This is a genomic window from Streptomyces sp. NPDC002309, from assembly GCF_053593375.1.
Window position 1 is genome coordinate 1 of the sequence record NZ_JBSFCI010000056.1, and the last position, 40468, is coordinate 40468.

Annotated in this window: 38 protein-coding genes and 1 pseudogene; 21 read left to right on the forward strand and 18 right to left on the reverse strand. The window is 73.0% G+C overall.

Annotation, left to right across the window (positions count from 1 at the left end):
• Window positions 1–417 (forward strand): annotated as a pseudogene (locus ACWCPM_RS31630) (ABC transporter); the annotation flags it as partial.
• A complete protein-coding gene (locus ACWCPM_RS31635) occupies window positions 414–1205 on the forward strand; it encodes an ABC transporter permease (RefSeq protein ID WP_450979696.1) in 792 nt (263 codons plus the stop codon). The pseudogene ACWCPM_RS31630 and the gene ACWCPM_RS31635, both read left to right, overlap by 4 nt.
• A 121-nt stretch (window positions 1206–1326) precedes the next feature.
• Here the strand turns inward: ACWCPM_RS31635 and ACWCPM_RS31640 are convergent, their stop codons facing one another.
• Window positions 1327–2913, reverse strand: a complete 1587-nt coding sequence (locus ACWCPM_RS31640; RefSeq protein ID WP_450979697.1) for a FadD3 family acyl-CoA ligase — start codon at window positions 2911–2913, stop codon at window positions 1327–1329.
• Between the two features lie 94 nt (window positions 2914–3007).
• Here ACWCPM_RS31640 and ACWCPM_RS31645 point away from each other — a divergent pair, with 94 nt between their 5' ends.
• Genes ACWCPM_RS31645 through ACWCPM_RS31655 form a run of 3 tightly spaced genes read left to right on the forward strand, consistent with a single transcriptional unit; the run spans window position 3008 to window position 5342 of the window.
• Window positions 3008–4156, forward strand: coding sequence for a lipid-transfer protein (locus ACWCPM_RS31645; RefSeq protein WP_450979698.1), 1149 nt, complete (start codon window positions 3008–3010; stop codon window positions 4154–4156).
• Between the two features lie 5 nt (window positions 4157–4161).
• Entirely contained in the window at window positions 4162–4572 is a 411-nt protein-coding gene (locus ACWCPM_RS31650) for a Zn-ribbon domain-containing OB-fold protein (protein WP_450979699.1), read from the forward strand.
• Window positions 4569–5342, forward strand: coding sequence for an enoyl-CoA hydratase/isomerase family protein (locus ACWCPM_RS31655; protein WP_450979700.1), 774 nt, complete (start codon window positions 4569–4571; stop codon window positions 5340–5342). The genes ACWCPM_RS31650 and ACWCPM_RS31655 overlap by 4 nt, the downstream gene beginning before the upstream one ends.
• A gap of 153 nt (window positions 5343–5495) precedes the next feature.
• Here ACWCPM_RS31655 and ACWCPM_RS31660 read toward each other — a convergent pair whose 3' ends face one another.
• A complete protein-coding gene (locus ACWCPM_RS31660) occupies window positions 5496–7847 on the reverse strand; it encodes an outer membrane protein assembly factor BamB family protein (RefSeq protein ID WP_450979701.1) in 2352 nt (783 codons plus the stop codon).
• Between the two features lie 298 nt (window positions 7848–8145).
• On the reverse strand, window positions 8146–8880 hold the full coding sequence (locus ACWCPM_RS31665) for a VOC family protein (protein WP_450979702.1): 735 nt from the start codon (window positions 8878–8880) through the stop codon (window positions 8146–8148).
• Between the two features lie 122 nt (window positions 8881–9002).
• Here ACWCPM_RS31665 and ACWCPM_RS31670 point away from each other — a divergent pair, with 122 nt between their 5' ends.
• Window positions 9003–9650 carry a TetR family transcriptional regulator gene (locus ACWCPM_RS31670; protein ID WP_450979703.1) on the forward strand — a complete coding sequence of 216 codons (648 nt, stop codon included), beginning with the start codon at window positions 9003–9005 and terminating at the stop codon, window positions 9648–9650.
• 75 nt (window positions 9651–9725) lie between these two features.
• On the opposite strand, the gene ACWCPM_RS31675 is transcribed toward ACWCPM_RS31670, so the two are convergent.
• The gene (locus ACWCPM_RS31675; protein WP_450979704.1) at window positions 9726–10178 is read right to left on the reverse strand and encodes an Lrp/AsnC family transcriptional regulator; all 453 of its coding nucleotides are present in this window, start codon (window positions 10176–10178) and stop codon (window positions 9726–9728) included.
• An 82-nt stretch (window positions 10179–10260) separates the two neighbouring features.
• Between ACWCPM_RS31675 and ACWCPM_RS31680 the strand changes: the two genes are divergently transcribed.
• On the forward strand, window positions 10261–10881 hold the full coding sequence (locus tag ACWCPM_RS31680; protein WP_450979705.1) for a LysE family translocator: 621 nt from the start codon (window positions 10261–10263) through the stop codon (window positions 10879–10881).
• A 61-nt stretch (window positions 10882–10942) separates the two neighbouring features.
• Here ACWCPM_RS31680 and ACWCPM_RS31685 read toward each other — a convergent pair whose 3' ends face one another.
• Complete coding sequence (locus ACWCPM_RS31685; protein WP_450979706.1) at window positions 10943–11413, reverse strand: nitroreductase family deazaflavin-dependent oxidoreductase; 471 nt, start codon at window positions 11411–11413, stop codon at window positions 10943–10945.
• The gene (locus ACWCPM_RS31690) at window positions 11413–12624 is read right to left on the reverse strand and encodes an acyl-CoA dehydrogenase family protein (protein WP_450979707.1); all 1212 of its coding nucleotides are present in this window, start codon (window positions 12622–12624) and stop codon (window positions 11413–11415) included. The genes ACWCPM_RS31685 and ACWCPM_RS31690 overlap by 1 nt, the downstream gene beginning before the upstream one ends.
• An 86-nt stretch (window positions 12625–12710) precedes the next feature.
• Between ACWCPM_RS31690 and ACWCPM_RS31695 the strand changes: the two genes are divergently transcribed.
• The 3 genes from ACWCPM_RS31695 to ACWCPM_RS31705 all read left to right on the forward strand — a co-directional run bounded on the left by ACWCPM_RS31695 (window position 12711) and on the right by ACWCPM_RS31705 (window position 15203).
• On the forward strand, window positions 12711–13880 hold the full coding sequence (locus ACWCPM_RS31695) for a thiolase C-terminal domain-containing protein (protein ID WP_450979708.1): 1170 nt from the start codon (window positions 12711–12713) through the stop codon (window positions 13878–13880).
• A gap of 76 nt (window positions 13881–13956) precedes the next feature.
• Window positions 13957–14382: a pyridoxamine 5'-phosphate oxidase family protein gene (locus ACWCPM_RS31700; protein WP_450979709.1), complete on the forward strand. Its 426-nt coding sequence runs from the start codon at window positions 13957–13959 to the stop codon at window positions 14380–14382.
• Between the two features lie 155 nt (window positions 14383–14537).
• Window positions 14538–15203 (forward strand): pyridoxine/pyridoxamine 5'-phosphate oxidase, encoded by a 666-nt coding sequence (locus ACWCPM_RS31705; protein ID WP_450979710.1) that lies wholly within the window; start codon window positions 14538–14540, stop codon window positions 15201–15203.
• 85 nt (window positions 15204–15288) lie between these two features.
• Here the strand turns inward: ACWCPM_RS31705 and ACWCPM_RS31710 are convergent, their stop codons facing one another.
• Window positions 15289–15720: a Zn-ribbon domain-containing OB-fold protein gene (locus ACWCPM_RS31710; protein ID WP_450979711.1), complete on the reverse strand. Its 432-nt coding sequence runs from the start codon at window positions 15718–15720 to the stop codon at window positions 15289–15291.
• Complete coding sequence (locus ACWCPM_RS31715) at window positions 15708–16157, reverse strand: DoxX family protein (RefSeq protein ID WP_450979712.1); 450 nt, start codon at window positions 16155–16157, stop codon at window positions 15708–15710. The genes ACWCPM_RS31710 and ACWCPM_RS31715 overlap by 13 nt, the downstream gene beginning before the upstream one ends.
• A 228-nt stretch (window positions 16158–16385) precedes the next feature.
• On the opposite strand from ACWCPM_RS31715, the gene ACWCPM_RS31720 reads away from it, so the two are divergent.
• The 4 genes from ACWCPM_RS31720 to ACWCPM_RS31735 all read left to right on the forward strand — a co-directional run bounded on the left by ACWCPM_RS31720 (window position 16386) and on the right by ACWCPM_RS31735 (window position 21591).
• Complete coding sequence (locus tag ACWCPM_RS31720) at window positions 16386–17795, forward strand: flavin-containing monooxygenase (protein ID WP_450979713.1); 1410 nt, start codon at window positions 16386–16388, stop codon at window positions 17793–17795.
• A 120-nt stretch (window positions 17796–17915) separates the two neighbouring features.
• Window positions 17916–20144: an acetate--CoA ligase family protein gene (locus tag ACWCPM_RS31725; RefSeq protein WP_450979714.1), complete on the forward strand. Its 2229-nt coding sequence runs from the start codon at window positions 17916–17918 to the stop codon at window positions 20142–20144.
• A 1-nt stretch (window position 20145) separates the two neighbouring features.
• Window positions 20146–20943, forward strand: coding sequence for an enoyl-CoA hydratase/isomerase family protein (locus tag ACWCPM_RS31730; RefSeq protein ID WP_450979715.1), 798 nt, complete (start codon window positions 20146–20148; stop codon window positions 20941–20943).
• Window positions 20944–21000: 57 nt separating this feature from the next.
• Window positions 21001–21591, forward strand: coding sequence for a flavin reductase family protein (locus ACWCPM_RS31735; RefSeq protein ID WP_450979731.1), 591 nt, complete (start codon window positions 21001–21003; stop codon window positions 21589–21591).
• A 212-nt stretch (window positions 21592–21803) separates the two neighbouring features.
• Here the strand turns inward: ACWCPM_RS31735 and ACWCPM_RS31740 are convergent, their stop codons facing one another.
• Window positions 21804–23147, reverse strand: coding sequence for an MFS transporter (locus ACWCPM_RS31740; RefSeq protein WP_450979716.1), 1344 nt, complete (start codon window positions 23145–23147; stop codon window positions 21804–21806).
• 71 nt (window positions 23148–23218) lie between these two features.
• Between ACWCPM_RS31740 and ACWCPM_RS31745 the strand changes: the two genes are divergently transcribed.
• From ACWCPM_RS31745 to ACWCPM_RS31755, 3 genes are all read left to right on the forward strand, one after another.
• The gene (locus tag ACWCPM_RS31745) at window positions 23219–24241 is read left to right on the forward strand and encodes a GlxA family transcriptional regulator (RefSeq protein ID WP_450979717.1); all 1023 of its coding nucleotides are present in this window, start codon (window positions 23219–23221) and stop codon (window positions 24239–24241) included.
• Between the two features lie 350 nt (window positions 24242–24591).
• Window positions 24592–24960 (forward strand): hypothetical protein, encoded by a 369-nt coding sequence (locus ACWCPM_RS31750; protein WP_450979718.1) that lies wholly within the window; start codon window positions 24592–24594, stop codon window positions 24958–24960.
• A 303-nt stretch (window positions 24961–25263) separates the two neighbouring features.
• Window positions 25264–26301 carry a hypothetical protein gene (locus ACWCPM_RS31755; RefSeq protein ID WP_450979719.1) on the forward strand — a complete coding sequence of 346 codons (1038 nt, stop codon included), beginning with the start codon at window positions 25264–25266 and terminating at the stop codon, window positions 26299–26301.
• 83 nt (window positions 26302–26384) lie between these two features.
• On the opposite strand, the gene ACWCPM_RS31760 is transcribed toward ACWCPM_RS31755, so the two are convergent.
• The 3 genes from ACWCPM_RS31760 to ACWCPM_RS31770 form a co-directional block, all read right to left on the reverse strand.
• Window positions 26385–27434, reverse strand: coding sequence for a Zn-dependent alcohol dehydrogenase (locus ACWCPM_RS31760; RefSeq protein ID WP_450979720.1), 1050 nt, complete (start codon window positions 27432–27434; stop codon window positions 26385–26387).
• On the reverse strand, window positions 27431–28588 hold the full coding sequence (locus ACWCPM_RS31765) for an acyl-CoA dehydrogenase family protein (RefSeq protein WP_450979721.1): 1158 nt from the start codon (window positions 28586–28588) through the stop codon (window positions 27431–27433). Before ACWCPM_RS31765 ends, ACWCPM_RS31760 begins: the two co-directional genes overlap by 4 nt.
• A 185-nt stretch (window positions 28589–28773) precedes the next feature.
• Window positions 28774–29685, reverse strand: coding sequence for an SDR family NAD(P)-dependent oxidoreductase (locus tag ACWCPM_RS31770; protein WP_450979722.1), 912 nt, complete (start codon window positions 29683–29685; stop codon window positions 28774–28776).
• Window positions 29686–29769: 84 nt separating this feature from the next.
• Between ACWCPM_RS31770 and ACWCPM_RS31775 the strand changes: the two genes are divergently transcribed.
• The gene (locus ACWCPM_RS31775; protein ID WP_450979723.1) at window positions 29770–30696 is read left to right on the forward strand and encodes a cyclase family protein; all 927 of its coding nucleotides are present in this window, start codon (window positions 29770–29772) and stop codon (window positions 30694–30696) included.
• Window positions 30697–31078: 382 nt separating this feature from the next.
• Here the strand turns inward: ACWCPM_RS31775 and ACWCPM_RS31780 are convergent, their stop codons facing one another.
• The 4 genes from ACWCPM_RS31780 to ACWCPM_RS31795 all read right to left on the reverse strand — a co-directional run bounded on the left by ACWCPM_RS31780 (window position 31079) and on the right by ACWCPM_RS31795 (window position 35232).
• Window positions 31079–31567, reverse strand: coding sequence for an ATP-binding protein (locus tag ACWCPM_RS31780; protein ID WP_450979732.1), 489 nt, complete (start codon window positions 31565–31567; stop codon window positions 31079–31081).
• Between the two features lie 454 nt (window positions 31568–32021).
• Complete coding sequence (locus ACWCPM_RS31785) at window positions 32022–32903, reverse strand: acyl-CoA dehydrogenase family protein (protein ID WP_450979724.1); 882 nt, start codon at window positions 32901–32903, stop codon at window positions 32022–32024.
• Between the two features lie 2 nt (window positions 32904–32905).
• Window positions 32906–34039 (reverse strand): acyl-CoA dehydrogenase, encoded by a 1134-nt coding sequence (locus ACWCPM_RS31790; protein WP_450979725.1) that lies wholly within the window; start codon window positions 34037–34039, stop codon window positions 32906–32908.
• Complete coding sequence (locus ACWCPM_RS31795) at window positions 34039–35232, reverse strand: amidohydrolase family protein (protein ID WP_450979726.1); 1194 nt, start codon at window positions 35230–35232, stop codon at window positions 34039–34041. The genes ACWCPM_RS31790 and ACWCPM_RS31795 overlap by 1 nt, the downstream gene beginning before the upstream one ends.
• A gap of 152 nt (window positions 35233–35384) precedes the next feature.
• Between ACWCPM_RS31795 and ACWCPM_RS31800 the strand changes: the two genes are divergently transcribed.
• On the forward strand, window positions 35385–36896 hold the full coding sequence (locus tag ACWCPM_RS31800) for a class I adenylate-forming enzyme family protein (RefSeq protein WP_450979733.1): 1512 nt from the start codon (window positions 35385–35387) through the stop codon (window positions 36894–36896).
• Here the strand turns inward: ACWCPM_RS31800 and ACWCPM_RS31805 are convergent.
• Together ACWCPM_RS31805 and ACWCPM_RS31810 are read right to left on the reverse strand one after the other, a co-directional pair.
• Window positions 36880–37392, reverse strand: coding sequence for an EF-hand domain-containing protein (locus ACWCPM_RS31805; RefSeq protein ID WP_450979727.1), 513 nt, complete (start codon window positions 37390–37392; stop codon window positions 36880–36882). The two genes, ACWCPM_RS31800 and ACWCPM_RS31805, sit on opposite strands and share 17 nt — an antisense overlap.
• Window positions 37393–37528: 136 nt before the next feature.
• Entirely contained in the window at window positions 37529–37909 is a 381-nt protein-coding gene (locus ACWCPM_RS31810) for an STAS domain-containing protein (RefSeq protein WP_450979728.1), read from the reverse strand.
• 345 nt (window positions 37910–38254) lie between these two features.
• Between ACWCPM_RS31810 and ACWCPM_RS31815 the strand changes: the two genes are divergently transcribed.
• The gene (locus ACWCPM_RS31815) at window positions 38255–38827 is read left to right on the forward strand and encodes a sigma factor (protein ID WP_450979729.1); all 573 of its coding nucleotides are present in this window, start codon (window positions 38255–38257) and stop codon (window positions 38825–38827) included.
• Window positions 38824–40107 (forward strand): MDMPI N domain containing protein, encoded by a 1284-nt coding sequence (locus ACWCPM_RS31820; protein ID WP_450979730.1) that lies wholly within the window; start codon window positions 38824–38826, stop codon window positions 40105–40107. The genes ACWCPM_RS31815 and ACWCPM_RS31820 overlap by 4 nt, the downstream gene beginning before the upstream one ends.
• Window positions 40108–40468: the final 361 nt, after the last annotated feature.

Consider the following 40468-nt stretch of genomic DNA (forward strand, 5'->3'; position numbering starts at 1 on the left):
GAACTGGTCACCGGCGGGGTCACCGTCTTCCTCACCACCCAGTACCTCCAGGAGGCCGACGAACTCGCCGACCGCATCGCCGTCCTGAACGACGGGCGGATCGCCGCCGAGGGCACCGCGGAGGAGCTGAAGAGACTCGTCCCCGGAGGACACGTCAGGCTCCGCTTCACCGATCCGGCCGCCTACCGGCACGCGTCCTCGGCGCTCCACCCGGCCACCAGCGACGACGAGGCCCTCACCCTCCAGATCCCCAGCGACGGCAGCCAGCGCGAGCTGCGTTCCCTCCTCGACTGGTTGGACGCCGCGGGCGTCGAGGCCGACGAGCTGACCGTGCACACCCCCGACCTCGACGACGTCTTCTTCGCCCTCACCGGCGGAGCCGTCATCCCCGACCAGTCCACGGAGGCCGCCCGATGAGTTCCCTCACCCTCGCCCTGCGCGATTCGTCCACCATGCTGCGCCGCAACCTCCTGCACGCCCGGCGCTACCCGTCGATGACCCTGAACCTGCTGCTCACGCCGATCATGCTGCTGCTGCTCTTCGTCTACATCTTCGGCGACACCATGAGCGCGGGCATCGGCGGCGGTGGTCCCGACCGCTCCGAGTACATCGCCTTCGTGGTCCCGGGCCTGCTGCTGATGACCATCGGCAGCACCACGATCGGCACCGCCGTCTCCGTCTCCAACGACATGACCGAGGGCATCATCGCCCGCTTCCGCACGATGGCGATCCACCGGGGGTCGGTGCTCATCGGGCATGTCCTCGGCAGCGTGCTGCAGTGCGTGATGAGCGTGGTCCTCGTCGGTGCCGTCGCCGTGGCCATCGGGTTCCGGTCGCATGACGCCACCGTCCTGGAGTGGCTGGCGGCGTTCGGACTGCTCGTGCTCTTCGCCACGGCGCTCACCTGGATCGCGGTGGGCATGGGCCTGGTCAGCCCGAACGCCGAGGCGGCCGGCAACAACGCGATGCCGCTGATCCTGCTGCCGCTCCTGTCCAGCACCTTCGTCCCGCTCGACGCGATGCCGGGCTGGTTCCAGCCGGTCGCCGAGTACCAGCCGTTCACGCCCGCCATCGAGACCCTGCGCGGACTTCTGCTCGGCAGCGAGATCGGCCACAACGGGTGGCTGGCCCTGGCCTGGTGCCTGGGTCTCGCGACACTCGGCTACTTCTGGGCGACCGCCAAGTTCGACGCCGACCCGAAGTAGCCGACCCGAAGTGACCGCCGTGGCACGGCGGGCATCCCCCGCGAGGCGTCCCATCCGAGGGCGGCGTACACCGACACGACTGTCGGAGTACGCCGCCCTTTCGTGCGGGTGGACGACCCGCCTAGACGCAGCCCCCCGCCCGCAGCCGGCCCTTCACCACCTTGCCGCTCGCGTTGCGCGGCAGCGCGCCGACGAACTCCACCTCGCGGGGCACCTTGTAGTTGGCCATCTCCCGGCGGGCCCAGGCGATCAGGTCGTCCGCCGTGAGCACCGCCCCGGCCCGCCGGACCACATACGCCTTCCCGACCTCGCCCAGCCGGGTGTCCGGCACGCCGATCACCGCCACGTCGGCCACCGCCGGGTGCAGGCCGAGGAGTTGCTCGATCTCCGCCGGATAGGCGTTGAAGCCGCCGACGATGAACATGTCCTTGATGCGGTCCGTGATCCGCAGGTTGCCCGCGTCGTCCAGCACGCCGACGTCGCCCGTCCGCAGCCAGCCGTCGGAGGTCAGCACCTCGTCCGTGGCCGCCTGGTCGCCGTAGTAGCCCCGCATGACGTTGAAGCCGCGGACCAGCACCTCGCCCGGGGTGCCGAGGGGCGCGTCCACACGGACCTCGGTGCCGGGTATCGCCCTGCCCGAGGTCGCGGCGATCACCGACGGGTCGTCGCCCCGGCGGCACATCGTCACGATGCCGCTCGCCTCGGACAGGCCGTACGCCGTGAGGACCGTCTCGACGCCCAGTTCCCCGCGCAGCCGCTCCACCAGCCGCAGCGGCACGACCGCCGCGCCGGTCACGACCAGCCGCAGCGCGGAGAGGTCGTGCGCGTCGCGGGAGGGGTGGTCCAGGAGGGACTGCAGGAGGGTCGGCGGGCCGGGCAGGACCGAGACCCGCTCCGCCGCGATGTTCGCCAGCGCCGTACCGACGTCGAACACCGGTTGCGGGATCATCGTGGCGCCCCGCATGAGACAGGCCAGGACGCCGGCCTTGTACCCGAAGGTGTGGAAGAAGGGGTTGACGATCAGATAGCGGTCACCCGGGCGCAGTCCGGCCAGTTCGCCCCAGATGTCGTACGCCCGCAGGGACTGGGCGTGGGTGATCACCGCGCCCTTGGGGCGGCCCGTCGTGCCGGAGGTGAAGACGATGTCCGAGGGCTGCGGGCCGGACACCACCGACGCCCGTTCGCGCACCTCGGCCGCGCCGATGCCCTCCCCCTCCGCCAGGAAGTCCTTCCAGGTGCGGAAGTCCGGCGGGGCGTCCTCCGCCAGGACGACGACCTGCTCGGGCAGTTCACCCGGCCCGGCGGCCCGGCGCAGCGACGCCACATACGAGGTCCCGAGGAACGTGCCCGTCACGAAGAGCAGCCGCGTCCCGCTCCTGCGCAGCACGTCCAGCGCTTCCGCGCCCTTGAAGCGGGTGTTCAGCGGCACCAGCACCGCGCCCGCCGACACCGCGCCCAGCGCCGAGACGATCCAGTCGAGCGAGTTGGGGGCCCAGACGGCCACCCGGTCGCCGGGGCGCAGGCCGTGGGCGAGGCAGGCGGCCGCCGCCCGTTCGACCCGGGCACCCAGATCGGCGTAGGAGACGCGGGTGCGGCCGTCGACCACGGCCTCGGCGTCCGCGTACCGTTCGGCCGCCCACCGGACCAGGCCCGGAATGCCGCGCCACTCCTCGTACCGTCCGCCGTCCGTCTCCCGGTCCTCGCCCACAACAGCCTCCCGACAGCAAGCTGACTGACCGTCAGATTAGCTGTAGCCTGACGGACTGTCAGCAAGGCGGTGGGTACGGGGAGGGGCTCGGAGCATGGCAGGCATCAAGGACGCGACCGCGATCGTCGGCATCGGCCGGACCGCCTTCGCCAAGCACCTCCCGGAGGACGAGCGGACCCTCGCCTGCCGAGCCGTCCTCGCCGCCCTCGACGACGCCGGGATCGCTCCGGGCGAGGTGGACGCGCTGGCCTCGTACACGATGGAGGAGACCGACGAGGTGGAGTTGGCGAAGGCCGTCGGGTTCGGCGACCTCACCTACTTCGGCAAGGTCGGCTACGGCGGCGGGGGTTCGTGCGCGACCGTTGCGCATCTCGCCGCGGCGATAGCCACCGGGCAGGCGACGGTGGGCGTGGCCTGGCGTTCCCGGAAGCGGGGCAGCGGGCCCCGGCCGTGGACCGACACCACCGTCCAACTGCCGACCCCCGGCCAGTGGACGCGGCCCTTCGGCCTGCTGCGTCCGGCGGACGAGATCGCCATGCTCACCCGGCGCTACATGCACGAGTACGGCGCCACCCGCGACCACCTCTTCAACGTCGCCCTCGCCTGCCGCAACCGTGCCAACCAGAACCCCGCCGCGATCATGTACGAGCGCCCTCTGACCCGCGAGATGTACATGACCTCCCGCTGGATCAGCGAGCCGCTCTGCCTCTTCGACAACTGCCTGGAGACGGACGGGGCGCTGGCCTGCGTCGTGGTCTCCCGGGAGCGGGCCCGGGACTGCCGGCAGCGGCCCGTCTACGTCCACGCCGCCGCGCAGGGCCTGCCCGCCCAGCACCACGGGATGGTCAACTACTGGAACGACGACCCGCTGACCGGGCCCGCCTGGACCGCCGCCCGGCATCTGTGGAAGCACGCCGACCTCACTCCACAGGATGTGGACGTCGCGCAGATCTACGACGCGTTCACGGCCCTCGTCCCGCTGTCCCTGGAGGGCTACGGCTTCTGCGGGCGCGGGGAGGGCGGAGCGTTCACCGAGGGCGGCGCCCTGGAGATCGGCGGGCGCCTGCCGCTCAACACCTCCGGCGGCGGTCTGAGCGAGGCCTATGTGCACGGGTTCAACCTCCTCACCGAGGGCGTGCGCCAACTGCGCGGCACGAGTACCGCCCAGGTGCCGGGAGCCTCGACCTGCCTGGTCACCGCCGGTGAGGGAGTCCCCACGTCCGCGCTGCTGCTGAGGAGTTGAGAGGCATGCTGGGTCCCGTCGTCGATCCCGAGGGCGCGCCCTTCTGGCGGTACGCCGCCCAGGGCGAGCTGCGTGTCCAGGCGTGCGCCGACTGCGGTGAGCCCCGCTTCCCGCCCCGCCCCTGCTGCCCGCACTGCCGGTCCTTCGCGAGCGAGTGGCGCCGGATGTCGGGGCTCGGGCGGATCTGGTCCTACGTCGTCCCGCATCCGCCCCTGCTGCCCGACTACGCCGCCCAGGCGCCGTACAACGTCCTCGTGGTCGAGCTGGCGGACGCGCCGGGGATACGGCTCGTCGGCAACCTGGTCAGCGGTGCCGGTGCCGCGCTCGACTCGGTGCCGCCGGACCGCGTCCGGATCGGCGCCAAGGTGCGGGTGGTCTTCACGGACGCGGGACTGCCGCAGTGGGTGTACGCGTGAGCGGCCTGCGGGTCAGCGCCGACAAGGAGACCGGCGTCGCCGTCGTCACCCTCGACCGGCCCGCCCGCCTCAACGCCATCGACCTCGCCATGGCGGGCGAACTGGCCGCCGTGTGGCGGGGGTTCCGGTACGACGACTCCGTGCGGGCCGTCGTCCTGACCGGCGCCGGGGACCGGGCCTTCTGCACCGGCGTCGACCGGGACGCCTCGGTGCCGCAGCCGGGATCGCCGTACATGCAGGACGATCCGCTGCTCGGTGTCGGGCCCAAGGCGAACGACCTGTGGAAGCCGGTCGTCGCGGCCGTGCGCGGGATGGCCTGCGGCGGGGCCTTCTACCTGCTCGGGGAGGCCGAGTTCGTCGTCGCGGACGAGACGGCCACGTTCTTCGACCCGCACACCTCCTACGGGATGGTCAGCGCGTACGAGGCGATGCTGATGACCCAGCGGATGCCGTACGGGGAGGCCGCCCGGACGGCGCTCATGGGCACGGCGGAACGGCTCTCGGCACGCCGGGCGTACGAGGTGGGCCTGGTGTCCGAACTGACGCCCCCCGGCGGGGCACTGGCCGCGGCGACCGACTGCGCCACCGTGCTCGCCGGGTACCCTCCCGAGGCCGTGCAGGGGACCGTACGGGCGCTGTGGGCGGGCCGGGAGGCGGCCCTGGCGACGGCGTTCGCGCAGGCGCCGGCGCTCATCGCCCTGGGGAACCTGCCGGCCGGACGGCAGGCGGAGCTGTTCCGCGGACGGCGCCGGGAGCACAGGACACGGTGAGGGCCGCGCGTCCTCGGGCCCGGCGACCTCCTCGACGTCGCTGCCCGCCACCTCGGCGGCGTGGATGACGCTGCCGAGGGGTCACCTGTCACGGCCGGGTCACCGCACGGCCGCCGGGACGCACCCGGTCCGGCCGCGGCGTGCCGGGGCCGGTCAGGCGGTGCGGGCCGTGCCCGTGCCCTTCTCCGCGTCGAGGGCGTAGACGCACCGGTCCTTGCTGCACGCGTACACGATCCCGTCCTTGACGACCGGGGAGCCGGTGATCTCGCCGCCGGTGGCGAGCTTCCAGCGCAGCCGGCCGTCGTCGGCCTTGAGCGTGTAGAGGAGGTGGTCGGTGGCACCGAAGTGGATGCGCCCCTCGGCGACCGAGGGCGAGCCGACGATGTCGCCGCCCGCCTGGAAGCGCCACTTGGGCGTCCCGGTGACCGCGTCCAGCGTGTAGAGGCCGGTGCCGCTGCCGACGTGGACGTGACCGGCGGCGACCAGGACCGGCTCGACGGACGCGCGGGCCTCGGTGGCGATACGCCAGCGGTCGCGGCCGTCGGTGGCGTCCAGGGCGTACACCGTGCCGAGGTAGTCGGTGAGGTAGACGCCGCCGCCGGTGACCGCGGGGCCGGGCGCGAAGGCGGGAGGGGAGAGGAAGACGGCCGGCGCCTCGAAGTGCCAGCGGACGCGCCCCGCCGCGATGTCGACGGCGAGGACGCGGGTGCCGGCGGTGATGTACACATAGCCGTCGGGGGCGGGCGCGACCCGGACCGGGACGCCGCCGCAGGAGGCCGCGTCGCCGATCGGGTAGGACCAGCGCTCGTCGCCGGTGCGGGCGTCCAGGGCGCGCAGCCGGGCGTCCTGCCAGACGTAGACGGTGCCGTCGTGCAGCGCGGGGCCGGCCTCGGGCGACTCGAAGTCGCTCTGGCAGCCGTTGACCTCCCAGAGCTTGCGGCCGTTGACCGCCTCCCATGCCTGGACTCCGCCGCCGCGGGTGCCGGTGACGACGGTCCCCCGCTCGGCCTTCAGGGAGTACACCCAGGCGTCCGTGGACAGCCGCCACAGATCCGTGCCCGAGCGGGCGTCCAGGGCGAACAGGGTGGGGCCGTCGGAGGCGTGGATCCTGCCGTCCGCGACCGCCATCGACCAGGCCACGTCCCTGGTCTTGAAGCGGCGCCGCCCGGTGGCCACGTCCAGGGCGTGCACCTCGAAGGAGGTGACGTAGACGAGGTCGCCGGCGACGGCCGGGGTGCCCCAGACGTCGTTGGACATCCGGAACCGCCAGGGCCGCCAGCCCGCCGGGCTCTCCCCGGGCGCCTGGGTCGGCGGCGCCGGGACGGCGGGTTCGGCGCCGTTGACGCCGGGGCGCGACTTGGACCACGAGGCGGCCAGACCCGCCTCGGGCGGGGGCGCCTTCACGGCGGCGGCGCGGGCGTCGGCGACGCGCGGGCCGGGGCCGATGGGCACAGGAGCGCCGGCGAGGCGGACCGGGCCGCCGTCGGGGGCGCCGACCGGGGCGGGGACGGGCGGCGCCGGGACGACGGGATCGTGCGAGGGCGGGGGCGGCACCACGGGCGGGCGGCCGGAGCTGCGCCCGGCGGCCGGGGTGGGCTTGACGGCCGGTCTGCCGCCGCGACGGGTCTCGATCAGGCCGACGGCCTTCTCCGGCAGCCACGCCGAGGCCGTACCGCTGTCGTCGGAGCCGGAGCCGAACAGGTGCGGGGCGAGCTGGGCCTGGAGGTCGGCGGGGGTGGGGCGGGCCGCCGGGTCCATCTGCATGCAGGACTCGATCAGCGGGCGCAGCTCGTCGGGCAGGCCGGAGAGGTCGGGGCCCTCGCGGAGCAGCATGAACACGGTCTCGACCGGGTTGGCCCCGTGGAAGGGCGGGTGACCGGTGGCGGCGAAGACCAGTTTGGATCCGAGCGAGAAGACATCACTGGCGCCGGTGACCGAGCGCGAGTCCTTCGCCTGTTCGGGCGACATGTAGGCGGGGGTGCCCACGGCGACGTTCGTCATGGTCAGACGGGTGTTCGAGACGCCGGAGGCGATACCGAAGTCGATCACCCGGGGGCCGTCCTCGACGACCAGGACGTTCGAGGGTTTGAGGTCACGGTGGACCAGCCCGGCCCCGTGGATCGACTGGAGCGCCTCCGCGACGCCCGCGGCCAGCCAGCGCACGGCCTGGGCCGGCAGCGGCCCGCAGTCGTTCACTATCTCCTCGAGGGAGGGCGCGGGGACGTACGCGGTCGCCAGCCACGGCACGGCGGCGCGTGGGTCGGCGTCGACCACGGCCGCCGTGTAGAAGCCGGACACCGCGCGGGCCGCCTCGACCTCACGCGTGAAGCGGACCCGGAACAGTTGGTCCTCGGCGAGTTCCGTCCGCACGGTCTTGATCGCCACACGCCGGCCGGACGCCGAGCGCGCGAGATAGACCAGCCCCATGCCGCCGGCTCCCAGCCGTCCCAGCACCTCGAACGGCCCGATACGCCGCGGATCGTGCTGCGTCAGCTGATCCACCACTTGCCTGCCACCTCCCCGTACGAGCCGCGCCACCCACATATGTACGCGACCCCGTGCAGCGTCTCACCACCGCACCGCCGTGGCGGCACGCACCCCGATTCTTCCTGTCCCGGCCACAGGTTGCGAACCCGGTGACATATCGGGTGTGTCCCTCATACCGGGGCAAGAGGTGGCGCATTCCAGGACAAGCGGTGGCGCAAGCCCGCCGAACCGAGCGGTTCCCGCGGCGGAACGGTGACGGATCGGCGGTGGATCGGCGGCCGGCCGGCGGCCGATCCGCGGTCGGCCCGGAAGCGGTTCAACGCTGGATCACCCCGAACGACGCCCCCTGGTCGTCCGTCGCCACCCCCACCGTGCCGTACGAGGAGTCGAAGGGGCCGACGCGGACCCGGCCGCCCAGGCGGCTCACCTCGGCGAGCGCCGCCTCGCAGTCCTCCACCCCGAAGTGGGCGACGAGATGCGGCGGCATCTCCGCCGGGAAGACCCCGGCGAGCGGGGCGCGGCCGAAGTCGGGCGATGCGCCCGGCCCGAACAGCGCCTCGTGGAAGAGATCGCCGTAGAAGTCGTCGGCGGCGGCGGTGTCACGGGCGTACAGCTCGGCCCAGACGAAGGCGCCGGGCGCGTGCCGTACCCCGAAGCCCTGATGGGTCCCCGGCTGCCACAGGCCGAACACCGCGCCCTCGGGGTCGGTCGCCAGCGCGGTCACACCGAGCTCCCCGACCGGCAGCGGCGCGGTGACCACCTGGCCGCCGGACGCCCGGATCCGCCGGGTGAGCGCCTCGGTGTCGGGCGTCGCGAAGTAGACCGTCCAGACGGTGGGCAGGCGGCCGTCCGCCTTCTGCCCGAGCGCGGCGACGGGCTCACCCTCCCGGAAGGCCCACACGGAGCCGCCGTACGCGGGCCGGAAGGACCACCCGAAGAGTTCACCGTAGAACCGCTCGCCCGCCGCGACGTCGGCGAGCTGCGCGTCCACCCAGCACGGGACGCCCTCCGGGTACGCCGCTTCGCGGGCAGATGTGCTGTTTTCGGCCATGCCGCCAAAATAACGGCGCCTTCGGAACCCCGCTCACCGGCCGCACCACGCCCCGAGCGCCCGCGCACCCCATTTGCAGTCGGCCGAATCGCGCTCCGATCACCCCTCGGTAAGCTGACGGCATGACAGGACAAGTGCGTACCGTCGACGGCCGCGTGGCCGGCCGGCGTGGGCAGGCGACGCGGCAGAAGCTGCTGGAATGCCTCAGCGAGATGCTCAGCTCCTCTCCTTACCGGGACGTCAAGGTCATCGATGTCGCCCGGAAGGCGGGCACTTCGCCCGCGACCTTCTACCAGTACTTCCCGGACGTCGAGGGCGCCGTCCTGGAGATCGCCGAGCAAATGGCCGCCGAGGGCGCCGGTTTGGCGGAGCTGCTCGAAGGGCGCACCTGGGCCGGCAAGGCCGGCTGGCAGACCGCTCAGGAACTGGTCGACGGTTTCCTGGAGTTCTGGCGCAAGAACGACGCCATCCTGCGCGTGGTCGACCTCGGCGCCGCCGAGGGGGACAAGCGGTTCTACAAGCTCCGGATGAAGATCCTGAACTCGGTGAACAACTCCCTGGTGGACGCCGTCACCGAACTCCAGTCCAAGGGACGCGTCGACAAGGACGTGAACCCCGCGGCGATCGCCGGATCTCTGGTCGCGATGCTCGCGGCGGTCGCCTCGCACCAGAAGGGCTTCCAGAGCTGGGGCGTCAAGCAGGCCGAACTGAAGCCCAGTCTCGCGCTGTTGGTGCACCTGGGGATCACGGGCAAGAAGCCGACCAAGTAGCCGAGGCCGCCCGCCCCTCCCCCATCCTGTCAGGCAGCCGGTGGTTCACCCGCGTGGGCCGCCGCCTGTGCCCCGTCACGCCGGGAGCGGCCGGTCCTTGACCACGTGCTTCATCACCAGCGTGGACGTGAGGCGCTGCACCCCCGGCAGTGTCGCGAGCCGCTCGTCGTAGAGCCGCTGGAACGCGGCGAGGTCCGCGGTCACCACCCGCAGCAGGTAGTCCGGCTCCCCGAACAGCCGCTGCGCGTCGAGCACATGCTCGACCTCGCTGACCGCCCTCTCGAACTCGGCGACCGTGTCCCGGTCCTCCTGCCGCATGGACACGAAGACCAGCGCCTCGAAGGTCAGACCCACGGCCCCCGGCTCGACCACGGCCCGGTATCCGCTGACCGCACCCGACCGCTCCAGCTCCCGCAACCGCCGATGACACGGCGAGACGCTCAGCCGCACCCGCGCGGCAAGCTCGGTCACCGTCAGCCGCCCGTCCTGCTGAAGCTCGGCAAGAATCTTCCGGTCCATGTCGTCCATGGGGAAGATTCTCCCCCATGACCCGCGATCAAGGGGAATCTTCGGAAACACCTTCGGACACATCCCGCCTAATCTGCCCGGCATGGACTCCGCGACCCTGCTCTCCTTTCTCGCCCTCGACCTGCTGCTGGTCTGTGTACCGGGTGCCGACTGGGCGTACGTGATCTCGGCCGGTCTGCGTGACCGCTCACCGGTCACGGCGGTCGCGGGCCTCGTCAGCGGCTACGCGCTGCACACCGCGCTCGCGGCGGCGGGCTTGGCGGTACTGGTGGCGGGATCCCCCGTGCTGCTCACGGCGCTGACGACGGCGGGAGCGGCGTATCTGGTGTGGCTGGGGTGGGGCGTGCTGCGCCGTCCGGGCACCCCGCGGGCCGGAGGCGACGTCCCGGTGGCCGGCGGACGGGTCTTCCTGCGCGGCGCGATGATCAGCGGCCTGAACCCCAAGGGACTCCTGCTCTACCTCTCCCTGCTCCCGCAGTTCCTCGTCATGGGGCGCGGACACCTGCCGGTCCCGGCGCAGACCGCGGTCCTCGGGCTGCTGCACATGGCGTGCTGCGCGGTGGTGTACCTCGGGGTCGGTCTCACCGCCCGTGCGCTGCTGGGCGCGCGCCCGGCGGCGGCGCGGGCGGTGGCGCGGACGTCGGGGGCGGCGATGCTGGGGATCGGGGCGTTCCTGCTCGTGCAGCGGCTGGCGACGCTGTAGCACCCCACCGAGGACGTCACCGCCCACACGAGGAGGGCGTCACTTCCGTTCGAGGAGGGCGTCACTTCGGTACGAGCCTGAAAACGCGGATCTCGCGCGTCACCCGCGCCTGGTACGCCGCGTAAGGCGGCCAGAGCGCCAGGGCGGCCCGCCAGGCCGCCGCCCGCTCCTCCCCCACCAGCGGCAGGGCGGTCACGGGGATGTCCCGGCCCCTCCAGTTGATCTCGGCGTCGGGACGGGCGAGCAGGTTGTGGGTCCAGGCGGGGTGGCCGGTCCGGCCGAAGTTGGACCCGACCAGCAGCCAGCTCCGCCCGCCCTCCTCCGGCACGCACGCGAGCGGCGTACGGCGGGCCAGGCCGCTCCTCGCGCCGGTGGAGGTCAGGATCACGCCGGGCAGCATCAGCGCGCTGAGCAGCACCTTGCCCCGGGTCAGGCGGTGGACGGCGCGGTCGAGGGCGGGCACGACATACGGCGCGGCCTTCGCGAAGCCCCTGGTGGAGGAGACCCTCTGGACGATCCCGGCGAGACCCATCAGACGGTGACCTCCGCGCGCTCGAACAGCCGGGCCGTACCGGCGGCATGGGCGCGCAGCCGGTGCACCGGGCCGAACAGCAGCTCGTCGCCCGCCGCGCGTTTGAAGAAGAGGTGGGCGTCGTGCTCCCAGGTGAACCCGAGACCGCCGTGGAACTGGACGCCCTCGGCGGCGGCGGTGCGCAGCGCCTGAAGCGCCTGGGCGAGCGCGAGCCCACCGGTCCGCTCACCGTGGGCGGTGGCCCAGGCGGCGTAGTAGGCCGCCGAGCGCGCCGCCTGCACCTGCACGTACACATCGGCCAGCCGGTGCTTGACCGCCTGGAAGGAACCTATGGGCCGCCCGAACTGCTCCCGCAGGCCGACGTGTTCGACGGTCCGCTCCAGCACCCGGCCGGCGGCGCCCACGGCCTCGGCGGCGAGTACGGCGGCGGCGGTGTCGCCGAGGTCGGCGAGTGCGGCCAAGGGCGAGAGGGCGTCGGTGCGCGAGGTGGCGGACGCCTGCTCCTCCCCGAGCAACTCCGCTCTCACCTCTCTCAGTTGGAGGACGGCTCTCGGCCGGGTGGCGTCCAGGGCCGTCTGGCGCACGCGGGTCAGTCCGGGCGCGTCCCCCGGCACGAGGAACAGCAGCGTCCGGGGCCGGGCGAACCCCCCGGTGTGGGCGGCGACGACGAGCAGTCCCGCGCTGTGGCCGTCCAGCACCTGCCCGGCTTCCCCGTACAGCCGCCAGCCGCCGTCCACCGGGCGGGCCTGGACGCCGCCCGCGCGGCCGCCGCCCGCCCAGTCGCCCGCGTTGGCGCCGGTGAGCGCGAGGGCGGTGGTGAGGTGGGGCCCGGCGACGGCGAGGGTGGCGGTGAGCCGGCCGGAGGCGAGGCGCGGGAGCAGTGCGGCGCGCTGGGCCTCGGTCCCCAGGGCGAGCAGGAGGGGGGCGGCCAGGACGGTGGTCGCGAGCAGCGGCGACGGCGCCAGCGCGCGGCCGGTCTCCTCGGCGGCGAGGGCGAGTTCGGTCACCGAGCAGCCGACGCCGCCGTACGCCTCGGGGAGCGCGAGTCCGGGCAGCCCGAGCCGCTCGGAGAGGGCCGACCAGAGCCCGGGGTCGTGGCCGGCGGGGGTGTCGAGGGCGGCACGGAGCTGCTCGGAGGTGCAGTGGCGGCGGAGGAGTTCGCGGAGGGTGCGGCGGATCTCGTCCTGCTCCGGTGTGAAGCTGGCGTCCATGACGGCCTCCCTGGATCTGACGGTCAGTCATATTAGGGCGTCGACGCCCGGTCGCCCAGAGCAATTTCTGATGTACCGTCAGAAACATGGCTGCTGGAACTCGGAAAGTCGCCGTGGTGGGCGTGTCCCTGTCCGACTGCGGCCGTACGGACGAGGCCACCCCCTACACCCTGCACGCCCAGGCGGCCCGCCGGGCCCTCGCGGACGCCGGCCTGGACCGGGCCGTCGTCGACGGCTTCGCGTCGGCCGGCACCGGCGTGCTGGCGCCCGTGGAGGTGGCCGAGTACCTGGGCCTGCGCCCCACCTGGGTGGACTCCACGTCGGTCGGCGGCGCGACCTGGGAGGTGATGGCGGCGCACGCGGCGGACGCGATCGCCGCGGGGCACGCACGGGCGGTGCTGCTGGTGTACGGCTCGACGGCCCGCGCCGACGTGAAGGCCGGGCGGCGCACCGGGAACCTCTCCTTCGGCGCGCGCGGCCCGCTCCAGTTCGAGGTGCCCTACGGCCACACCCTGATCGCCAAGTACGCGATGGCGGCCCGCCGCCACATGATCGAACACGGCACGACGATCGAGCAGTTGGCGCAGGTGGCGGTGCAGGCGCGGGCGAACGCGGCCCTGAACCCGGACGCCGTGTTCCGCACGCCGATCACCGTGGACGACGTGCTGGACGGCCCGGTGATCGCGGACCCCTTCACCAAGCTGCACTGCTGTCTGCGCTCCGACGGCGGCGCGGCGGTGCTGCTGGCCGGGCAGGACGTCGTACGGGACTGCCGTACCGCTCCGGTGTGGATCCTCGGCACCGGCGAACACGTCTCGCACTCCGCCATGTCCGAGTGGCGCGACTTCACCCGGTCCCCGGCCGCGGTCAGCGGACGCCTGGCGTTCGGGCGCGCCGGCGTGCGGCCGTCGGAGATGGACTTCGCGCAGATCTACGACGCCTTCACCTACATGACCCTGGTGACGCTGGAGGACCTGGGCTTCTGCGCGAAGGGCGAGGGCGGGGACTTCGTCGGGAAGGGGCGGCTCCGCGTCGAGGGCGGGGAACTGCCGGTGAACACCGACGGGGGCGGGCTGTCGGCCCAGCACCCCGGGATGCGGGGGCTGTTCCTGCTGGTGGAGGCGGTGCGGCAGTTGCGCGGGGAGGCGGGCGCGCGGCAGGTGCGCGGCGCGGACGGGGGGCTGCCGCGGCTGGGAGTGGCGTCGGGGACGGGGGGCTGGTTCTGCTCCTCGGGGACGATGGTGCTGGGTCGCTGACGGAACATCGGCTCGCGGCGTGGTGTTGTGGGGCGGAGAGGCTGTTCGACGACGACGCCGCTGGAGGAGATCCGTTATGGCGCTGACCCGCGTAGAACGCGAGCAGTTCCTGGCCGAGCCGCACATCGCCGCGCTCGCCGTGACCGGTGAGGAGGGCCGGGCGCCGCTCAGCGTGCCGATCTGGTACCAGTACGAGCCCGGCGGCGACGTCTGGATCCTGACGGGTCTTGACTCCCGCAAGAACCAGCTGATCGGCGCGGCCGGTCGCTTCACGCTGATGGTCGACCGGGTCGAGCCCACCATCCGGTACGTGTCGGTGGAGGGGCCGGTCGTGGAGACCGTCCCGGCCACCGTCGACAGGCTCCGTGAGATCTCGGCGCGCTATCTGCCGGCCGGCAAGGTCGAGGAGTACGTCGACTTCTCCTTGAAGAACCACGGCGAGATGGTCGTCGTCACGATGCGCCCGGAACGCTGGGTGTCGTCCGACCTCGGCACGGTCTAGCGCCGCGTCGGTCAAGGTCTGCCCGTCACGCGCGGCGTCCGGAGCGGTCTCTCGGCGTGCCGGCCGGGAAGCGGCGAGAGGGCGTGCCGGGCGTCGCGACGCGGCGAACCTTGGCTGACGCGGCACAGCACCGGCCTGCGGCGATACTCGGCGGCATGGAACCCGATCTGCACGCGCTCCTGAGGTCCCTGCGGGTGTGGGACCCCGAGGTCACGTCCCTGCCGCCGTTCGACCCGGCCGACGCGCCCGCCGCCCCGCTCCCCCTCTTCACGACCTGGTTCGCCGAGGCGGTGGCGGCGGGCCAGCCGGAGCCGCACACCCTGTCGCTGGCCACCTCCGACGAGGAGGGCCGGCCGGACGTGCGGATCGTGATGCTGCACGGCGCGGACTCCGAGGCGTGGACGTTCGCGAGCCACGCGACCAGCCGCAAGGGCCGGCAGCTCGCCTCCCGGCCGTACGCCGCCCTGAGCTTCTACTGGCACCTCCAGGGCCGTCAGATCCGCGTCCGCGGCCCTGTCACCACCGCCCCGCCCGCCGAGAGCCTGGCCGATCTGCACGCCCGCTCGACCGGCGCGCTGGCCGCCGCGCTGACCGGCCGGCAGAGCGAGCCGCTCGGCTCCCTGGAGGACCTCGCCGCGGCCTCCGAGGCGGCCTGGGAGCGGGCCCGGGAGAACCCCGGCGCCCCGTCCCCGACGTGGACGCTGTACCGCCTCCACCCGGACGAGGTCGAGTTCTTCCAGGGGGACGAGCGGCGGCGGCATGTGCGGCTGCGCTACGTGCGGAGCGGCGGGGAGTGGGACAGGTACCTGCTCTGGCCGTGACCTGCTTCGGCCCCGGCCCGGTTCACCCCGGCTCGGTCCGTCCCTGACCCGCATCAGCCCCGATCCGCGTCAGCCCCGATCCGCTTCACCCCGCCCCGTTCCACCCCGCGTCGGGCCTGATCCGGAACACCGGCACGCCTTCCCGGAAGTCGGCTTCCAGTTCGGCGCCGGCCCGCAGTTCGCCCGCGTCGTCGTGGCCGACGATCTCCGTCATCATCCGCGGGCCCTCGGCGAGGTCGACGACGGCGGCGACGTAGGGCGTGCGCGAGTCGAAGGGCGGCAGGTCGTTGCGGTGGACCACGGACCAGGTGTAGAGGGTGGCGCGGCCGCTCGCCTCCTCCCAGTCGACGTCCTCGCTCCAGCAGTGCGGGCAGAACTCCCGGGGGTAGTGGTGCGCCCGGCCGCACGCACCGCACCGGCGCAGCAGCAGCCGGCCCCGGGCGGCGGCCTCCCAGTACGTCCGCGTGAAGGCGTCCGGCTCCGGCACGTCGTACCGTGCCGCGCTCACCCGAACCATCCGAGCGCGCCGTCCAGGGACCAGGTCTGCCAGGACATCCCGAGGAGCGCCACGACGGAGATCAGCGCCATCATCAGGTTCTGCCCCTGCTCGGCCCAGTCGTGGATCATGAGGACGAAGTAGACGGCGTTCAGGAGCAGTCCGCCGATCAGGGCGATCGGGGTCAGGAGGCCGGCGATCAGGCCGAGCCCCAGGGCGAGTTCGGCGTAGGCGACGACATAGGCCATCACGCGGGGCCGGGGCTCGACGACCGTGCGGAATCCCGAACGCACGCCGTTCCAGCGGTGCTTGGAGGCGACGTCGGCGGCCCACGCGATGCCCGAGCCGCCGAACCACGCCTTCTTGTCCTTGTGCCGCCAGCTCTCCAGCCACCACAGCCCGAGCCCGATCCGCAGCACGGCCAGCCACTGCGCACCGGTGAGCCAGATCGTGTCCATGGGCGCTCCCCGCCGACGACTTCACTTATCTGACGGTACGTCAGTTAAGGGGCGTGGCGGCCAGGTGTCCAGTCCCGTGCACGGCACGCGTCACCTTCGCGGATCGGACACAATCGATTCCCCTACGCCACAAGCCCCGCCCACCGCTCCCCCACCCGTGATCGATCCGCAACCAATTCAGGTCTTGACCGAGACCCATCAACCCGGCATGTGATTACGCTCCGTACCATGCCCGACTCCACTGAGCCCACCGACGAAGAGGGCCCGAAGGCCACCCGGCCGACGGCGCCGAGCCCGCAGCCCGAGGAGGCGACGGCCGGGAGCGCCGCGTCCGACGGCGCGCCCACCGGGAGCCGGGAAGCCGCCTCCCCGGAGACCGGCGCGGCGGCAGGCACCTCCCCGGAGGCCGGGGCGCCGCAGGTCGCGGAGCCCGAGGGCCGCGGAGCGCGGAAGGGGAGCCGGGCCGGGGGGCAGGTGCCCGCCGATCGGCCCGTCTACGTCATCGGCGGCGGACCCGGTGGACTCGCCGCCGCGCAGGCCCTGCGGGCACGGGGCATCCGCGCCGTCGTCCTGGAGAAGTCGGACGGCGTCGGCGCCTCCTGGCGGCGGCACTACGACCGCCTGCGTCTGCACACCACCCGGCGGCTGTCGGCCCTGCCCGGCCTGCCGATACCGCGCCGCTTCGGGCGCTGGGTGTCGCGCGACGACGTCGTGCGCTATCTCGAGAAGTACGCCGAGCACCATGAACTGGAGATCGTCACCGGCGTCGAGGTGACCCGCGTCGAACCCGCGCCCGACGGCAGCGGCTGGCTGCTGCACGCCACCGGCGGACGCCGGCTGACCGGCGGCGCGGTGGTCGTCGCGACCGGCTTCAACCACACGCCCCGCGTCCCGGACTGGCCCGGCCGTGACGCCTGGACCGGCGAGTTCCTGCACGCCTCCGCGTACCGCAGCCCCGCGCCCTACGCCGGCCGCGACGTCCTCGTCGTCGGTGTCGGCAACACCGGCGCCGAGATCGCGGTCGACCTCGTCGAGGGCGGGGCCGAGCGGGTACGGCTCTCGGTGCGCACCGCTCCCCACATCGTCCGCCGCTCCACCGCCGGCTGGGCCGCCCAGTACACCGGCGTCCTGGTGCGCCGCCTGCCGGTGGGCCTCGTCGACCGGCTCGCCCGGCCGCTGGCCAAGGTCAGCGTGCCCGACCTGGCCGCGCACGGCCTGCCCCGCCCGGGCACCGGCCTGTACAGCAGGGTCACCGAGGGCGCGATCCCGGTCCAGGACGTCGGCCTGATCGACGCCGTCCGCGCGGGCAAGGTCGAGATCGTCGCCGCGGTGGAGTCGTTCGACGGCGAGAAGGTGGTCCTCGCGAACGGCGACCGCATCGGCCCCGACACGGTCGTCGCCGCCACGGGATACGTCCGCGCCCTCGAACCCCTCGTCGGCCACCTCGACGTCCTGGACGCCCGCGGCAGACCCGTCCGGCACGGCGCCCGCACCGCGAGGAACGCCCCCGGCCTGCACTTCACGGGCTTCACCAATCCCATCAGCGGGATGCTGCGCGAACTCGCCCATGACGCGGAGAGGATCGCGCGGGCCGTCGCCCGGCGCAGTGCCGACCGGGTCTCCCGTATCCCCGGCTGACCGGCGTCCCACCACCCCCTCTTCGATTCCGCCCGCACGACCATTTCCTGACACTGCGTCAGTTCAGTAATCTGACAGTGCGTCAGTTCACTATGCCGTCACACGGAAGCGGGCGGGCCGATGCTTGGATCAACCCACGGCACCCTCACCACGGACGCCCGCCGGGCCCGGGTCATCGCCTGCGGCGACGGCCGGACCGGTCCCACCGTCCACGGCCGGGCGGCCGACATGGACGACCTCGACGTCAGCGGCCGTCCGCTGTACGCCGACGTCCCCGACCTGGACCGCTTCTTCCGTCCCGGCACCGTCGCCGTGGTCGGCGCCTCGGACGCCGAGGGGCGCCCGAACACCGGTGTCACACGGCAGCTGATCGGCTGGGCGGAGCGGGTCGGCGCGCGGCTGCACCCGGTGCACCCCACCCGGGACTCCGTCTTCGGTCTGCCCTGCGTGCCCTCCGTCGCCGACCTGCCCGAGCAGGTCGACCTCGCCGTGCTGCTGGTCGCCGACCCGCTCCCGGTCGTCGAGGAACTCGCCGAGGCCAAGGTCAGGTTCGCGGTGGCGTTCGCGTCCGGTTTCGCGGAGACCGGTGAGGAGGGCGCCGCCGCGCAGGCCCGGCTCGCCGCCGCCGTCCGCCGATCCGGGCTGCGCCTCCTCGGGCCGAACACCAACCTGAACGCCTTCGAGAACTTCCGCGAGGACCTCGACGGGCCGGCGATCGCGCTCATCACCCAGTCCGGCCACCAGGGCCGCCCCGTCTTCGCCCTCCAGGAACTCGGCATCCGCCTCTCCCACTGGGCCCCCACCGGCAACGAGGCCGACCTGGAGACCGCCGACTTCCTCTCCTACTTCGCCGAGCGCCCCGAGGTCGGCGCCATCGCCGCCTACGTCGAGGGCCTCAAGGACGGCAGGTCCTTCCTCCTCGCCGCCGACCGGGCCGCCCGGCGCAAGGTGCCGGTCGTCGCCGTCAAGGTCGGCCGCACGGAGACCGGCACGCGCACGGCCGCCTCCCACACCGGCAAGCTGACCGGCGCGGACGCGGTGGTGGACGCGGCGATGCGGCAGTACGGCGTCATCCGCGTCGACGGCCTCGACGAACTCCAGGACACCGCCGCCCTGCTGGCCCGCGCCCGGCCGCCGCGCGCCGACGGAGTGGTCGTCTACTCCATCTCGGGCGGCACCGGCGCGCACGTCGCCGACCTGGCGACCGCGGCGGGGCTGCGGCTGCCGACGCTGTCCGAGAGCCGGCAGGCGGAGCTGCACCGGTGGATACCGCCGTATCTGAACGTGGCCAACCCGGTCGACAACGGCGGTCACCCGGTCGGGGACCACCGCGGCCGGAAGATCATCGACGCGCTTCTCGCCGACCCGGAGGTCGGGGTGCTGATCTGCCCGGTCACCGGTCCGTTCCCGCCCCTGAGCGACCGGCTCGTGCGGGACCTCGTGGACGCGGCGGAGCAGACGGACAAGCTGGTGTGCGTGGTGTGGGGGTCGCCGGTCGGCACCGAGCCGGCGTACCGGGAGGTGCTGCTCGGATCCTCGCGCGTGGCGACCTTCCGCACGGTCGCCAACTGCCTCACCGCGGTCCGCGCCTACCTCGCCCACCACCGCTTCGTCAGCGACTACCGCTCCCCCTTCGACGACGCCCCGCGCACCCCCTCGCCCTCCTACCGCAAGGCGCGCGAACTGATGCGCCCGGGACAGCGGCTGAGCGAGCACGCGGCCAAGCAACTGCTGCGGGCGTACGGCATCCGGGTGCCGCGCGAGCAGTTGGTGACCAGCGCGGCGGCGGCCGTACGGGCAGCGGGGCTGGTCGGCTACCCGGTGGTGATGAAGGCGTCCGGCGCCCAGCTCGCGCACAAGACCGAGCTGGGCCTGGTGAAGATCGGCCTGACCTCCGCGGCCCAGGTCCGCGACGCCTACCGGGAGCTGACCGACATCGCCCGCTACGAGGGGGTCTCCCTCGACGGCGTCCTGGTCTGCCAGATGGTCGAGCAGGGCGTCGAGATGGTCGTCGGCGTCACCCACGACGACCTCTTCGGCCCGACCGTGACGGTGGGGCTGGGCGGAGTCCTGGTGGAGGTCCTGCGCGACACCGTCGTCTGCGTGCCGCCCTTCGGCGAGGACCAGGCCCGGGCCGCCCTCGCCGGGCTCCGCGGCCGCGCCCTCCTCGACGGTGTGCGCGGCCGGCCCCCGGCCGATCTGGACGCCCTCGTCGAAGTCATCCTCCGCGTCCAGCGCATGGCCCTCGAACTGGGCGACGACCTCGCGGAACTCGACGTCAACCCGCTCATGGTGCTGCCCCGGGGCCAGGGTGCGGTGGCACTGGACGCGCTGGCGGTGTGCCGCTGACATGGACAGTGCCGAGCAATGGGTACACCACCGGACCGAACAGCACGTCACCCGTCTCACCCTCGACCGCCCCGAGACCCTGAACGCCCTCACGCCCGCCATGCGTGACCGGTTGACCGGGCTGCTCGCGGACGCCTCCGCCGACCCCGCGGTGCGGGTCGTCGTCCTCGGGGGGACCGGGCGCGGCTTCTGCGCGGGGGCCGATCTGCGGGGCGCGGCGGGGGGTGGGGAGCGGGTCGCCGGGGACGTGGCACGGACGCTCCGGGTGGGCGCGCAGCGGCTGATCGCCGCCGTGCTCGACTGCGAGAAGCCCGTGATCGCCGCCGTGAACGGCACGGCGGCGGGCCTCGGCGCCCATCTAGCCCTCGCCTGCGACCTCGTGCTCGCCGCGGAGTCGGCCAGGTTCATCGAGGTGTTCGTCCGCCGCGCCCTGGTGCCGGACGGGGGCGGCGCGTATCTGCTGCCGCGCCTGGTCGGACCGCAGCGGGCGAAGGAGCTGATGTTCTTCGGCGCCGCGCTGACCGCCGCCGACGCCGAACGCCTCGGCCTGGTCAACCGTGTCGTACCGGACGACGGCCTGGACGCGACGACCGCCGAGTGGGCCGCGCGCCTCGCCGCCGCCCCCACCCGTGCCCTCGCGCTCACCAAGCAGCTCGTCAACGCCTCCCTCGACACCGACCGCGCCACCGCCTTCGCCGCGGAGGCCGCCGCCCAGGAGATCAACATGACGACCCGGGACGCCCAGGAGGGCCTGGCCGCCTTCAGGGAACGCAGGGACCCGGAGTACCGGGGGCGGTAGACGGCCCCTGTCCGCCCCTTCCTATCTGACGAGCCGTCAGTTTCAATGGGGGGTGTGATGGGACAAGCGGGGACGGCCGAGGCCGCCGTCCGGTATCTCAGGACCGTCGGGGCCGGGGGCCCCGTGGAGGCGCTGCCCCGACCGGAGTTGCGGTGTGTGCGCGACGACGAGCGGGCCCCCGTCGACCAGCGGGAGTTCCGCCGCGTCCTCGGGAGCTTCGCGACCGGCGTCACCGTCGTCACCGCGCCCGCGGCCGACGGCCCCGCCGGTTTCGCCTGCCAGTCCTTCTCCTCCCTCTCCCTCGACCCGCCCCTCGTCGCCTTCATGGTCGGCCGGGCGTCGACGACCTGGCCGCGCATCGCCCGCGCCGGGGTCTTCTGCGTGAACGTCCTGAGCGCCGGGCAGGGCGAGTTGTGCCGGGGGTTCGCGAGGAGCGGCGCCGACAAGTTCGCCGGGGTCGCGTACGACGCCGCGCCCGCCTCCGGCTCCCCCCGCCTCGCGGGCACCCTCGCCTGGATCGACTGCGCGATCCACGCGGTGCACACGGGCGGGGACCACCTCATCGTGGTGGGGCGGGTGGACGCGCTGGGGAGAGGGGACCGCGAGGACGGGGCGCCGCTGCTGTTCCACAACGGGCGGTTCGTCTGAGGCGGTCAGGGCAGGGCCGGCTCGGGCACCCGGAGCGCCCGCATCGTCATCCCGGACGCGGTGCGGCGCGCGCGCCGGGGCGCGCGCGCCCCGGCGCTCGGGGCCCCCGGGCTGCGAGGAACCGCCCACGGCCTCCCACGCACGCCGCTTCCTTCGTACGCCCTCGGCCTCGCGTGCCGCGCGAGGGACGACAACGGCACGCGTGCGATGCCTCAGCGAGCGGCGGCTGTGCCCACGGCCAGGGTGCTCCCGCCCCGCCGGATGACCAGCGCCATCAGCGCCGCCGCCGCGCACAACGCCCCGGAGGCGTACCATATCACGTCGTACGAGCCGAACGCGTCGCGCGCGACGCCGCCCGCGAAGGCCACCACCGCCGCGCCGACCTGGTGCGACGCCAGCACCCAGCCGAACACGATCGCGCTGTCCTCGCCGTACTGCTCCCGGCACAGCGCCATCGTGGGCGGCACGGTGGCGACCCAGTCGAGTCCGTAGAAGACGATGAAGAAGATCATCGGCGGATGCACGCCGGGCGCCAGCAGCATCGGCAGGAAGAGCAGGGAGACACCGCGCAGCGCGTAGTACACCGCCAGCAGCCGCCGCGCGTCGAACCGGTCGGTGAACCAGCCGGAGGCCACCGTGCCGACCACGTCGAACACCCCGATGACCGCGAGCAGCGAGGCCGCCGCGGTGATCGGCATGCCGTGGTCGTGGGCGGCGGGCACGAAGTGGGTCTGGATCAGTCCGTTCGTGGAGGCGCCGCAGATCGCGAACGTCCCGGCCAGCAGCCAGAAGGGCCCCGTCCGGACGGCGGACAGGAGCACCCGCACCGCCCGCCGCGCCGCGCCCGGCACGGGCTCCGGCTTCGGCACGAACTCCTTCGCGCCGTAAGGCTTCAGGCCCACGTCCGCCGGGTGGTCGCGCAGCAGCAGCCACACGAAGGGCACCACCGCGAGGGCCGCGAGCGCCACCGTGACGGCGGCCGGCCGCCAGTCGCGGGTCGCCACGATCCAGGACAGCACCGGCAGGAAGATCAGCTGCCCGGAGGCCGAGGCGGCGGTGAGGACGCCGGTGACCAGGCCGCGCCGCTCGGTGAACCAGCGGTTGGTCACGGTCGCCGCGAACGCCAGCGCCATCGACCCGCTGCCGAGACCGACGAGCAGGCCCCAGCACAGCAGCAGCTGCCAGGCCGCCGTCATCCAGACCGTCGCGCCCGAACCGATCGCGATCACCGTCAGCGCGCCCGCGACCACCCTCCGGATGCCGAAGCGGTCCATCAGCGCGGCGGCGAAGGGCGCGGTGAGGCCGTACAGGGCGAGGTTGACGGAGACCGCCGCGCCGATCGTGCCGCGCGACCAGCCGAACTCCTGGTGCAGCGGGTCGATCAGCAGACCGGGCAGGGAGCGGAAGGCGGCGGCCCCGATGATCGTCACGAAGGCGACGGCGACGACGAACCACGCCCGGTGGATCCGCGGACGCCCCGGTTCCGACTTCCGCGCGACGGCGGCGTCTTCACCCGCGTCTCCACCGGCAGCTGCGGCTTCACTTGTCTGGGTCACGGCATAGAGCTTCGGCCCTGCGAACCGCGCGAACGAGTGGCCCGAAGGACAGCATTCACTAGGATCGGGCCATGGACTCGTCCGCCGCGCCCTTCCGTCCCCACCGTGTCGTCGTCCTCGCCCTGGACGGCCTGCTCCCCTTCGAGCTGGGCATCCCGCACCGGATCTTCGGACGCCCCAGGGACGCCCAGGGCCGGCTGCTGTACGAGGTCGTCACCTGCTCGGTCCGGCCACCGGGCCCGGTCGACACCGACGCCGACTTCTCGATCCACGTCGGCCACGGCCCCGAGGCCCTCGCCACCGCCGACACCGTGATCATCCCGGCGTCGTACGCACTCGGCCCGGTCCACGAGGAGGGCGTCCTCACCGACGAGCTGGCCGCCGCCCTGGCCCACCTCCGCCCCGGCACCCGCCTCGCCGCCATCTGCACCGGCGGATACGTCCTGGCCGCCGCCGGCTACCTCGACGGCCGCCCGGCGACCACGCACTGGGCGGACGCCGACCGCTTCCAGCGGCTCTTCCCGCGCGTCAGGGTCGACCCGGAGGTCCTCTACATCGACGACGGCGACGTCCTGACCTCGGCGGGCGTCGCCGCCGGCATCGACCTGTGCCTGCACATCGTGCGCCGCGACCACGGCACGGCGGTCGCCAACGAGGTCGCCCGGCGGACCGTCGTCCCCCCGCATCGCGACGGCGGGCAGGCGCAGTACATCCAGCGGCCGCTGCCCGAGCCGCGGCAGTCGTCCACGACCACCGCCCGCGCCTGGGCGCTCGGGCGGCTGCACGAGCCGATCCAGCTGCGCGACATGGCCGAGCAGGTGGCCATGTCGGTCCGCACCTTCACGCGCCGGTTCCGCGAGGAGGTCGGCGTCAGCCCGGGCCAGTGGCTCACCCAGCAGCGCGTCGAGCGCGCCCGCCATCTCCTGGAGTCCACGGGGCTGTCCGTCGAACAGATCGCCCACGACGCGGGGTTCGGCACGGCCCAGTCGATGCGCCAGCACCTCCAGGCGGCGCTCGGTGTGACGCCGACGGCGTACCGGCGGACGTTCCGGACCGAGGGAAGCACCGCCGCGCCCCCCGCCGCCAGAACGTGAGCACGGCTCAGCCAGCGCTTTGCATAAGTGAGTCGGCCGTCCTCCGACCCGAAAACAGAACTCCCGGCCGCCTCACGCCCGTAACCCCGGGCAATGAGCCCGCGCGACTCCGCTGCACCACAAGCTGCGTACGATGCACGCAATAACACAAGTGCTCTCATCAAGGCCGGTATTGACACGATCCATACAGGCACATCGCATCAAGAAAGCGACAGGACCGGGTCTCGATGACCATCGATTGAGTAATGTGAAACGTGAACCACGCTGGAGCGAAAGCGAATCGGGCGACCATTGGTGCCCGGCTCAAAGAATCCGGTACTGGTTGCCTGTCTAGTAAGAAAGAGCACTTCATGTACAAGATCGGAAAGTCCCTGCTGGGTGCGACCGCGGGTCTCGCCCTGGGATTCGGCGTCCTCGGCGCCACCCCCGCCGCCGCGTACACCGGCCCCGCGCAGAGCGACAACTACTGGGTGTGCACGAACTACAACCTGACCGGGACGTGCGCCTACGGCCCCGCCAAGCTCGAGGGGGCGGGCAAGGGCAACCTGGCCCCGGCCTACAACGACAAGGTGTCGTCGCTTCACACGAACGAGTACGGCATCATCACGTACAGCGACTGGGACTTCAAGGGTACGGTCGGTCATTTCTCGGCGAACTGGCGCTGGGACCAGCTGAACGCGCCCTACAACGACACCATCACCTCGATGAAGAACATGTGACGAGGTCGAACCGGGGGGCAGGGGAAACCATATCCCCTGCCCCCCGGTCGCTTTTGATCGGCTGCACGGCCGAGCTTCCATGAGCCGCACTGAACAGACAGTGGCGGCCGCTTCAGGGCGGCCGGCTCACCCTTTTCCCCTTCTGCTGAATTCTTCTCCTTGCCGTGGTGATTCGCGATGTCCAATATTCCTGGTGCTCTCTGTGCGTCCATTCGTAGGCGCGGTACTTCGCCGCGTGAGGCCCTTGCGTCGCCGCGACGGTCGCGAAGTGCCGTCGGCCGGCGGCGCGGTCTCTTCGGGCTCGTGGCGCTGACCGGCCTGGGGATCACCGCACTGGCGGGGTGCGGTTCCTCACCGGCCGGGCCCCCGGCCGGTGACGCGGCTTCCTCGCGGCAGATGGTCCAGCTCCTGGAAACATTGCTCCCGGACGGAGAGAAGTCGGCGCGGCAGGGGCAGGGAGTGACGGCGAACGGTGGTCCTTCGCCGTTCGCCGAGTTGGTCTTCGGGCGCGGCGGGCAGTCGGCGCGGGTACAGGTGGTCCTGAACTGGAACCCGGTGCCGGTGCCCGCGATGCTCTCGGAATGTCCGGACTCCGCGTACCACCCCTACAGCCGGTGCACCAAGACGGCGTTGCCCGCCGGAGCGAGTCTGGTGCGGGACGAGTCGCCGATGGACCAGAAGGATCCGTCCGGTGCCAAGCAGCTGACCGTGCGGCTCACCGCGAAGGACGGCAAGCAGGTCTTCGTCACCGCGGCCGACGCCACGAGAACGCCGGCTGCCGACAGGGCCGGTTCGTTCCCGTTGACGCTCGAACAGCTGGCCGCTGTAGCGACGTCCCTGACATGGCGACCTGTCCTCGCCGCCATGCCTGAGCCTCCGTCCGGTGCGCTGGACGACCGCCACTCCCCGATGACGGGACCGCAGATCAGCCGGCTGCTCCAGGAACTCCTGCCGAACCGGCTCGACGCCGGACAGGAAGGCGGATCCGACGGGTTCGGGCATGTAGTGGTCGATGACGGAAAGGGCGGGAGCCTGCTGGCGGCCAACGTCCAGCGGTGGAAGCCCGACGACCCCGACATGGCCGCACTGTTCGAGAAGGCCGAGACGCTGCCCGACGGTACCCGCGTCAGCGTGCGCAAGGGCCTTCCGGAGAAGGGCGGCAAGGGCACGGTGGAGTGGACCGCCGACGTCTTCCGCGACAACGGATTCCGCGTCGTCGTGTCGGCTCTCAACTCGCCCGCCTACCCCCTGTCCGCCACCCGTCCCGACCCCGCGCTGACCACCGCTGAACTCAAGGAGATCGCTTTGAGTCCTCTCTGGCAGAAGTCCGCGTCCCGCTGACCGTGTCCGACGGCACCCTGCGGCCCCCGGCCCCGGTACCCCACCGCGAAGAACGTCAGCACCGCCCGCTCCACCCGCCGCCCTCAGAACGTCAGCACCGCCCGCGCCACCCGTCCCGCCTCCGCGTCGGCCCGTGCCTTGTCGAAGTCCTCGACCGGGTAGGTGCGGCTGACCAGTTCGTCGAGCAGGAGGAGGCCCTGCCGGTACAGCTCGGCGTACAGGGCGATGTCCCGCTGGGGCCGGGAGGAGCCGTAGCGGCAGCCGAGGACGGACTTGTCCAGGTACATCGAGGAGACCACGAAGGACGCCTCGGCCCCCGCCGGCGGGACCCCCAGCAGGACGGCCTGGCCGCGCCGGTCGAGCAGGTCGATCGCCTGCCGGATCAGCTCCACCCGCCCGACGCACTCGAAGGCGTGGTCCGCTCCCGTCGGCAGGATCTCGCGCACGCCGTCCGTCGAGGTCAGGAAGTGGGTCGCCCCGAACCGCCGGGCCACCTCCTCCTTCGCGGGGTTGGTGTCCACCGCCACGATCTGCAGCGCGCCCGCGAGCCGCGCGCCCTGGAGGACGTTCAGCCCGATGCCGCCGGTGCCGATCACGAGGACGCTGTCACCGCGCTCCACGCGGGCCCGGTTCAGCACGGCGCCGACGCCGGTCAGCACCCCGCACCCGATGAGCGCGGCCGAGGTCAGTGGGATGTCGTCGGGGATCCGCACCGCCTGCACGGCCTTCACCACCGTCCGCTCCGCGAACGCCGAGTTGGAGGCGAACTGGTGCAGCGGCAAACCGTCCCGGGTGAAGGGCCTCCCCGGCCGCCCGATCGCCCGCCGGCACATCGTCGGCCGCCCCCGGTCGCAGTCGGCGCAGGTCCCGCAGTTGGCGAGCGTGGACAGCGACACATGGTCGCCGGGCGCCACGTGCCGGACGCCCTCCCCCACCGCCTCCACGACGCCGGCGCCCTCATGGCCCAGCACCACCGGGACGGGGAAGGGTATGGTCCCGTCCACCACGGACAGATCGCTGTGGCACAGCCCGGCCGCCGCGAGCGTCACCCGCACCTCGCCGGGCCCGGGGTCCCGGACCTCCAGGTCGTCCACGACCTGGACCTGCTTTCCGTCGAAGACCACGCCTCTCATGACGACGCCCCCCTCGGTTCCCTCGGCAGACCGAGCACCCGCTCGGCGATGATCGTGCGCTGGATCTGGTCCGAGCCGCCGTAGACGGTGTCGGCCCGGCTGAACAGGAACATCCGCTGGAACTCGTCGAGTTCGTACGGCGCCGGCTGCGACCAGGGCACCGGCCCGACCCCGGCCGCCGCCCCCCGCACCTGCATCGCCAGCTCCCCCAGCCGCTGATGCCAGCCGCCCCACAGCAGCTTGGCCACGCTCGACGCGCCCGCGTCCCCCGAACCCCCCAGGGTCCGCAGCGCGTTCCACCGCATCAGCCGCAGCTCGGCCCACTGCCGCACCAGCCGCTCCCGTACGACCGGATCGCCCACCGCCCCCGAGTCGAGGGCCGCCCGCACCACCCGCTCCAGCTCCTCGGCGAACCCCACCTGCTGGGCCAGCGTCGACACCCCCCGCTCGAAGCCGAGCAGGCTCATCGCGACCCGCCAGCCCGCGCCCTCCCCGCCGACCAGGTGCTCCACGCGCGCGCGTGCCCCGTCGAAGAAGACCTCGTTGAAGTCGCTCGTGCCGGTCAGCTGCCGGATGGGCCGCACCTCGATCCGCCCCGGCTGGTCCATCGGCACCAGCAGGAAGCTCAGCCCGTGATGCCGCCGCGACCCCGCGTCCGTGCGCGCCAGCACGAAGCACCAGTCCGCCTCGTGCGCCAGCGAGGTCCAGATCTTCTGCCCGGTGATCCGGTAGTGGGTCCCGCCCGGCTCCCGTACCGCCGCGGTGCGCACCCCCGCCAGGTCCGAGCCCGCGCCGGGCTCGCTGTACCCCTGGCACCACAGCTCGTCCCCGGACGCGACCGGCGGCAGGAAGCGGGCCTTCTGCTCCTCGCTGCCGTGCAGGACGAGGGTCGGGGCGAGCAGGTTCTCGCCGATGTGCCCGGAGCGGGGCGGCGCCGCCGACCGGGCGTACTCCTCGGCCCAGGCGACCTGCTGCGTCAGCGAGGCCGTCCGGTTGCCCCACCCGTCGGCGCCCCATCCGATCCCGATCCACCCCGCCTTGCCGAGCGTCCGTTCCCACGCGCGACGGTCCTGCGCGTCCCCGGCGTGCGCGGCCAGCCAGGCCCGCGCCTCGCCGCGAAACACCTCGTCCTCGACGGTGAACCCGAAGTCCACGGCGCCCTCCCAAGATTCCGTCCGACACCGACGCCCCGAGGGGCACGGAACTGCATCGACACAGGGCCGGCCGGGTCGACGCGGCCGCGCCCGCCACACCACGAGGGCCCCGAGCCCGTTCTGAGGCGTTCGGCCACTGCCCCGCTCCCGCGGCCCGCTCCACCCACGCCACCCGAGCCCCGTTCTCAGGTGTTCGGCCGCTCCCCCGCTCTCGCCGCCCGCTCCATGCCCGCCACCCGCTCCAGCATCGGCATCGGATCCGTCCCGACGGACCCCGGCAGGAACGCGGCGATCCGCTCGGGCGTCCACGCCCCCTCGGAGTAGGCCGAGCGCAGTTCGCGGGGCTGCGCCCACACCGCGATCTTCGGGCCCGCGATCGTGTAGACCTGTCCGGTGATGCCGGCCTCGCGGGCCCGCGCGGACAGCAGGTACACCACCAGTGCCGCCACGTCCTCGGGCTCCCCGATCTCCGCCAGCTCCGTCGGCACGTTCGCCGACATCCGGGTACGGGCCACCGGCGCCACCGCGTTCGCGGTCACCCCGTACTTGTGCAGCCCCAGCGCGGCACTGCGCACCAGCGAGATGATCCCGCCCTTCGCCGCGCTGTAGTTGGCCTGCGACACGGACCCCTGGTGGTTACCGCTGGTGAACCCGATCAGGGTGCCGCCCCGCTGCCGCCGCATCACCGCGGAGGCGGCCCGGAAGACCGTGAACGTGCCCTTGAGGTGAGTGGCGACCACCGGGTCCCACTCCTGCTCGGTCATGTTGAACAGCATCCGCTCGCGCAGGATGCCGGCGACGCAGACGACCCCGTCGAGCCGCCCGTACTCCGCCAGCGCCACGTCGACCACGCGCTGTCCGCCGGCCATGGTGGAGATGTCGTCGGCCACCGCGACGGCCTCGCCGCCGGCGGCCTCGATCTCCTTGACCACGGCGTCCGCGATCGCGCTGGTGGGCGATGCCCCGTCGACGGCCACCCCGTAGTCGTTGACGACGACCCGTGCTCCCTCGGCGGCCGCGGCGAGCGCGACCGCACGGCCGATGCCGCGTCCCGCCCCCGTCACGACGACGACCTCGCCGGCCAAGAAGTTCCCCACGCCCGGCCCCTTCCCGCAGTTTCTGACGGTCCGTTAGATTCTATGACCCGTCAGATGCCCGGACACAAGCCCCGGGGAGGGTCCATGTCGTTGCCGGCCGAGTTCCACGAGATCGCCAAGCGCGTGAACAACTGGGGTCGATGGGGGGCGGACGACGAGCTCGGGACGCTCAACCTGATCACCGACGAGGTGGTCCGCCGGGCCTCCGGAGAGGTCCGCACGGGGCGGCGGGTACCGCTCGCGCTGCCGCTGCGCCAGGACGGCGTGCAGACCGGGATGATCCCCGGGCGGGTCAATCCGCTGCACGTCATGGTGCAGATCAACCAGGAACTGTTCGGGCCCGGCACCGTCGCGTGCAGCGACGACGCGGTGACCATGGGACTCCAGGCGGGCACCCACTGGGACGCCCTGCCCCACGTCTCGCACTCGGGCCGGCTCTACAACGGGCGGCCCGCGGGCACGGTCACCGCGCACGGCGGCGCGGAGTTCAGCGGGATCGGCACGGTGCGCCATCTCGTCTCGCGCGGGGTCCTGCTGGACGTCGCCCGCGCGCGGGGCACGGACCGGCTGGACGGCGGCCACGCGGTCACCCCCGAGGACCTGGACGCAGCGGAGGAACTCGCGGGCACGCGCGTGCGCGCCGGAGACGTCGTTCTCGTCAGGACGGGGCAGATCCAGGCGTACCTCGCCGGGGACAGACACGGATACGCCTATCCCTCGCCGGGGCTGTCACTGCGTACACCCGGGTGGTTCCACGCGCACGACGTGGCGGCCGTCGCGAACGACACCCTCACGTTCGAGATCTTCCCCCCGGAGACGGACGACCTGTGGCTGCCCGTGCACGCGCTGCACCTGGTGGAGATGGGGATGCCGCAGGGCCAGAACTGGAATCTCGAAGAGTTGTCCACAGCCTGTGGACAGACCGGGCGCTACGCGTTCCTGTTGTCGGCGACACCCGAGCCGTTCACCGGGGCGACGGGGGCGCCGGTGGCGCCGGTCGCCGTGCTGTAGCGGCGTGCGGACGGGCGGGACGGGCGGTCATTCCGGATGGCGGCGCGTGCGCGCCCGCCCCGAGCACGGCACCACACGCCGCCATCCGGCTCCGGCGTACCCGCCCCGGCCCCCCACGCCCCGGTCGGCGAACCACGCCGAAACGCGACTCGCACTCGACGAGGGCCTCCGTCACCGAAACCCTCGCCGTCCCCTCGCGGCGACTCGCTGCCCCCAGGGTGATCAGCCGGGCACGCCGCGTCAACAGCCGTCCCGGGGATCTGCCGGTTATGTCCTGTACGGCACAGGCGCGCACGGAAGCACACACGGGCGCACGTCCCGCCACCGGACCCGACGCCTCCCGCGCCGTCGCGCTCGCGCCCCGGATACGACCCGGGCGGCCTCAGACGGCCTCGTACGCGAGCCCTTCGTACCCCTCGTACCCGTCGAGCCCTTCCAGGCTCTCGCAGGCGGGCAGCGCGCCGCCGCCGTACGTCACGGCCGTGGTGCGGGGTTCGGCGCAGCGGTCCAGTTCGCACCAGATCTGCTTGCCGGCGCCGTCGGGGCTCCAGCCCCAGCGGTCGGCGAGACCGTCGACCAGCGCGAGGCCCCGGCCGCCGGTCTCGTCGCCGTCCACCCAGCGGGGGACGGGGGCGCGGGTGCAGCCGTCGGCGACCTCGACGCGGACGGTGGCCGGCTGGGGCAGGGAGAGACGCAGTACGGCGGGGCGGCCCGTGTGCACGACGGCGTTGGTGACAAGTTCGGAGACGAGCAGGATCAGCGTCTCGGCGAGCGGTTCATCGGCAGCTATGCCGCACCCGGCAAGCCGCGAGCGGGCCCACCGCCGGGCGCGCCCCACTTCCGCGGGGTCGGGCCGGATCTCCAGCTGCACTTGAAGCACCTGCACCGCTCACACCATCCGAACCGGTGGACACAGAGGCTCGCGCCTCAGGAGGGCCACGATCGTAGCCATTTTCTGCATGACCAGAACAACGGCCAGAGCGGGGATCACGGAACGTGAATCCCTTACGCACCAGCATGGTTGACGTACAGTCACCCCAACAAGCGCTTCGGGCATATTCCAGCGCGAAGGAGTACCCGTGCGGCATACTGTGCGACGCTCGTCGCAGGGTGTCGAACGGGCGGCGGAACAAGGCCCGTCACCGGCGCGGTTCGAGCTCGGAACCTCTCGCATCCCACACAAGGTACCGGAGCGGACCTTCGACTCCAGGACGTGACGAGTCACACCTAGGACACAAGCCGGTATCAACGCTCCGTAATCCCGGTATGCCACATTCCGCGACATCGCGTTTCGCGGGATCACCGGGACCGCAGGCGGGAACCCGTCAGACCGCTTCGGCCCGCAGGTCGCGCGCCAGAAGTTCCTCACTCTCCGTGACCTCGCCCGCACGTTCGGTCCGCACCCAGGCCCGCTTCAGATGCAGGTGCACCTCTGCCTCCCAGGTGAAGCCCATGCCGCCGTGCACCTGGAGGCAGTCGCGGGCGCCCCGCACGGCGGCCTCGTCGGCGAGCAGCCGGGCCGCGGCGACGTCCACCGGGTCCGCCGTGACGGCCGCCGCGTACACGGCGGCGCGTGCCACCTCCACCCGGACCAGGGACCTCGCGCACAGCTGCTGAACGGCCTGGAAGGCGCCGATCGGCCGTCCGAACTGCTCACGGGCCCGGGCGTGTTGCGCCGCCAGCTCGCACGTGCGCACGGCCGAGCCGAGCTGCTCGGCCGCGGTGAGCAGCACGGCCACCGGATCCGCCGTCCCCCGGGCCCCCGGCACCCGGTGGAGCGGCGTGAGCGGATCCACCGACCGCAGCGGCAGCGCCCCGGAGGCGTCGCCGCGCACGGCGTCGGCCTGCGTCAGCCACTCCACCAGCCCGCCCGCGCCGACGGCGGCCACGACGGCCGACCCGTCCGCCGCGCCGGGGACCTCGCCCGCCGCGAGGTGCGTGGCCACCAGGGGACCGGGCAGCAGTGCCCGGCCGGCCTCCTCGAACGCCAACGCGGCCTCCGGCAGCCCGAGTCCCACGCCGCCCCGCTCCTCCGGCAGACGCAGCGCGAAGAACCCCGCCGTACCCAGCTCCCGCCACAGCGCCCGGTCCAGCACGGGCTCCGCCCCCGCGGCCGCCCGGCGCGCCCCCGCGTCGAAGCGCCGGTCGAGCAGCTGCCGCAGCGCGGACCGCAACGCGCGCTGCTCCTCGGTCAGTTGAAAGCGCACGGCTACCGCCCCTTCGGCAGGCCGAGAATCCGTTCGGCCACGATCGTGTGCTGGATCTGCGAGGTGCCGGCCGCGATCGTGTACGACAGCGAGGACAGCCGGTCGAGCGTCCAGGGCCGGTCCAGGTCGAGCGCCTCGGGACCCAGGACGTCGGCGGCGGCGTCGTAGAGGTCCTGGCGCGCGTGCGAGTACCTCAGTTTGAAGACCGAACCCCCGACCCCCGGGACCCTGCCCGACGCCTCCGCCTCGCTCACGTTCCACTGGGTGAGCCGCCACAGCGCCCGGAACTCGGCGTTCAGCCGCCCCAGCCGCCGGCGCAGCACCGGATCGTCCCACCGGCCGTTGCCGCGGGCCTCGCGCGCCAGCTCGCCCAGCACCCGGCGGCAGGCCACCACCTCGCCCACGAACGCCGTGCCGCGCTCGAACGACAGCGTCACCATGGTGACCCGCCAGCCGTCGTTCTCGTCGCCCACGCGGTTGGCGACCGGCACGCGCACCTCGTCGAGGAACACCTCGGCGAACTCGGCCGACCCGGCGAGGGTGCGCAGCGGCCGCACGGTGATGCCCGGCGCGTCCATGGGCATGGCCAGCCAGCTGATCCCCCGGTGCCGGGGCGCGGCGGGGTCCGTGCGGACCAACAGCTCGCACCAGTCGGCGACTTCGGCGTGCGAGGTCCAGATCTTGGATCCGGACACCACGTAGTCGTCGCCGTCCCGCCACGCGCGGGTGCGCAGCGCCGCAAGGTCGGACCCGGCCTCGGGTTCGCTGAAGCCCTGGCACCAGACCTGCTCGCCGCGCAGGACGGGCGGGAGCCAGCGGGCGCGCTGCTCCTCGGTCCCCTCGGCGGCGATGGTGGGCCCGGCGTGCAGCAGCCCGACGAAGTTGGCGCCCACGTAGGGGGCGCCCGCCCGTTCGGTCTCCTCCAGGAAGATCAGCCGCATGGTCGGGGACGCGTCCCAGTGGACGTCGCCGTACCCGGCGTCGTACAGCGTCCGCTGCCAGCCGAGGTCGTAGGCGCGCCGCCCCGGCCAGTCGTCCGGGGTCGGCTTGGCCGGCAGGGTGGGCAGCACGCCCTTCAGCCACTCCCGCAGGCCGGCCCGGAACTCCTCCTCCTCGGGCGTGTACGTCAGGTCCACTACCGGTCCAGGTCGAGGTCCAGCATGCGGATGGCGTTGCCCCGCATCAGCTTGTGGACGGTCTCGTCGTCGAGGTCCTTGACGTGGTCGAGGGCCACCTCCTTGGTGTGCGGGAAGGTGGAGTCGACGTGCGGGTAGTCGGTCTCGAAGGTGGCGTTGTCGCGCCCGACGACGTCCAGGGACGCGACGCCGTGCTTGTCGCGGAAGAAGCAGCAGAAGATCTGGCGGTAGTAGTACGTCGACGGCGGCTCCGGGATCAGGTCCCGGACGCCGCCCCAGGCGCGGTGCTCCTCCCAGACGTCGTCGGCGCGCTCCAGGGCGTACGGGATCCAGCCCATCTGCCCCTCGGAGTAGGCGAGCTTGAGCCGCGGGAAGCGCACCAGGACGCCGCTGAAGAGGAAGTCCATCATCGAGGCCATCGCGTTGTTGAACGAGAGCGAGGCCTGCACGGCGGGGGGTGCGTCCGGGGACGCGGCCGGCATCTGGGACGACGAGCCGATGTGCATGTTGACCACCGTCCCGGTCTCCTGGCAGACGGCGAAGAAGGGGTCCCAGTAGCCCGAGTGGATGGACGGCAGCCCCAGATGGGTGGGGATCTCGGAGAACGTCACGGCCTTCACGCCGCGTGCGGCGTTGCGCCGGATCTCCGCGACGGCGAGGTCGATGTCCCACAGCGGGATCAGGCAGAGCGGGATCAGCCGCCCGCCGCTGTCGCCGCACCACTCCTCGACCATCCAGTCGTTGTAGGCGCGCACGCAGGCCAGGGCGACCTCCTTGTCGTGCGCCTCGGCGAAGGTCTGCCCGCAGAAGCGCGGGAAGGTCGGGAAGCACAGACTGGCCTCGACGTGGTTGAGGTCCATGTCCGCCAGCCGCGCCTTGGGATCCCAGCAGCCGCGCCGCATCTGCTCCCGGGTGATGCCCTCCAGGGTCATCTCGTCCCGGTCGAAGCCGACGGCGGCGATGTTGCGCTTGTACGGGAACTTCAGGTCCTCGTAGATCCACCAGTCGGTGGGCTGGCCGTCCGGGTCCATGGTGATCTGGTACTTGCCGCCGACGTAGGCGAGTTCGCCGATGCCCGCGGTGAGCGGCTGGGGGCCGCGGTCCCGGTACCTGGCGGGCAGCCAGGTCTCGAAGAGGTGCGCGGGCTCGATCACGTGGTCGTCGACGCTGATGATGCGGGGCAGTTCGGTCATGGGTCCCCCTCCGCGGAGATACGGATCTGATGACCCGTCAGATGACGCCGTACGGGAAGGCTAGTCCCGCACCCCTGGACCGACAAGGCGCCGAGCCCTACGCTCACCCCACTATCTGACTAGTCGTCAGCTCACCGGGGGCCACCGTGACCCTGCACACCACCGCGCACGAGCTCGGCACCGCGCCCACCCTCTGGGACCTGCTCGTCCGCCGCGCCGACCGCACCCCTGACCGACCCGTCCTGCTCCAGGACGACCGCACCGTCACGTTCGGCGCGCTGCGCGAGGGCGCCGAACGCGCCGCCGCCGGGCTGTACGGCATGGGCGTACGCCCCGGAACGGTCGTCGCCTGGCAGTTGCCCACCCGCGTCGAGACGGCGGTGCTCACCTTCGCGCTCGCCCGCCTGGGCGCCGTGCAGACCCCGCTCATCCCGTTCCTGCGCGACCGCGAGGTGGGTTACGCGCTGCGCGAGTCGGGCGCCGAGTACTTCGCCGTGCCGGGCACCTGGCGCGGCTTCGACCACACCGGCATGGCCCGGCGGCTCGGCGCGAAGGGGGTCTTCGAGGCGTACGACGACCTGCCCGACGGCGACCCCTCGGTCCTGCCCGCGCCCCCCGCCGAGGGCACCGGCGTCCGCTGGATCTACTGGACCTCGGGCACGACCTCCGACCCCAAGGGCGTCCTGCACACGGACCGCTCCCTGATCGCGGGCGGCACCTGCCTGGCGCACGCCCTGCGCCCCACCGCCGACGACGTCGGGTCGATCGCCTTCCCGTACGCCCACATAGGCGGCCCCGACTACACGGTGATGCTGCTGCTGTACGGCTTCCCGGCGCTGCTGCTGGAGCAGTTCGCGCTGCCGGACGCGCTGCCGGCGTACCGCGCGCACGGGGTGACGATCGCCGGCGGCTCCACGGCGTTCTACTCGATGTTCCTGGCCGAGCAGCGCAAGCGGCCCGGAAGTCCCGTCGTCCCGACCCTGCGGCTGCTCGCGGGCGGCGGCGCGCCGAAACCGCCCGACGTCTACCACGCCGTCGTCCGCGAGATGGGCGTCCAGCTCACCCACGGGTACGGCATGACAGAGGTCCCGATGATCACCATGGGCGCCCCGGACGACACCGCCGAGAACCTGGCGACGACCGAGGGGCGCCCGCCGCTGGGCATGGAGATACGGATCGTCGACGGCGAGGTGCGGCTGCGCGGCGAGGCCGTCTGCCGGGGCTATCTCGACCCGGCGCAGACGGCGGAGGCGTTCGACGAGAACGGCTTCCTGCGCACCGGCGACCTCGGAGAGCTCACCGCCGACGGCCATCTGGTCCTCACCGGCCGGCTCAAGGACGTGATCATCCGCAAGGGCGAGAACATCTCCGCGAAGGAGATCGAGGAACTGCTGCACCGGCATCCGGCGGTCGCGGACGTGGCGGTGATCGGACTGCCGGACGCGGAACGCGGGGAGCGGGTCTGCGCGGTGGTCGAGCAGCCGCCGGAGGCGGCCCCGCCGACCCTGGAGGACCTGACGTCGTACCTGCGCGCGGAAGGACTGTCGGTGCACAAGCTGCCGGAGCAACTGGAGCTGGTCGACGCCCTTCCGCGCAACGACACCCTGCGCAAGGTGCTCAAGTACAAGCTCAGGGAGCGCTTCTCGGCTACTCGGGGACGGTGAAGTAGCGGGCGAACGCGGAGATGATCTCCGTCTCGCTCACCTTGTCGTCGCCGTCGGCGTCGAGCGAGCCGGCCGCGGCGCGCGCGCTGTCGCCGGGGACACCCAGCGCCCGCAGCACGCGTGCGAGGTCCTCCACGGTGGCCTCGCCGTCGCCGTCCGGGTCGGCGACGGCGAGGGCCGCGTGCAGGAAGGGGCGGGCGATCTCGGCGAAGCGGTCGGGGTTGTCACGCAGTCGCTTGACGGCGCCGCCCACGAACTCCTCACGGGTGATGCGCTGGTCACCGTCCCGGTCCGCTATTCCGGCCATGCCCTGCCAGAAGGCCTCGGCGCCGCCGTACAGCGCCTGGCCCTTGTCGGAGCGGGACGCCGTGGCGAACTCCGCGAGGAGTGCCTTGGCCGCGCCGCTGAAGTCCTCGCGGTCGATATAGCCGTTGCCGTCCTGGTCGAAGGTGGCGAACCGGGCCGCGATCCTGCGCTCGTACTCGCTGCTGACCATGTCCTTCAGGCCGCCTCACGTCATGTCGGGGTGCTTCTCGCCAGGGAGCGTACGACGCCGCGGACCCTTCTGGAGCGGGAAAACGACGGTTGTGCCAAGACCGGGGGAATTTGGGGACAACGACGTGGCGGGGAGTTCACGCGGAGAGGGGACCGGCGTCGGCCGAGGTCGCGGAGGCCAGGTCGGGATGCACGTCGAACAGCCGCCGCACCCCCAGCGCGCCCAGCACCCGGTTGACGTGCGAGCCGTCGGACGCGCCCTGGGCCGGGAGGATCAGCCGCAGCCGCCCCTGGCAGGAGCGCAGCAGCCGACGGGCCGCGATCAGCACGCCCACACCGCTGGAGTCGCAGAACCAGACCTCGGAGAGGTCGAGGACGAGACTGTGGCGGCCCTCGGCCACCGCGTCGTGCACCCGCCCGCGGAGCACCGGCGAGGTCACCAGGTCCAGCTCGCCCGACACATGGAGCACGGCCCAGTCGCCCTGCTCGCCGCCGGTCACCTTGAACGCCACCACCATGCCCTTCGTCGCCGGAACGTGCGGAAACGGCCGGAACCGCCGGGAAACGGAAGTAGTCCCTACGCTTCCTTGCGGCGCGGCTGCCCAGCGGCCGTTCCCTGAAACACCTTGCCGGAAACGAAACCCAAACGGAAAAGGCTTGATTCAATCGCATTCGATCCTGTTCGATCAGGTCTGGACTTCTACGGGGTGGGTAGGCGCGGCATGAAGGCGCACTACCACCTGCGAGCGGCCGAGGGGCGCGCATTGGCACAAAGGGGCGTGCGTTGTCCTGAGTGCCGACTACATTCGAGGTGGCGATGGACGCAGGCTGGACACCGGGACGTATCACGGGGAGGGGGCCGCATGGCGAAGAAGGAGACACCGCCCCGCTGGGACCGCAAGATGCAGCAGCGACTCGCGCGCGGTGAGGCGGCCGCCCTCGGCGAGCTCTACGACCGCTTCGCCTCGCTCGTCCACGGCCTGGCCCATCGCGTGCTCGACGACGAGCGGGCCGCCGACGGCATCACCCGCGAGGTCTTCATACACCTCTGGGAACACCCCGACGCCTACGACCCCAGGCAGGGCCCCCTCCGCTCCTGGGTGGCGACCCTGACCCACCGCCTGGCCGTGCAGCGCCTGCGCGCCACCGAGACCGCGGCCCTCGCCGAAGGCGACCACGGCTCCGGCGAGGACCTCGAACTCAAGGTCCGCCACGCCTCCGTCGCCGCCCGCGCCGACTACATCGTCCAGTCCATGCCCGCCCCGCTGCGGGCCGCCCTGGAGGGCGCCTACTTCCAGCGCCGCGACTACCGCCAGACCGCCATCGACCTCGGCATCACCGAAGACGAGGCACGCCGCCGCCTCCGGCTGGGCCTGCAGCTCCTCTCCACGGCCCACGACGCCGGCGCACCGCCGGAATACGGAGGTGCGGTGTGACGGACCCGGAACACCACGAGCACGACGGGCACGACGAGAAGGAGAGGAACGAGAGCAAAACCCCGCACACCCCGGCCCACCAGCCGCGCGTACCGCTGCCGAGGACCTCGGTCGAGGACACGGGCCTGCCCCTGCCCGCCCTGGACACGTTGCGCGCGTCGTACCCGCACCTCGACCACCACGTCCTGAAGTCCCTGCTGGGCGCGTGGGCGCTGGCCGCCTGCTCCTCCGAGGAGACGCTCGCCGTCGAGGACCACCTGGGCCTGTGCGGGAACTGCGCCGACGAGGCCCGGCGGCTGCGCGAGGCGGTCGGCCTGCTGCAACGCCCCGACAGCCTCGACCTCGACCCCGGCCTGCGCACCCGTGTCCTGGCGACCTGCCTCGACCGGCGCCCGCCCCGCATCCCCGTCCCCGAGTGGGCCAGGCCCTACGACGCCGAGGCAGCGCGGCTGGACGCCCTGCTCCAGGACTTCGGCGACGCCGAGTGGCACGCGCCGGTGCGGCTGCGCTGGTTCGACGGCACGGAGCCGGCCAGCCGCCGCACGACCGTCGCCGGCGTCATCGCCCACCTCCTGGCGGTCGACGGCCTGATCGCCGTCGCCCTCGGACTGGAGGACCCGCTGGGCGACACCGACGCCGACCCGCCGACGCCGACGGCCCGCACCGAGGCGTACTGGAGGGCTTCGCACTTCCCGCCGACCCGCACCGTCCGGGCGCCCTGGCGCGAGCAGGGCCACGGCATCGTGCGCACGGTGTCCTTCACCGGCGGCAGCGCGGGCAAGCTGGGTGTGGCGTACGGCGTGGGCGAGCTGCCGCTGCACGACGCGATGATCGAGCGGGCCTTCGAGTGCTGGGTGCACGCGGAGGACATCGCGGTCGCGGTGGACTACCCCTACGACCCGCCGTCGGGCCGCCACCTCAACCGCATGATCGACCTGGCGGCCCGTCTGCTCCCCACGGCCCTCGCGGAACGCCGCCGCGCGGGCCTGGCGAGCCCCGCCCGGACCTCCCGCCACCTGGTCCCCGCCGGCACCCCGGGCCGCACCCTGCGCCTGGAGATCGAGGGCTCCGGGGGCGGCGAGTGGCTGATCCCCCTGGACTCCCCGGCGGAGGTGGCCTCCGCCGAACACGAGGTGGCCCACGTGGCCCTGGACGGCGTCGAGTTCTGCCGCCTGGCCGCGGGCCACGTCTCCCCCGACGACGCGGCGGCAGGACAGCTGGGCGACCGCGAGGCCATCAGGGACGTCCTCCTGGCGGCAGCATCCCTGAGCCGCATGTAGCACCCACAACAAGGAACCCGGACCCTCGCCCACGCGGAGCCGCACCCACCCACGGCCAAGGAACCGGCCCCCCGCCCGGGCGCACGATCCCGCACCCGCCCACGACGAGGGAACCGGACCCCGCCCGCGCGGAGCCGCACCCGCCCACGGCGGGAAGGGGTCGGGCCGCGCGGACCCGCAGTCGCACGCGGCGGGAAGGGGTCGGGCCGGGGTGGACCCCCAACGCGCGGACCCGCACTCGCCCACGGCGGGAAGGGGTCGGGCCGGGGGGTGTCCGCCCGCAGCGGTTGGCGCGTCAACCCGGGTAAGTCGGTGAGAGACCGATTCCGCGCCGTTCCGAGGACGGACACCCCCCGGCCCG

What these genes read in the sequence shown, in the direction of transcription:
- ACWCPM_RS31635 (WP_450979696.1), top strand. Translation starts at nt 414, where the DNA reads ATGAGTTCCCTCACCCTCGCCCTGCGCGATTCGTCCACCATGCTGCGC.
- ACWCPM_RS31645 (WP_450979698.1), top strand. Translation starts at nt 3,008, where the DNA reads ATGGCAGGCATCAAGGACGCGACCGCGATCGTCGGCATCGGCCGGACC.
- ACWCPM_RS31650 (WP_450979699.1), top strand. Translation starts at nt 4,162, where the DNA reads ATGCTGGGTCCCGTCGTCGATCCCGAGGGCGCGCCCTTCTGGCGGTAC.
- ACWCPM_RS31665 (WP_450979702.1), bottom strand. Translation starts at nt 8,880, where the DNA reads ATGGCCGAAAACAGCACATCTGCCCGCGAAGCGGCGTACCCGGAGGGC.
- ACWCPM_RS31670 (WP_450979703.1), top strand. Translation starts at nt 9,003, where the DNA reads ATGACAGGACAAGTGCGTACCGTCGACGGCCGCGTGGCCGGCCGGCGT.
- ACWCPM_RS31675 (WP_450979704.1), bottom strand. Translation starts at nt 10,178, where the DNA reads ATGGACGACATGGACCGGAAGATTCTTGCCGAGCTTCAGCAGGACGGG.
- ACWCPM_RS31680 (WP_450979705.1), top strand. Translation starts at nt 10,261, where the DNA reads ATGGACTCCGCGACCCTGCTCTCCTTTCTCGCCCTCGACCTGCTGCTG.
- ACWCPM_RS31685 (WP_450979706.1), bottom strand. Translation starts at nt 11,413, where the DNA reads ATGGGTCTCGCCGGGATCGTCCAGAGGGTCTCCTCCACCAGGGGCTTC.
- ACWCPM_RS31690 (WP_450979707.1), bottom strand. Translation starts at nt 12,624, where the DNA reads ATGGACGCCAGCTTCACACCGGAGCAGGACGAGATCCGCCGCACCCTC.
- ACWCPM_RS31695 (WP_450979708.1), top strand. Translation starts at nt 12,711, where the DNA reads ATGGCTGCTGGAACTCGGAAAGTCGCCGTGGTGGGCGTGTCCCTGTCC.
- ACWCPM_RS31700 (WP_450979709.1), top strand. Translation starts at nt 13,957, where the DNA reads ATGGCGCTGACCCGCGTAGAACGCGAGCAGTTCCTGGCCGAGCCGCAC.
- ACWCPM_RS31705 (WP_450979710.1), top strand. Translation starts at nt 14,538, where the DNA reads ATGGAACCCGATCTGCACGCGCTCCTGAGGTCCCTGCGGGTGTGGGAC.
- ACWCPM_RS31710 (WP_450979711.1), bottom strand. Translation starts at nt 15,720, where the DNA reads ATGGTTCGGGTGAGCGCGGCACGGTACGACGTGCCGGAGCCGGACGCC.
- ACWCPM_RS31715 (WP_450979712.1), bottom strand. Translation starts at nt 16,157, where the DNA reads ATGGACACGATCTGGCTCACCGGTGCGCAGTGGCTGGCCGTGCTGCGG.
- ACWCPM_RS31720 (WP_450979713.1), top strand. Translation starts at nt 16,386, where the DNA reads ATGCCCGACTCCACTGAGCCCACCGACGAAGAGGGCCCGAAGGCCACC.
- ACWCPM_RS31725 (WP_450979714.1), top strand. Translation starts at nt 17,916, where the DNA reads ATGCTTGGATCAACCCACGGCACCCTCACCACGGACGCCCGCCGGGCC.
- ACWCPM_RS31730 (WP_450979715.1), top strand. Translation starts at nt 20,146, where the DNA reads ATGGACAGTGCCGAGCAATGGGTACACCACCGGACCGAACAGCACGTC.
- ACWCPM_RS31735 (WP_450979731.1), top strand. Translation starts at nt 21,001, where the DNA reads ATGGGACAAGCGGGGACGGCCGAGGCCGCCGTCCGGTATCTCAGGACC.
- ACWCPM_RS31745 (WP_450979717.1), top strand. Translation starts at nt 23,219, where the DNA reads ATGGACTCGTCCGCCGCGCCCTTCCGTCCCCACCGTGTCGTCGTCCTC.
- ACWCPM_RS31750 (WP_450979718.1), top strand. Translation starts at nt 24,592, where the DNA reads ATGTACAAGATCGGAAAGTCCCTGCTGGGTGCGACCGCGGGTCTCGCC.
- ACWCPM_RS31760 (WP_450979720.1), bottom strand. Translation starts at nt 27,434, where the DNA reads ATGAGAGGCGTGGTCTTCGACGGAAAGCAGGTCCAGGTCGTGGACGAC.
- ACWCPM_RS31775 (WP_450979723.1), top strand. Translation starts at nt 29,770, where the DNA reads ATGTCGTTGCCGGCCGAGTTCCACGAGATCGCCAAGCGCGTGAACAAC.
- ACWCPM_RS31795 (WP_450979726.1), bottom strand. Translation starts at nt 35,232, where the DNA reads ATGACCGAACTGCCCCGCATCATCAGCGTCGACGACCACGTGATCGAG.
- ACWCPM_RS31805 (WP_450979727.1), bottom strand. Translation starts at nt 37,392, where the DNA reads ATGGTCAGCAGCGAGTACGAGCGCAGGATCGCGGCCCGGTTCGCCACC.
- ACWCPM_RS31810 (WP_450979728.1), bottom strand. Translation starts at nt 37,909, where the DNA reads ATGGTGGTGGCGTTCAAGGTGACCGGCGGCGAGCAGGGCGACTGGGCC.
- ACWCPM_RS31815 (WP_450979729.1), top strand. Translation starts at nt 38,255, where the DNA reads ATGGCGAAGAAGGAGACACCGCCCCGCTGGGACCGCAAGATGCAGCAG.